Source organism: Eremococcus coleocola ACS-139-V-Col8, from assembly GCF_000183205.1.
GTDB classification, from domain to species: Bacteria; Bacillota; Bacilli; order Lactobacillales; family Aerococcaceae; genus Eremococcus; species Eremococcus coleocola.
Window position 1 is genome coordinate 57672 of the sequence record NZ_AENN01000015.1, and the last position, 57671, is coordinate 115342.

Consider the following 57671-nt stretch of genomic DNA (forward strand, 5'->3'; position numbering starts at 1 on the left):
GGCATCGACCACAGTATACACGGAATCAACAAAGAAAAAGTGGTCATTCCCTGCCATTAATTGAATTGTTTGTACAATAGGTCTAGGGTCAGCAATCCCTGTCGTTTCAATAATGATATGTTTTAAATTCCACATCCCAGTTTGATACATATCACGAATATTCTTTAAGATGGCTAATAAATCTGACCTTAAATTACAACAAATACAGCCTTGATTTAACTGATAAATTTCTTCAACTGATTCAAAGATTAATTTATGGTCTACTCCGACATCGCCGACTTCATTTTCAATCACGGCAATTTCTTTGACATTTTGACTAGTTTTTAAGACTTGATTTATTAAACTAGTTTTACCAGAGCCTAAAAATCCGGAAACTAAGGTAATTGGAATTCCCATTGTGAACCTCTTTCTATCAAAACAGTAACCACTACGATTTATTCGATAAGTCTTATCATAATACCGAGCATTGAAATTGTCAATATTTGAGCCTATAAAGGTTGATATTGTCAGTTCGAACTCAAAACCCTATAATAAATGTATTAGAAATGGAGTTGACCTATGAATAAAATAAATAAACTAATTAAAGGCATCTGTCTATGTCTTGTTTTTGCATTAGTGGCTTGGTTTTTAGGACAAGTATTCCCCTTGATTGGTGGACCCGTCTTTGGCATTTTGCTAGGTATGTTATGTCATAATTTGGTCAAAGATGCGAAAGACTATCAAGTGGGGATTAAATTTACTGCTAAAAAAGTCCTTCAAGCAGCCGTTGTTCTATTAGGCTTTGGCTTAAATCTCAACATTATTCTCAAAACTGGAGCACAATCCCTACCGATTATTCTTTCGACCATCACTGTGGCCTTGGCCTTGGCTTACCTAATGCAAAAAGTATTAAAATTACCCCTTAACCTTGCTACCCTGATTGGGGTTGGGTCTTCGATTTGTGGCGGTTCAGCTATTGCTGCAACAGCACCAGTAATTGATGCGGATGACCAAGAAGTTGCTCAAGCTATTTCTGTTATATTTCTATTTAATGTCATTGCTGCTCTGGTTTTCCCAAGTTTAGGTCAAGCTTTAGGGTTTGACACAAGTAGCGGCCAAGCTTTTGGTATTTTTGCAGGAACCGCAGTCAACGATACTTCTTCAGTTACAGCCACTGCAGCTACTTGGGATTCCTTGTACCACTTAGGTAGCCAAACCTTAGACAAAGCTGTAACCGTAAAACTTACCCGAACCCTAGCTATTATACCGATTACACTCGGCCTAAGTTTTATCCAAAGTAAAAAGAATAGGACACACGATCAAAGATTTTCATTCAAGCGAGCTTTCCCTACCTTTATCCTATATTTCATCCTTGCTTCACTCATCACTAGTTTATTTTCCAGCTTTGGTTTCAATCCTTCCCTCTTTAATCCCCTAAAGACTCTATCAAAATTTATGATAGTCATGGCCATGGTAGCGATTGGTTTAAATACCAACCTAATCCAACTCATCCGTAAAGGGATTAAACCGATTTCTTTAGGCTTTACCTGTTGGCTTGGTATAACCCTAGTCAGCCTGGTCATGCAAAAGGTCATGGGCTTACTTTAAACTTATCCTTATATTCAAAAAGGTTCCTCTGCTTGCTAGTCATGCGAGGAACCTTTCAATTAAATTGTGCTTACTTCCTTGAATCTTCAAAATATTCAAAGATTTCTTGATCAGGATCTTGGTCTTGATGAAATTGATGGTATAGATCAATAATCTCTTGTTTATGCTTGTTCCATAAATCTTGGCCTTCTTTTATTTGTTCCTTGGTAAAAGCTTGATTCTCTGCTTGTTGACGTTTCACCAAGGCTAACATTGCTGCCTTTTCTTGTGGATCCTGTATTTGATCTATGCGAGATTGAATGGTCTCCCTAGCCATCTCACGATATTCCCGAGCCCGAGACCGTTCTAATTCGATGTGCTTATGAATAATCATCATCATTTCACGTGGTGAATGAAAAATCTCAACCACTGCGTTGACCGGATCTGCATCCACTAAGGAATAAGTCAGCTTACCTAATAATGGCATAACAAAGACAGTTAGGGCTCCTGCGGCAACTAATACTGAAGCAATATCTGCTTGCATTAAACCTGCTCTCTGTGCTATTCCTGTAATTGCTACAATTAATGGTAAGGCTGTAGTACAATAAAAGGCCACTGAAAACCGATTGTGTATATCCAGTCTATCCTCTTTATCCTTCTCCAAGGAAAGTGATACTACAATCGGGATAGCCCGAATTAAAACTAAACCTAGTATAAAAACGACTAGTAAGATGGGATACTTTAGCACGGCCGCTAAATCAATATGAGCACCTGATACAATAAAGAACAGGGGCACTAAAAAACCATAAGCAATACCATCTAACTTTTCCTCAAGATCCTTGTTATCTGCCGGACTGATATATCTTAAAACAAATCCAGCAGCAAAGGCTCCTAAGACAATATCCAATTCAAAAACAGCTGAAAAAGCGACCAGTAAAATTAATAATAAGATAGTTAGACGAACCATTGATTGAGAAGTAGTTTTGGCCTTAGCCTCAATAAAATTGTAAAGACGCGTATCATGTTCAACTGCCTTATTGGCAATGAATGAGATCCAAAGACAAATAATCACTAAGAGGCCCAAAATTAAACCTGTGGCCCAAGTGGCGCGGGTCGATAATAAAACTGCCATGGCCAAGACCGTGGCCAATTCTCCCCAAGTTCCGTAGGCAATCACTTTGTCTCCAATGACTGTATCCATTATGCCTTCTTCTTTTAAAATCGGCATCAAAGCCCCTAGAGCGGTCGTCGTAAACAGTAAGGCGGTGGCAATCTTACCTTGAGTGCCACTAGCCAATTGAGGCAAAAAACTAGTTAAAATAAAGGCAATTAATAATGAAACTGCCCAAGTTGCCAAGCCTTTTTTACCATCTTTTGCTGTTAAAACCCGTGGATTAATTTCATAACCCGCTAAAAGAAATAGAAAAGCACATCCTAGTTCAGATAAAACAGTAATTGCATTACTATCGGCTTTAATTAAGTCAAACATATTGGGTCCAAGAATTGCCCCAGCTACGATTAGAAGAACCGTTTCTGGTACAATTTGTTTGGGTATTATTCTTGCGACTATCGGTGTAAATGCTGAAATACCAGCGATAATCATGAGTGAGATAAACATTTCTGTCATCGTTTTCTCCTCCTATCAATATAAAAAGTCTACTTTATAAAGTAAATTATACACTGTTTCATAAAAATAGGCCTGACCTATGCTTATGAACAGAAAATATAGGAGAAATACCAATTATTTATCAGCTGAAAATAGTGCCGAAAGATTAGCAAAGGGATTATTTTCAATTAGTTCTTGGTTAGCTTGCTGAAGGTAACTTTCATTTTCTTCAAGTTCCAGTAATTTTTCATAGACTAATGCAGTCATTCGGGCATCGTTCAAGCTATTATGGCCTCTTCCCTTAATTTTAAAATAATTCGCAACGGCTTGCAGACTAAGACCTCGACTACCCGCCAGATAAGAATCACGGCGGTTTCTTGCTTCTTCGTAAACATCAATTTGATACTGGGCATCTAAGTCTAAATTATTTGCCTTAAGTAAAGGTAAATCACTTTTTAAGGCATTATAACCGATTAAGGGTAGGTCACCCACAAAATCCTTAAATTCATTCATCACCGTATCTATCTTTGGCGCGGCTTGTATCTGGTCTAAGGTAATGCCAGTCAATCCAGAAATAAAACTCGGAATTGCATGGTCGGTATTCACAAAGCTATCAAAGTGAGCAACCTCCTGCCCCTGTTTAAATCGGACGGCTGAAACTTGAATAATCTGACTATCTTCCTCAAAAGAGGTGAACTCTAAATCAAAAGCAATGTAATCTTTTAAACGTTCCATTGATTTCCTCCATTAAAATTTAAATATATAGATTAAATATAGGGCATTAAAATAGCATCCTCTACCGTCACCCTTCTTTCTAGTAATTACCAAAATAATCTAACTATATAAGCCTACATAGATCATAAATCTTTCCAAAAAGATAAATTTAATAGAATCACTAAAAAGAATACTCAGTCATTTTAGTCCCGAGTAGGCACTATAAAAAATAAGGTAATTAACATTGAAATTGTGATAAAAGTTAAGCCAGCTTTTAACCATAAGGAAGGTGCAAAAAAAATAGAAATCCCCATCAAGATAAGGAAATTAAAAGCCATTTTCTTTTTCCGCTGATGAGGAATAGAACGAGTTTCAAGATAATCGGCCACATAGAACTGATAGATTTTAGTCTGTTTTAACCATGTGTCAAACCTTTCAGAAGACCTTGCAAAACAATAGGCAGTCAAAAGGATGAAGGGGGTCGTCGGTAAAACTGGCAAAATAACTCCCATTGAACCTAAGAAAAAAGAAATAAAACCAATAATCAGATATAAAATTTTCACAGTCACACTCCTAAAATGTTTGTAAATATTATGAATAAAGCTTTTTTTGATTCAAAAATAATTGTTTACGAAAATCAGCTTGACGTATCTCTGACACTTGGTCTAAAGTATCGTTCAAACTGGATTCCAAAGCAAGCAATATCTTATCGACACCTACTTCTTGCCCATTAATATGGCTAGCTGGTAAATCACTTTCTAGTAAAAGTCGCTCCGCAGGTACTTGTTTAATATAAGCCCGTCCCTTCTTTCGTTGTAACATCTCCGGATGAACCGATATATAGCCACCTAATCGAATTAATTGAGTTAATTCATCAGACTTCCCATTAAAACGATGAAAAATGGGAATGATTTTCTGACCTAATTGCGAGGACCATGGCATTAAAACACCTAAAACTTCACTTGCTGATCTGACGGTATGAATCGACAAGATGTATTTCTTATCCTGTCCTCTCTGGTCCCCAAGCATATTAAAAATCTCTGCCAAAACATAGGTTTGAAGACTTTGATTAGCCTGGCTTAAACGTTTGGGATTCCAGTCCAGACCAATTTCGCCAATATAATGGGTTTGATTCAAATTATCGGAAAAAATCTTAAGTTCCTGGTCAGCCTGTTGATATGATGTGATATACCAGGGATGAAAACCTAAGGATGGAATGACTTCTTTAGGATTTCCTTGAGATTTTAGAAAGTCTATGAGCCCATTATACTGCGACGGCAAAACAGTTTGCCCGACCAACCTCAGGCCATGCTTTTTCAGTTGGTCAATTAAGGCTGTCCTTAAATTGCGGTCTTGAATAAAATCAAAATGGTAATGACTATCAATTATTTGCATCTTAGTCATCTCATCCCTTTGGGCATGGCTTCAAGTTTAGTTAAGCGCCGAATCACTTTTCCGGCTAACATTTGTCCCATAATCGGTGGCATATATGACATAGAACCCAGGGTAGCCCCCTTTTCTCGGCCTTGAGGATTTGACACTTTAAATGGGATTTCATTAGAATATAAGACCTCTAAATTTTTTATATCACGTTTACGACATTCTCGGCGCATGACTTTGGAGAGAGGACAATAAGTCGTATGTTCAATAAAATCAAATTTTAAATAAGATGGATCTAATTTGTTGGCTGCCCCCATTGCAGCTAAAAGAGGCAGGTCTTGACTTTGGCACCACTGCGCTATGGTTAATTTGGGAGAAACAGTATCAATACAATCAATGACATAGTCTGGTCTGCCAAATTGCCCTAGAAGCTCATTAATATTATCTTTATGAAGAAAAGCCGCCATACTTTCCAACTGACAATCAGGATTAATATCCTTGATAATATCTGCCATAACCTCTACTTTTAAACGTCCCAGGGTTGATTCGAAAGCCAAGGCCTGACGGTTAATATTTGATCGTTCAATCCGGTCACGATCTACGAGAATAAGCTGGCCCACCCCACCACGAGCTAAGGCAATGGCACAAGCAGAGCCAACTCCGCCTAATCCTAACACCATTACTTTAGCCTTGGCCAAATCTCTTAGTCCCTCATTGTTTAATAATAAGCGTAATCGATCCAAACGTTCTGATTTTATATCCATACTTCAATTCCTTCTATAAATAGTCTAAAACCCACTGAATACCATCTGCTAACCGTTTTTCTGAATTTTGAACATGATTGCCAGAGTTCCATTGGGGGTAAGACTTACTTGTATTTCTTTTTAAGTAGTCCGCTTGCAAAAGAAAACGGTCTGCCACCTGAGCCATCGTCTGATTTTTTGTCTTCGCTTCCTTATCCCCTAAACTTAGATAAACAAGGGGGCTCAAGCAAGTATTCTTATCAATATACTTATCCCAATCTTGATACCAAACTGAAGGTGAGGCTGGGACAAAGCATGCAAAAATTTTAGTTTGATAGCTAGACCATAAGCTAAAGAGTCCACCTAAGGAATAGCCTAGCAAAATTACAGGAAAAATCTGAGGATTGTATTTTACAAGTAAGTCTATAAGAATAAAGTCTAAAATAACTTGAGCTTGACCGGAAAAATCCTTTTTACCAAAAAGTGCAGGAGCTGGCCAAGGGCTCATCTCAGCCTCCCAATCAAGAATTTCCAGGCCAATAAAAGAAAAGTTTAATTTTGTTTGTTTTATCAGGTGTAATTATCTATCCAATAATTCAACATCATGGTAATCACACACTCGAAGGACTAAACAATCTGTATTATCTAACAAATCAAGATATAGTTTATAGTGGTGACACATTTCTGTTTTAATCATGATCAATCCTACTTTTATAACTATTAGAATAGCAAGACAGATTCATATTGACAAGTTTATTCGAACTCCTTGTGCTTTAATTCATCAATTTTATTTTTTAAAGCCTTAATCTCATCCAAATTAGCTTGTGAATCCATGACTAAATTTTGTAAGCAAAATTCTAATAAAGCAATTTTCTTACTTAGTGTATCCTTATATTTATTTTGATACTGAGGCCAAAGTAGATGACCGTCCTTGATTTTTAATTCCAGCTGGCAGGTTGACTGAAGAAAAGCATCATCATGGGATACCATAAGTAGGGCTCCAGGATACGTTTTAATAAAATCTTCCACCGCTTCTAAGGTCCTTATATCCAAAAAGTTAGTCGGTTCATCCAATAATAAGAGGTTATAATCACCTAAGAGTATTCTTGCCAAAGATAGGCGGACCTGTTCTCCTCCGGATAAGCTACCACTTTCCTGGTTTAGTTTATGGTCCACAAAGCCTAAAGATGCTAATACTTGTTTAATTAAGTAGATATCTTGAAGGGAATGCTCGCTAACATTTGCAAGAACAGACTGTACCTTGTTTAAATTTCTTAAATTCTGGGCAAAATAACCAATTTTCAAGTCTGGACTATAATAACCTTGATATATTTGCTTAACTATTCCCCTTAAGAAAGTAGTTTTGCCTGCCTGATTTTGTCCAGTTAAAGCTATTTTTTGTCCCATTTTTAATTTGAACGTATTAAAATCAAATAATTTTCGTTTCTGGATCATAACCTCACCTGGCTCAAGATTTAACAAAGTTTTTGATTTAGGATCCAAAGCCCCAACCGACTTAAATAGATACTGAGTTTCCTGACTTGGTGCGGCAACTTCTTCTAATTTATCCAACCGCTTTTGCAAGCTTTTTGCCCGCTTAGCCATAGCTTTCTCCTGACCATCGTAACCACCGGCAAAGTTGTTAACTTTATAGTCTGATACAGATACTGACGCTTTGCGTTTTTTGAAGTGCTTAGCTTTTTCTTGACGATTATGGATTTCCCGGGTCAACTGTTTCCGTTTTTCCTGGTAAGCCTCATAGTCCTGGGCTTGTTTCGCGATGGCCTGGTCCTTCTCCTTTTTATAGTCAGTGTAATTTCCGTGATAAGTCGTCAATTTTCCCTGGTCTAACTCCCAGATTTGATAGACCGTTTGATTTAATAAGGTCCGATCATGACTAGCCATAATCAAAGTGCCTGAATATACTTTAAGCTGATCAATCAACCACTGGCGCCAATATTGATCTAAGTTAGTTGATGGTTCGTCTAAAATAAGGATCGGAGCGTTACTTTCAAAAGATTTCTGTAACTCACTGAGGGTTTGCTGCCCTCCAGACATAGTTGAAACAGGTTTTAATTGTGGTAAATAAGCAAATTTGCTATTGATTTGACACTTTCCTTGATAATCGTTATCCTGACCAATCAAAATTTTAAGTAAAGAGCTTTTACCTTGACCATTGGGGCCAACTAAGCCAATCCTAGCACCCTTTTCTACTAGAATCTCCTTAATTTCAAATAGTATGTGACCTGCAATTTCTTTTTTTAAATTATAAATTTCAATCTCAGACATCACTATGTCCACCTTTCTTTTTACTTTGTCCTAAAAACAAGCTAAGCAAAAAAGTGCACACAAAAAGACAGGGTAAATTTAATTAAGCCTGTGCTAAAGTGCATACTACTCCCTCAAAAATTAAGGGTTGCTTAGCATCACTTAATTAAATTATCCATGTCTTTATACCTCTCGTTCTTTTATTTAAATTAATTATAACACATTAATGCAATATCATCCTGCTTGATTAAAATTTTCTTTTTTAAGAAAATTAGCAGTTTATATCAATAAACTCAAGTCAGTCATCATTTGTTTGACTTGTTCATCAACAGGGTAAGTCTCATTCTCACCGATTAGTTCAAGCGCAGCAATCGCCACTTTAGACAAAGAAACCGTCATATCTGCCACAATTTCTTGATCATTTACAAATGACTTTAAGGTGTTGAAGGTATTAATATCATGCTTCCCCATCATTAAGGCATTTTTGATATAGTTCATTTTATAGGTAATTCCAGCCATACTTCATTGCTTCCTTCTTATATAGCTTCCTTCTTATATAGCTTCCTTAATCTAACATAGTGTTATAACCAGAATTATCTTCTGGTCCATAAGCATTGGGATAATTTTGGTCAGTATAGACATCAAGCGCCACTTTCTTCAATAATTTATAAACTTGATAGGGGTTATCAATCGCTTTAAACCTTACCCCATAACTGACTGAATAATTAGATCCTGTATTAGTGGAATAATCTCTAGTTAGTTTTAAGGTTCCCTTTCCTTTTAAACGTTCCAAGGGATTCACATTGACAGTCAGGTCTTCGATATCACGGTAATCGATCGAGGTGACATCACGTCCAAATATTCCTCCACTGATATAAACTCTTCGATTAGTAATAACATATTCAATGGTACGGTATCTAATGGCCCGCCATATAGGCCCAAAAATTGCATACCAGACTGGGGCTAAGTGCAGTAACATAAAGGGAATCAACATGGTATTAAAATTAAAAAAGCCGGTTTGACTTATTAAGCTACTCACGGAATAAAATCTTATGAAAAAATGATAATCAAAAATTCCCCAGAAAATTGCCAAAATGTCGAAGGGGCTGGGCAAAAAAGCCCAGCCCCTTGTATTTAATTAAACACTAGATGTTTTATCGCAGTAGTTAAGCGAAGGGATAAGCTTAACTTCTATGTAGCAAAGCGATTTATTCCATCCTAGTCAACTATGCGGGGGGCGGGCAATCAAGGCAGCTGAGCTCTAGATGATAAGGAAGCTGAGTGCGTAGGTGCACTCAGCTATTGAAAAAGTAAGTCGTTCCACTCCAACTTTTTCAACAAGCTACTGGAGCACTTACTGGGGCGCTTGGAGTGAAACAACTTAGCGCCCCAGAAGTTGAGTGAAAGTATGAGCTCAACTACATTTATCCGAGTGCTCCAGCAAGCGAAAATCACAGATTTTCTACTTCTTGCCCGATCCCATTCGGCCCCTATTTTCTATTAATAACTAGAGGACCTTATCCAAGAACTCCTTGGTTCTTGCCTCCTTAGGATGATTAAAGACTTGTTCAGGCGCTGCATCCTCTACCACATAACCTTGGTCCATAAAGACAACCCGGTCAGAGACCTCACGCGCAAAGCCCATTTCGTGGGTTACCACAACCATCGTCATACCATCTTGGGCTAATTTCTGCATAACAGCTAATACATCCCCAACCATTTCTGGGTCTAGCGCTGAGGTAGGTTCATCAAAAAGCAAAACTTCTGGTTTCATCGCTAAGGCACGAGCAATCGCAACCCGCTGCTTTTGCCCACCCGATAAAGATTTTGGATAAGCTTCAGCCTTGTCACTTAAACCTACAATCTCTAGTAGTCGTAAGGCTTCCTTATCAGCTTCCTCTTGAGTCATTTTATCTAATTCTACTGGCGCTAAAGTAATGTTCTCTTTAATACTCAAATGAGGAAATAAATTAAAATGTTGAAAGACCATTCCCACCTCTTGACGAGCCTGGTTGATATCAATTTTTGGATCCGTAATATCATGGCCATTGATGACAACTTGGCCCCCATTAATTTTTTCTAGCCGGTTCATACATCTTAATAAAGTTGACTTTCCTGATCCAGAAGGGCCAATAATACAGACAACCTGTCCCTCTTCCACCTTCAAATCAATCGATTTAAGGACATGATTTTTACCAAATGATTTTTTTAGTCCTTTAATTTCAATAATTGACATCCTATAACACTAGCTCCTTTTCAAGTAACTTGGAAATTTTTGTAAGAATAGTAATAATGATCACGTAGATTATACCAACAATCAACCACATAGACCCCGATTGATAAGTTCGGGCAATGATAATTCGTCCAGTTTGGGTCAATTCGACCATACCAATGACAGATAAAATTGAAGTATCTTTTAAGGTAATGACAAATTGGTTAATAAATGAAGGCAACATTATTTTAAAGGCTTGGGGTAAAACAATTTTCTTCATGGTTGTTTTACGAGATAAGCCTAGTGAACGGCCTGCTTCCATTTGCCCTTGGGCAATTGATTGAACCCCACCACGGACAATTTCTGCCACATAGGCCGCTGCATTGAGTCCAAGTGTCAATACTCCAGCAATTAAATTAGAGAACTTAATGCCTGTCATTTGGGGAATACCAAAATATATAAAGAAGGCTAAAACTAAAAGTGGCAAGCCCCGCATGATATCAATATAAACTGTGGAAACACCGCGTAAAATATTATTATGACTCGCTTTCATCAGTCCTAAGAGCGTTCCTAAAATAAAAGCAATAATTAAAGACAAAATGGTAGCCATAAGGGTTTTACCCAAGCCGACCATTAAAGCCGGGAAATTTTGGGTTAATTGACCGAAGAAGCTGGTTTCAACTTTTTCGACATTGTCCCCCGTATATTTAGCTAGAATATCATCATAAAGACCTGACTCTTTAATATTGGCAAGTCCCTGATTAAATTTGTTAATTAATTCTTGGTTTTTTCCTTTATTTACCGCAAATCCTAAGGGTAAAGTATCCATCTCTTCCCCAATTAGGGTCAGATCTACCGTTCCCGTCTTGGTTGCATAAGCCATTACTGGAGCATCTTCTATTACGGCATCTGAATTCCCAGACTTAATATCTTGATACATATTGACTGAATCTTCAAAGGTCATAATTTGATACCCATAGCGATCTTTTAGTTCATTAGCAATTTGCGCCCCTTGAGAACCAATCTTAGTAGCAACTTTCTTACCTTCTAAGCTTTTTAAATCTTTAATTCTAGATTTAGTTGAAACAGCAAACATAGACCCTACTTCGAAATATGGATCTGAGAAATCAAAGGACTCTTTCCGTTCATCCGTAATCCCCATGGCTGCAATCATTCCGTCCGCTTGGTTACTCTCTAAAGCTTGTAAACCTGAAGAAAATGGCATTAATTCATACTCTATTTCAAACCCTTGGTCTTCTGCAATTGCTTCTAAAATTTCGATATCAATTCCAACTAACTTGCCACTGGAATCGGTAAATTCAAACGGTGCATAATCAGAAGAAGTTATAATCGAATAGCTTTCTTTTTCCTGTGCTTTAACCGCAGAAAAACTAACAAAATTTGAAATCATTAAAATAAACATCAAAGGCCACAACATTTTCTTCAGAACTGAATCTGATTTTTGATCTAGTATCATATTCACACTCCTCACAAATAATTATAGAAAAAACATTAATTTTTTTCAAATAATAAGCTCTTTTTCTGTTTAAACAGGTGTATAATAGCTATTTAAAAACATTTAATATTAAAATAAAATTAGATTTATTATTATCAGCTCCTTCAAGCATTAAATTTAGATTTAAATTTTATACATTTTAATTGTGAATAATGCAATCACTGTTTTAACAAAAAACTTATTAAAACTCTTAATCGTCAATTTTATAGATATAATTGATTTTGAGCTTTAATAAGCTAAATTTTAATAGTTTTATTCAATTGTTTAAATAATCTAAACATAGGCTATAGAAAGCAGCCACTCCTCGATAGAGTTCACTTTCATCCAGATCAAATTTAGGATGATGGTGACCATGAAATTGACCTTCAATTAGTCCAGGATTTGCTAAATAGAAGAAACACCCTGGTAGCTCAGCTAAATAAAATGCAAAATCTTCCGCACTCATGAGCGGATGGGCAAGTTCTTGTGCTTGGTCATTTCCAAATATAGATTTCAGAACTGATAAAGTATTATTCGTTACCTCTCTATGGTTCAATAGTGGTGGGTACTTGTCACTATAATCTAATTCACAGGTCACATGCAAAGCCTGTCCAAGGCCTTGACATATTTCAGCAAAACGGACTTTAATCGATTGTCTCACTTGCTCATCAAAAGTACGGACGGTTCCTTCAATTTCGACAGCATCGGGAATAACATTTTGATTTACACCACCTTCAATTCGGGTAATTGAGATAACCGACGGATCTAAGGGATTTATGTTACGGGAATGAATCGTTTGAATGGTTGTAATTAATTGAGCAGCAGCAACAATCGGATCCTGGGCTTGGTCAGGATAGGCTGCATGATAACCTTTCCCAAGGATAGTTATTTTAAACCGATCCATTGAGGCCATTAGAGGACCAGGCCGAGAAGCCAGAGAACCTTTTTCCATATTAGGCACAAGCTGGCCAATATGGAGGCCAAATATTCTATCTACTTTTGGATCTTCTAAGACCCCCTCTTCAACCATTATCTTAGCTGCTCCGGGATACTCTTCGCCTGGTTGGAAAATTAACTTGACTTTTCCAGCAAAGCGTTCTCGGTTTTCTTGCAGAACTTTAGCCGTTGCTAATAAGATAGCTGTATGACCATCATGTCCACAGGCATGCATATTTTCTTTAGCGGCAAAAGGTAAACCTGTCTCCTCTTGGATAGGGAGTCCATCCATATCTGCCCGTAAGGCAATGACCTTTTCGTGGTTGCCCTTATTTTTCCCTTCAATCAATGCAACAATACCATTGCCATTAACATAGGATGCATCATAATTAATACCAAGCTGTTCCAAAATCTGAGTCACATAGGCTACTGTTTGAGGAAGTTCTATTCCTATTTCAGGCATCTGATGCAAGTCTCTGCGCCAGGTCACTAATTCAACTTGCACAGATTTAGCAATTTCTATCGGATTATTATTCATCGCTCTCTCGTTTTCTATCAAATTATCATTTATCAATCAAAGTATAGCCTTCTCCTAATTTATAGTCAATAAAGCATTATTACTACAAGAATTTTTGTTTAAAAAAATAATTTTTTATATGTTATAATGTAAGGGCTTAAGAAAGCTCAGTATCTATTAAGAAATGACTATTTTTAAAAGCTTTTAAATAAAGAAGAGGACAGGTTATGAATAGCTATTTATTATCAATGTATCAGCAATTAACGAAATTTTTAGCTTCTGTGTGTGGTAGAGAATTTGAAATTGTGCTTTATTGGTTTGAAAAAGGCGAAGTTTATATTGCAGCTTTAGAAAATAGTCATATTAGTGGTCGAAATCTAGATTCACCCATGACTGAATTTGGCCTCTCTCTGATAAAAAATAAAGTATATCTTGAAAAAGAATATGTGACTAATTTTCACTCAGTGAACAACCGAAAAAAACACTTAACGAGCCATACTTTTTTTATCAAAGATAATTCAAACCAATTACTAGGTATACTTGGAATCAATCATGACCGTTCAATTGACCAAACCATGTTGCTAAAGGTAAAAGATTTAGTAAATATAATGGAAGATCGCTTTCCTACGGATAATCAAACAGATGATATTTCTAAAGATTCAATTACTAAACCTCAAGTTTTAACCCAAAGCATTGAAGAAATTATTTATACCATTATTGATCCTCAACTCTTATCTGAAGATGTGTCTCTTTCTCAAGAATTGAAGATAAATATTGTCGACCAATTAAACCAACATGATGTATTTACTGTAAAAGGTGCCGTGGCTAAAGTTGCAGATATCTTAAATATTTCAATTCCGAGTGTTTATCGTTACCTAAAAATAGTACAGGATAATAAATAAGATAAAAATCCGTGATTTTCAGTGTTAACTTGAAATTCACGGATTTGATTTACTTATATTCTGATTAATTTGAAACGGTATAGAGTGAATAAAAATATCCTTTAGCTGCCATTAACTGATGAAACTTTCCTGTTTCTATAAGTTGACCATCTTTTAAAACAAGAATCTGATCATATTGCTCTAATAAATGTTGGTCTAATCGGTGGGTCACCACAACTCGCATGAGAGATTTCAGATTTAATAAGGCTTGGGAAATCTGAATCGCAGTTGGATTGTCTAAAGCTGAGGTGGCTTCGTCCACTAAAATGATTTGACTATCTTTCAATAAACTTCGAGCAATGGCGACTCTTTGTCTTTCACCACCAGATAATTTATTTCCATTCTCTCCACATTTATAATCACGACCTCGTTCAGCCAGAAGTTTATCGAGTCCAGACAATTTAATGACGCGGTCGATTTCAGATTGAGGGAAATCTTTATATAAGGTTACATTTTCAACAATAGTTGCATCAAAAATAAAAACAGTTTGTTGTATTAAAGATAGGTAACTGTACAAAGATTCTTTGGACAGCTCTTTAATCTCTACCCCATCCAATTGAACACTGCCTTGGTAATCGTTAAAATTTCCCATCAAACAATTAACTAAGCTTGACTTACCAGACCCAGATCCTCCAACGATCGCATAAGATTTACCTATATCAAAATGGAAATTAAAATCAAGCAAAGCTTGTTTACTTCCATCATAACTTAAGGATAGGTGGTTAATCTCAAAACCATCCTCTACTCCATTCCCAAGATATTTTTCTCCGTCTTGGGTATTTGCTTGCAAATAGTTACTTACTTTTTCAACCAAACCTAGGGAGGCTTTGGCTTGACCTAATAATTGAGGAATCTGAGAAATGGGTTGTAGGACAAAATTCATTAAATTAGTAAAAGCCATGACTTTACCAGGCGTCAGTCCTCCGACACCATTTAAAACAAACCAAACCCCAATAACCATAATTCCCATCTGAACGCTTAAAGAAGCAAGATTACCAATGCTTTTAACGATGATAGAGGTTTGATCCCGTTCTTTTTTTAGGGCTTCTAAGAGGTGGTTTTGCTTTTGATAAACTCTTTCAACTTGGTCTTCCGCTTGGAAAGACTTAACTACTGAGAATCCGTTAAGAATATCTTTACTTGTTGCCACATAGCTTTCATTCTGTTGGGAAACTTTTCTTTCTTTTTCTGTCAGTTGATTTGCTGTGACTAAGGAAATCACTAAAGGGACCACGGATAGACCTAATACAATCAAGGTCAAAGATAAATGATAATAAAACATAAGACCTAGGGCCCCAAAGAATAAGACCAACATCCGAATGATTTCAAAGAATTGTTTAAGGAAATTGGCTTCAATCGTCACCACATCATTCGTTAAGGCTGAGATGTATGTGGCAGTATTCTCACTGGAAAAAGATGCTAAGTTCTTCTTCAATAAGTCATGCAACACCCGATCTTTGTATTGATTCATAGCTTTTTGGATAAAACTAGGAAATGTCCAGTATTCTGTGACTTGAATCAGTAAAACGAAAGCCAAGATACCGCCGTAAAGATAAAGAGTTTGACGAAAGTCTAAAGCTAAAGACCCAGCCATAATATCTGTAATTACTTGGATAAACCAGGAAATAATTAAATTAAGTACAGAATCGGCCATATATACCATTATTTCCAGTCCAGTATTGACTTTATTATGATGGAAAAAAGCTTTGACATAACTTGGTCTATTCATACTTTTCCTCCCTTAATTGCTGCCAAATTTTCAATAAATCATCTTTAATAGTCTGATGAACCATTAATTCTTCAATGCTTTCTTCCATACCTTTTTCTAATAATTGGTCGGCCGGATCGAAGCCCACATAATCTTGGCCAGCTTGGATGAATTTTAGGCCCTCCATGGAGTAATCAGGGGCTTGGTCGAAGGTCCGGGCTAAATCTAATAAGTCTTGCATCGTGGCTTGAGCTTGAGTTGCTTCTTCCATTAAAAGATAAATTTTGGCTTTTTCCAAAAGAAACATGGCCTTAACTCGGCTAAAGAAATTAATCGGGGTCGTCATAAAGCTGTCAATTAAGTCGACATAAATAACGATAATCTCAAGCGCTTTAGTATAATCCTTGATTAGATCACAAGAGTAAAATTCCTGTAGGGCGAACACACTGGTCATAAATCGATCAAAGATAACTAAAAGACTTTTACTTAAATAATCCAGCCCTTCATCGATATCAGCCTGATTTTTCTGATCCTTTTTAGCCAACAAAAGGCCTATTGTATCCGCTTGACTATCATTGAAATCAATCGTTTTAAGTAAACCAATAGCCTGGTCTACTTGGTCCAAACTAGCCATGGTCCGAGCTAACTGAGCCTTAATCGTATATTCATTAATATGGGGATCGCGGCACTGATTTATTAAGTTTAAACATTGATTAAATAGGTCAATGGCTTCCTGTAAATATTTTTGATCCTCTTTCATACCAACCAAGCGGAAGAGCCCTGCAGAAACATATAGTACTTGAAAATCATTTGGAAACCGTTGCAACATTAAGTGACTGTAGTCGATAGCCCCCTGAAATTCCTGTTTCTTAATTAATTGCTTTATCTCTTTCTCCCAATCCTTGATTGACAGACTCTTTACCTCATACTTAAACAGTACATCCAAAGATATTTGGAAAAACTGGGCAATTTCTAGCAAGGTAGGTAAATCAGGGAGTGTTTGCCCTCGCTCCCACTTTGATACCGCAGAAACGGTCACTCCTAAGGCTTCAGCCAAGGCTTCTTGAGTGAGTCCTTTTTGTTTACGAAAAATTTTAATTTGCGGTCCTACGGCCTGGATATAATTCATCTCCTTAACCCCTTTCACTGTATTATTATAATCCTTTATACTGTTAGTAAAAGAGCAAATCAGGAAAGTAAAGCAATAAATTATTATCTTACTAGGAAAGTTTTTATTCGATATATATAAATTTAAGTTAGATTAAGTTATACCAAAGATGTCTCAGAATTTATGAATAATGAATCATTTCAAAAAGAGCTTATTCAAACTTTGGACTAAAATCTTCATAACTATAAAGAGATTTTGCCTTCATTCAATTTCTAACAGATTTAAAAACTAATTAAGAGCATAAAAAAATCCACAAACCTCGAATTAACAAGGTTTGTGGATTTTTCTTATCTACCGCGTTCTTTAATTCTGGCAGCTTTACCAGATAATGAACGAATATAGTACAATTTAGCACGTCTAACTTTACCTTTACGTACAAGTTCAATCTTAGCAACACGTGGTGAATGTACTGGGAAAGTACGTTCTACCCCAACGCCAGATGACATCTTACGTACAGTATAAGTTTCGCTAATACCATATCCACGACGTTTAATGACTAAACCTTCGAAGATTTGGACCCGTTCACGTTCACCTTCAACGATTAAGGCATGAACACGTACAGTATCGCCAGGGCGAAATTCTGGAATGTCAGACCGTAATTGAGAAGCTGATAATTTTTCGATGATTGGATTTTGGCTCATCATCATTCTCCTTCCAACAAAACATTCTTGCATAGTCTTTCTATGTAGCGGAATATCGTTATTCTGGGTTATTAAACCACTCTTTCCATTATACATGAATTGAAAGTTAAGTAAAGGATTAAACACAAATATTTCATTTTATTTTATCATAACATTCTTTTGCTAAACTAATTATGTTTACAGTTAGGGATAAGTATACCTGCAAGAGAAAGTAGACAAAGGGCAAGAAGCATTGTCTAAGAATATTTTCACCTGTATTTGGTAAAGTAGCTACACTCGCAGGTTGAGCTTGAACATTTTCATCTAAGATTAATTGATCATTTTTCTTAGGAGTTTCTTCCTCAAGTTTATCTTCCTCAGTCACTGTATCATATCAAAATTTACTATTGGGTTAAATTTCTATAATTTTTTAATAGAATCATTTTTAGTAACTAATTGTTTCAGTTTAAACATGTTTTATAATTAGGCATTATTTAATATTTGTCGACCTATAACTATTAATGTGTCAAAATTGTTTATAAATAAAAATAAATAAAATATTTTTATAAAAATAATACTTAATCATTAATTTTATTTATCCAAAAATTACTCTCTTAAATACCTACAAATATAAATCAAGCCAGCTGAAGATATTTTATCTCCGACTGGCTTGATTTATAAATTTATATTTTTATCACTATGATTTTTATACTATCTTTACCCATATATTTTTGACTAAACATTTATTATGCCTGATTCTTTTCAAACCTTCTTTGAATAGCACCGAGGAATATATCGGTAATAATCGCCATTAGGGCTGTGGGGATAGCCCCTGCTAAAATAATTGCCCCCCCCATCTGTCGCATTAGTGCCTCGGATAATAATATCTCCCAGGCCACCAGAACCAATAAAGGACCCAATCGCAACAATCCCAATAGCGACAACTAACGCATTCCGAATCCCTGCCATTATCACTGACATGGACAGCGGCAATTCAACTAAACGAAGACGCTGAAATGAGGTCATGCCAATGCCTTTCGATGCGTCCATAATATTTGGATCAAGAGTTTGCATGCCTGTATAAGTATTCTTAATAATCGGTAAGAGCGAATACAAGAATACTGTAATTATAACCGTCCTTGCACCCAATCCGGCTACTAACATAATAATTGACATCATAGCAAGGGAAGGAATAGTTTGAATGACATTAGCTACGCCAATCACCCAATCGGATAATTTATGGTAACGAGCAATCAAAATTCCAAGCGGAATACCAACAATGGCCGCTAACAAAACCCCTTCAATTGAGAGAAGGAAATGACGCATAAATTGTTCAAAAATATATGAACCATTAATCCGATAATAATAAAGGAATTGTTCAAATAGATTCATTTCATTCATATTAATTGTCCTCCCCTCTAAAGTAATTATTGGCTTCTAGAAATTCTTCTGCTACTACAGAAGGTTCTTTTAATAAATGGTCTGCCTCATAATTTAATTCTTGCATTTGTTCCGTTGATATTTTCCCTTCTAAACGCTTTAATAATCCATCTAATTCAGGATAATCATCTAGAATTTCTTGAGTAGCCATCGGAGCGGCATCATAAGGTGGGAAAAATTGCTTATCATCCTCTAACATAACCAAATCATAAGAAGCAATCCGACCATCTGAAGAATAACCTAGGACTAAATCCATTGCCCCTCCGGCCAATGCATTGTAGACTAAACCAATTTGCATGGCGTTGGTATGATCAAAAGCAAATCCATACTCTTCTTTAAAGCCAGGATAACCGTCGCCCTCTCTGACTAACCATTGTGAATCAAAACCGGCTCTTACGGTATCTGAGATTTTCTCTAAATCAGATACGGTTTTTAGGTTATTTTCAGCGGCGAATTCAGGCGTCACTAAGAAAGTATAGGTATTATTAAAGCCATAAGAATCATAATACTTATAATTAAATCGTTCTTTAAAGGCTTTTTGGACATAAGCTAAAGCTTCATTTGGATCTTTAATCGGTGTTTCATTTAGAACTGCCACCATATCAGTACCTGTATACCTGGCTGGAGTAATGTCAGCATCCCCATTTCGTACCGCTTGTTGGCTGACCACGGATGTACCCAAATTATTAATCATCTCAACTGGATAATCTGTCTCTTCTTCAATTAGCTTTTGAACCAAAGCTGATAGAATTTGACCTTCCGTTGTACTCAAGCCAGCAATCCGAATCGGATGATTTTGACTGGTCATGCCTGGCACACAAGCAGTTAGGACAAGCAAGGATAAACACATAAGAAGGATAGTTTTAAATCGTTTCATTCATTAATCCTCCTTTAATCCTGTATATGGAATGAGTTTGTTTTCTAATTTTCCTAAAATAAAATCAGTCAATAAGGCTAAGAAGGTTACGGGAATTGTACCAGCTAAGATGAAGTCAATTCGGTACAATTCTAAACCATTAAAAATAAAATCACCTAAACCACCCGCTCCGATATATGAAGCCAAAGTAGCCCATGCCACAGCATACACCGCTGATAAACGAATACCAGCCATGATTACAGGCATAGCCATGGGGATTTCAACTTGGGTGATTGATTCCCAATTGGTCATTCCCATTCCCTTTGCCGCATCCTTAATATAGGGTGTAACTTTGTCCACACCAATATTGGTATTTCGTAAAATGGGTAGGAGCGAATAAATAAATAAGGCTACAATGGCCGGAAAGCGGCCAATGCCAATAATAGGAATCATAAGGGCTAAGAGAGCCAAGGTTGGGACTGTTTGAAGGATTGCGGCTAAACTAATCACAAAATTTGCCACTTTTGGAAAACGAGTGAGTAGTATTCCTAAAGGTACTGCTACCAAAACAGCTAACCCTAGGGCGGCAGCCGCAATAATTAAATGTTGTCCCGTTTTAACCAAGAGTTCCATCCCATACTCATTTAAGAAATTAAACATGGACATCCACCTCATCATTTTCAGAAGCTACTTGTTTTTGAGCTTGGTTTGCTTTTATGGCTTCCATATCAGCAAATTCATCCCCTTCACCCCAAATTGCATCATAAACAATATCAACTAAAGTAGATCGTGTCACAATGCCTACCAATTTTTTATCCTGATCAACGACTGGAATATAAGATAAGCCCCGCTTAAGAATCCGTGAAATTGAATCACGAACTAGAGTATTTTCCCGAGTGAAGAAAACCTCCCGTTGCATAATATCAGAGATTGATTTAGATTTATCACGAAAATTAGCTTGGATTTCCTGAATATTCACAAAGCCCTTTAAATAGCCCTCGTCATCAGTCACAAGCAAGGTATCTACCCGATTTTCATGCATCATTGCAAGTGCTTGTCGTAAAGACTTACCAGGTGTGATTGATACCGGATTAGGTCGCATAACCTGTCCAACCGTCGTCACATCAGGTTTAGCCTCAATAAGTCGGTCCTCACCGATGAACTCAGCCACAAAATCGTTGGCTGGATGGGTCAGAATTTCTTCAGGGGTACCAACTTGGACAATTTCACCATGGCTCATAATGACAATCCGAGTAGCCAAACTTAGGGCTTCATCCATATCATGAGTTACGAAAACAATGGTCTTACCTAATTTTTCTTGTAATTCCTTGACTAAAGCTTGTAAAGAATCACGTGTAATTGGATCTAAAGCACCGAAAGGTTCATCCATTAAAATAATATCTTGGTCAGCTGCTAAGGCCCGTACCACACCAATCCGTTGTTGTTGTCCTCCAGATAATTCCGCTGGATAGCGGTCTAAGTAATCTTCGGGCAATTCAGCTAACTTAATCATTTTTTTGGCAACTTCATTCTTTTTATCCTCATCCCATTTTAAGAGACGAGGAACTAGTGTAATATTTTGACGAATGGTCATATGCGGTAAGAGTCCAATATTTTGAATCACATATCCAATTTCTCGTCTTAATTTTACTGGATCAATATCTTTGATATTTTTCCCATTCACAAAAATTTGGCCTTCCGTCGGTTCTATCATGCGATTTATCATCCGCATTGAAGTAGTCTTTCCAGAACCTGAAGTACCAATAAAAGCGATAAATTCGCCCTGTTCTATTTTTAAATTAAAATTATCAACAGCTTTTTTTGCCGCCTTTATAAATTTTAGAAATATTTTTAAATTCAATCATCTATTTAATTCCCCCGTTCACTAATAATAGTGTAACAAGTATCAAATTTCATAGCAAGAAATACGATCGGATAAAGATTTTATAACTTATTAGCTTTACTTATTCACAAATATATGAAAACGTTTTAAAAAACTATAAAAATTTTTATAATAAATAAAGTTAAAATAAAAATGGAACTTCATTGCTATTTCCCTTCAAAATCGAAAGTCAAGTAGCTTAAGAAATTCCACTTTAATAATTGCTTATTTATATATTAAACATCAGTTTAATTATCGGTTAAATAATGAATCTCTGATGGGCTTAATTGTAACTTTTCAATTAAATCTGGTCGTCTTAACAAGGTACGCTTCAGAGCTTCTTGCTTACGCCAAGCCTCAATCTTGCCATGGTTCCCAGATAAGAGAATTTCCGGAACTTCATCGCCACGAAAATTTTGCGGCCTAGTATATTGAGGATATTCTAATAAGTTATGTTGGTGGGATTCGTCCACGATCGATTCAGAATTACCTAAAACCTGAGGCAATAAACGAACGGTAGCATCAATCATAACCATAGCCGGAAGTTCTCCGTTGGTTAAAACATAATCTCCAATAGAAACTTGGTCAGTCACGTAATTTTCAATCCGTGCATCATAACCTTCATAGTGACCACATATAAAAATTAAATGTTCTTCTTGAGACCATTCATGGGCCTTCTTCTGAGTAAAAGGTTGGCCTGACGGATCGACTAAAATCACCCGCGCTTGGTCATGGCCCGGAATAGCTTCCAACTGATTGACTAGAGGTTCAATCCGCAAAAGCATCCCCGCTCCACCCCCATAGGGGGTATCATCCACATGACCATGTTTATTAACCGCATAATCACGGAAATTATGGGTTTCAAAGGTTAGGATCTGATCAGTTTGAGCTTTACCCATGATGGAGGAATTCAAAGGAGCAAACATTTCAGGAAATAAGGTCATTACATCAATCTTCATCATCAATTAGCCCTTCCATTAAAGAAATAATTACTTGTCCTTTTTCTAAGTCAACTTCTTTTACCACATCATCAATATAGGGAATTAAAGCATCGGCTTTATTATTCTCATGACGTTTTACGACCCAAACATCATTAGAACCTAATTGTAAGATTTCTTTGATTTTTCCTAATTTTAGTCCTTGGTGCGTCACAACTTCTAAGCCAATAATTTGATGGTGATAATAGACATCGTCTTCTAATTCTTCTTGATTTGAACTATCAATCGCTAGCCAAGAACCTTTAAAGCCCTCCACTTGATTAATATTATCAAATTCTTCAAAAGACAAAATATAGGTTCCTTTAGCCTGACGGGAATCAAGGACCGTAACTTGAGCAAGTGCTTGGTCATCCTTTAAGATATATAGTTTGTTTCCACTCGCAAAGCGACTTTCAGGAAAATCAGTATCTGCGATTACTTTAATTTGTCCACGAATTCCGTGAGTATTTACAACTCGGCCAATACGGTAATATTCCATCGTATTCCTCCATTCTTTAATCTTTATCTTATACTAAAAGAGTTTAGTAGGCTAGCTAAAACTATAATCTTAAGTTAAAAGAAAGGGAATTGGATTTTTTCGACCAACCTACTTAAATTTATTGTCACTATATATGAAGCCTAATCTTAAAGAGACCAATAGCCAAAAGAAATAAATATTATTTATTGCTATACCTTATTTATATATTACTTGGAGTCCATAGCTTTTTTAACGGCATCAATAATTGCCTTTGGTGTCATCGTTGCCCCACTAATTACATCAACATCCGGTGAGTGTTTTTCGATAATAGATTGAATTACTTTTTTACTTGCATCTGAAGTAAAAATTTCTGTCTCACTTTCTCTAAAATTTATTATGAATAATATTGCTAGATGTAGTTTAGTACTTTTATGAAAACGATGTCAATTTACTCTTGTCCTCAAGTTCAGGTTCCTTTAAATATTTTATACAAAAAAGCTATAACTCCTTAAAATCTGGAGTTATAGCTTTCTGATAATAAATTTAATTTATTGGTTAAAATAATTAAAAATTTTTATTTTCAAGTTTTAATCTTCTAATTCTTCTACACTAGAATCTTCTTCATCAACTACAATTCTTGAGCGTTTTTCACCTTTATTACGGATGGAATAAACAATTGTTCGGATTGAGCGAATAACTCGCCCCTTACGTCCAATTACGCGTCCAATATCCTCAGGGTTCAAAACCAGATGATATTCCATGAATTCTTCCGTTTCTTCTTTTTCAATCGAAAAATCAGACGGAAATTCAATCAAAGGAGTCACCATTGTAGTGATTAAATCTTCGATATTTGGCATGAAATCATTCCTTTATAAAAGACTTGGGAAATTATTTAGCGTATTTTGAATCATGGAATTTTTGCATAATTCCTTGTTTTGAGAACAAGTTACGCACGGTATCAGATGGTTGAGCACCATTAGCTAACCATTTTAATGCTAACTCTTCATCAATTTTTAATTCTTTATCTGCGGATACTGGATTATAAGTACCGATTTGTTCGATAATACGTCCATCACGTGGAGAACGAGAATCTGCAACTACCAAACGGTAGAAAGGTCTTCTTTTAGAACCCATCCGTTTCATACGAATTTTAACTGCCATGTAAGTCACCTCCATTGTTTTACTATCACGATTACATACTATAACAGACTTTTTTTAACCTGTAAAGGTTTTTTACTTTACAGATTAAACTTTTTTAAAAAGGATTATAAAACCGACCCTGATTAATGAAGAATAAAGCTATTCCTATTATAGAAAGAATCGTAACAAAACTTATTGCTAATAAATCTCCCTTGGAAAAGGGGCGATAAGAATACCAGGTCCGCTTATTCCCCTTGCCGAACCGTCTTAATTCCATTGACTGAGAAATCATCTCAATCCGATCTAAGGAATTGAATATTAGGGGCATAATAATTTTGGCTGAATGCTTTAGGCGTTGCAGCAATGGAGCTTTACGACTCATGTCAATCCCTTTGGCTTGTTGCGCTTGCCGAATGGCATCAAAATCTGCCTGAATATCCGGAATATAGCGTAAGGCTAAGGCAATGGCATAAGAAATCCGATAAGAAACCCCAATATGATTAAAGGAAGCGGCTAATTCCGAAGGATGCGTAGTTAGAATAAAAATAAACGCCAAGGGAATCGTCGAGAAATACTTCAACAAAATATTTAACTCATAGAAAAGCTGCTCCTTTGTTAACCAGTATGGACCCACCAGATGGCTGATAACTGTTCGATGATGGTAAATTTTCACACCTTCTTCCGGTGAAAAGACAAAAATCATCAATAAATTAATCACAGCAAAGACTAAAATAAAATAAGTAGGATATTTAATTTCCTGCCACCGGATTTTACTGATTTTTAAGACAATTAGCGCAACGACCCCCGAAATAAAAAGAAAACGGGTATCGTAAGAAACCATACAAATAATGGATAGGACTAGAAAACAAATTAATTTGGTAGTTCCACTTAATCGGTGAATTGGAGATGACTTCTCTTGGTAACCTAAATAATTACTAGCCATGGTCCAATCCCCTTTCGTAAGCGATAAAACTATCGATAAATTTTTGGGCAGATAAATGAGGTAAGTCTTGTCCTAAAAGATATAAACTGGTTGGAACAAGGTGGGCTTGATCCAATAAAGCCGGTCGATTAAATAAATCAGATGGTACAAGGTCTGCAACTAAATGTCCCTGGTCAAAAACAAGACATCGTTGAGCATATTCTTGAATTAAATGCATATCATGAGAAATCATGATAATAGTAATGCCATGGTCTTGATTTAATTCTTGTAAGAAAGCCATCATTTTTGTCTGAGTCCGATAATCTTGTCCTGCGGTTGGCTCATCTAAAATAATCACTTGAGGATTTAATGCCAAGATGGAAGCAATGGTCACCCGCCGTTTTTGACCATAGGAAAGAGCCGAAATCGGCCAGTTCCGAAACGGAAATAAACCACAAATATCAAGAACTTGATTTACTCGTGTTTCAATCTTATCGGGCGACCAACCCCGATAAACCAAACCTAGACCCACCTCATCTTTAATAAAGTGGTTAGAAATCATTTGATTTGGATTTTGTAGCACAAAACCGATTGAATCTGCAATTTCTTTGATGGACCAAGCTTTTAAATCCTGATTGCCTAACATAATTTGACCTGATTGGGGCCGCAGGAAACCACAGATTAACTTAGCTAAAGTAGATTTCCCCGCACCATTGGTCCCGACAATCCCAACCATTTGACCCTTCTTAATCTTAAAGCTAATATCTTCTAATTGTTTTTCTGTACGGTCCTTATAAGCAAAAGAAAGCTGATTAATCGTCAAGATATCCACAGCGTCTTGCTTTAATTGATTATGCTCCAAAGCCATCACCCAGTCTTCCACAGATTCTAAAATTTGATCTGGTAACTTAATTGCCTGATAATCACCTAAATAAGGAATCGTCGGTAAATTAACCTGAGCATATTCTAAAGCTTTTAGATATAAGGGTTTCCGTAGTCCCACTTGATCAAGTAAATCGCTATGGAGTAAATCATTCATAGAACCATTAAAAGCCAAACGTCCTTGATCAATGACCAAAACCCGATCAATATCAGCTACCAAGCATTCTTCTAAGCGGTGTTCGATGATTAAACTGGTCAGCCCATGTTTATGGCTAATTTGATTAATTAATTCCATGGTTTCCCTACCGGTTTTAGGATCAAGATTTGCCAAAGGTTCATCAAAGAGTAAAATCGGCACTTGATTAATTAATACACCAGCTAAAGACACCCGTTGTTTTTGGCCACCGGACAAGTCATGGGGTGCTAAATTCAATAATTTTTCTAAGCCCAAATCTTTAGCCCAATTTGTGACTCTAGCTTTCATCTCTCCTTGAGTCACTTGATCGTTCTCCAAAGAAAAGGCCAAATCTTCTGCCACCGTTAGGCCGACAAATTGATGGTCGGTATCTTGTAGAACTGAACCTACTTCTAAGGACAAATCAAAAATAGAGGCATTCTTAATGGAATGCCCTTGAATTCGAATATCACCTTCCATGGTTCCTGGAAAGGTATTAGGGATTTGACCATTTAAACATTGTCCCAAGGTTGATTTGCCCGAGCCCGAAGGCCCTAAGATAAGGACCTTCTCTCCCGGATAAATGGCAAAGCTCAAATTATAAAGGGTAGGCTTAGCTTGAGCATCATATTTAAAGGAAAAATTATCAAATTCAATCACTGGAAGTGCGGTTGGTCTTGCCTCCATAAGTGACTATTCCTTATCTAGTGAACCAGAAGCAACCCGGGTTTTAGCATAAGCAGCTAACAATATACTTCCGAGGACCCCTGTGGCAATTAAATTAACAAGTCCAGATACAATTCCTTGGGTAAAAACCTTATTGGCAGGTTCAGAATAGACAAGGATATCTAATACGGGTGCTGCTAATGCCCAAGTCACTAAGTTTACGATGGCTTGGCCTATATTAAATTTTATTATATCGGTTTTATTGAATTGACCTTGGTTAATCTTCAATTTACGACTAACTAAACCAAAGCCTAAACCAGCTAAACCAGAACAGATAATCCATGACCACCAAGGACCAAACGTAAGGAAGTCTTTAATAGTATGGCCAATAAAGCCCACAAAAAAGCCAACAATTGGTCCATAAATCGCTGAAATTAAAGCCAAAAATGGATAAGTTGTTTCAATATTTGTGTTAGGTACACCGGTTGGGATTGATAAGAAACGACCTAAAATAAAAAATACAGCTGCACCAATTCCGATTGCAACAATTGAAGTTAATGAGAATTTTGAATTATTTTTTGAATTTTGCATAATTTAAGCTCCTTTTACTTTTTTAATATGAATAGTCCATTGATTACCCGTACCAATTTTATAGCCTAAAGCGAAATTACCTTGATTAATTCCCAGGGCTAGACGGATTAAAGAATTAACATAAGCAATCGGTCTACCAATTGCGACTGCAGCAAAAGATCGCCCAAATAGGACTTGTTCCCGGTAACGCTCTTGACCATGTTCTTTAATGACTATTTCTAAATAATCTCCTTGATGGATATTATTTGCTTGTAGTGTTTCTAAGGGAATATTGGTCCACAGAGATCCAAAACGGATATCTAAAATATCAATGGTACCCTGGATGCCCTCTTCACTCACTACTGGATCACCTAGATCCAAATAAGTTAACTCACTCAAATCTAATTGAATTGGTAGACTTTCAAAAAAAGCATTATCTTGAGCGAGTAAGGCACCATTATAGACATATACATCTCGACCATGAAAAGTATGTGAGTCTTGGGAATGTGGCAAGCGGTTAACTGCTTCATCAATTTGACGTACTTGGTCAAGGCCCACATATTTTGCAATATGAGATAAGGTCCCATTGTCTGGAGTCACGACATAATGACCCGATTTAGTTTTAGCCACGATTGATTTACGTTGTGACCCAACACCTGGGTCAACCACTGATACAAAAACACTCCCTTTAGGCCAATAAGTCAAGGCCTGAAACAAACGATAAGAGCCTTGAAAAATATTATACGGTTCGATCCCATGAGTTAGATCATGAATCGTAATTTCAGGGGCCGTAAAATATGCCGCCCCATACATGGCTGCTACTGCACCATCGTCTAACCCAAAGTCAGACTGAAGCACCAAAAATTTTTTCATGCTTGCATCCCTTTCATTCTTATTATTACACCCTTATTCTACCTTATAGCTAGACTTAATCCTATGCTTTTTTGATAGATTTTAATGAAATTTTAAGAATTATCCGTACTTTAATGTATTACATTGTCATAAAAATCAAATGAATAGTATAGGGACTGGCCCTACATTGGAACAGTCCCTTAATTATTTTATCTTTTTTTCTTTTTCTTCAACATCCTCCGTAATTTCTTTTCTTCTTTTTGTTTAGCCGCTTGTTCTGGCGTCATCATTGGACCCATATCAGGGAAGCCTCCACCAATCCCCCCTGCTTGTCCTCCTTGCATTCGCTTCATCATCTTATTCATACCTGACATCTTACCATTAGACATTTGACTCATCACTTGGCGGGTTTGATTAAATTGTTTGATTAGTTGATTAACCGCTTGAAGGTCTAAGCCACACCCCTTAGCAATCCGTCGCCGTCGACTTTGGGAAATTTCATCAGGATTTTCCCGTTCATAGGGCGTCATTGATTGGACAATGGCCTTAACCCGTAACATTTCTTTTTCAGAAACATCAAACTCGTCAAGTCCAGGGATTTTATTCATACCTGGAATCATCTTGATAATATCTTTAATTGATCCCATTTTATTCACTTGGTCCATTTGGGCAACAAAGTCATTAAAGTCAAAGGAAGCATCTTTGATCTTACCAGCCATTTTCTCAGCTTCAGCTTCATCAAAGTCCTTTTGGGCTTTTTCAATCAAGGTCATCATATCGCCCATACCCAGAATCCGACTTGACATCCGGTCTGGATAGAATGGTTCAAGGGCGTCTAATTTTTCACCTTGTCCGGTAAACTTAATCGGTTTATCAATAATAGACCGGATAGATAAGGCTGCCCCACCCCGGGTATCACCATCTAATTTAGTAATGACTACACCAGTAATGTCCAAGGCTTCGTTAAAGGCATCAGCCACATTCACCGCATCTTGCCCTGTCATCGCATCAACCGTTAAAAGAATTTCATCTGGATTGACAGCTGCTTTAATATTACGTAATTCATCCATCAATTCTTCATTTACATGAAGACGACCGGCCGTATCAATAATAACAACTTGATTGCCATTTAGTTTTGCTTGGTCAAGCGCGCGTTTGGCAATCTCGACTGGGCTGACTTGGGTTCCTTCATCATAGACTTCAAAACCTAACTGCTGACCAATAGTCTTTAATTGGTCAACCGCTGCCGGCCGGTAAACGTCCCCAGCTACAAGGAGAGGTTTCTTCTTGCCTAGCTCTTCAGTAATATATTTAGCTAATTTACCGACTGTAGTGGTTTTACCAGCCCCTTGAAGCCCAACCATCATCATAACGGTTGGTGGTTGACTTGCCATATTTAAGGGTTCACGTTCGCCCCCCATAAGGTCAGTCAATTCCTCATCAACAATTTTAACCACTTGTTGAGCAGGTGATAAAGATTTTAATACATCAGAGCCTAGGGCTCTTTCATTGACTTGCTTTACGAATTTTTTAACTACTTTGAAATTTACGTCAGCTTCTAATAAAGCTAAACGAATTTCCCGCATCATTTGTCTTAAATCTGCTTCTGAAATTTTCCCACCCTTACCAACGGATGAGATTGCACCTTGCAGGCGTTCGGATAGTCCTTCAAATGCCATAAATACGCTCCTTTATCTTACGAAATACGATCATTATCTAAGTCCAGTATGGCCTCAATAATAGATCGGTTGTCTTCATTTAACAATTGATTTAAAAGTTCTTGCCGTAACTGTCTTTTCTGATGAATCTTTAGTTGCTCCTCATAATCACTTAAGGCGGACTCGCCCCGTTTTAGACTATCCCTCACAGCTTGGCGGCTAATTCCATAATGTTCTGCAATTTCTGATAAGGAATAATCTTCCTCATAATAAAGAGCTAACATCTGGGCCTGCTTCTGAGTTAATAAAGATTTATAAATATCAAAAAGTTCAGTTAACCAGATTGTCTTCTCGATGGACATTAGCTCAACTCCTAGGAACTTAATTTCTTTTGTTAAAAAAGATAGGTCTTATATAGTGTACCATTTACCAAGGCCTACAACAATATTAAGCTAGTACTTATTCTATTTATAAAAACTTCCAAACAAAAAACCTCAAAAGCAGGATAGAAGTTGCTTTTAAGGCTAAACGATTCGGGTAATCCCCTGAATCAGTTTTATTTTTTTTCGATGACTCCTTTAACGAGGTTAAACATATATTCTTCCGCATTAAATGGTTGCAAGTCATTAGCACCTTCACCTAATCCGATAAATTTAACGGGAATATCCAACTCATAACGAATGGAAAGGATAACGCCCCCTTTGGCTGTACCGTCTAATTTAGTAAGGACTAAGCCCGTAATTTCGGTGGCTTCATTGAATTGTTTGGCTTGGATTAAGGCATTTTGACCAGTCGTTGCATCAAGGACCAAGAGAACTTCTTGAACCCCATTTGGATTTTCTCGCTCAATAATTCGTTTAATCTTGGCCAGTTCTTGCATCAGATTTGCTTTGGTTTGCAGACGTCCTGCAGTGTCAACTAGTAAATAATCATAATTTCCTTCTTTGGCAGCTTTCACTGCATCAAAGACCACCGAAGCGGGGTCACCTTGGTCAATCCCAGTCACGACCGGAATATCTAACCGTTGCCCCCACACACTCAGCTGTTCCACTGCACCAGCTCTAAAGGTATCTGCTGCCGCCATAATTACTTTTTTGCCAGATTCCTTTAATTGATAGCCAATCTTGCCAACAGAGGTGGTTTTACCTACCCCATTAACCCCCACAAAAAGAATCACGGTTGGGCCATCGGGATTTTCATTTAAACTGACATTTTCATGCTCATGGTCTTCATAGACCTTAACCATGGTTTCTATCATAACCCGTTTAACATCTTCACCTTTATATACATTCTGAGATTCAATTTCATCTCGAATCGCATCGGTTAAAGCGATGGTCATATTAAAGCCAACATCAGCTGAAATCAAGGTTTCTTCAAGGTCTTCATAGAATTCCTCATCCAACTCTCTAAAACCAGTAAATAAATCAGCTATCCGGTCTGAGAAATTTTTACGACTCTTTTCCATCCCTTTGTCATATTTCTCTAAAACAACTTCTTCTTGTTTACTTTCTTCTTTGACAATCGGATCTTCCCCAGTAAAGGCGCGTTTAATACGATCAAATAATCCCATTGATTTACTCCTTTTCTTTTTGTAAGTAATAGTCAATTGCTTTGGCGACTCCAGCATTATTATTAGTATCAGTAATGTATTCCGCTAAAGCTTTAATTTCTGGCTCTGCATTCCCCATTGCTACCCCATGACCGGCTTTTTCAATCATAGCCAAATCATTGAGCTGGTCTCCAATTGCAACCATATCAGCGATATCGATATTTAAAACCTGGCTTAGCTGGTCTAAGGCATAACCTTTATCAATCCCCTGTGCCATGATTTCTAATTGGAAAGGATATGACCGTGAGAGGGAAAACTCTGCCATCAAGTCTGGATCCATTTGTCCTAACTGTTGTTCTAAATAATCTGCTTCAACTGTCACTACCAATTTATTAAAGCGGTGATCAGCAGCAAATTGATTAAAATCTGCATGGGTTGCTGGTGCTGACGAGACCTTACCCACATAAAACGAAGGATGACCTTCAGGATAGCTAGCGGGTTCGTATACCCAATCCGAATCAATAATATTAAAAGGGATTTGTAAGCGTTCAGTTTCAGCATACCAACGAAGCATATCTGCCTGACTAATTGTTTTCTCACTGAGGACCTGGCCCGACACAGCTTTACGAATCTGACCCCCATTAAAGACAGCAACCAAATCATGATCAGTAAAGCCTAATTGATCAACTAAGGGTTTTACTGCTGTATATGGGCGGCCCGTGCAGAGCACCACCCGAACACCTGCCGCTTGAGCGCGGTGGATAGCTTTAATATTTTCTAAAGGTATTTCTTTTTGATCATTGACCAAGGTGCCGTCAAGATCGATAGCGATTAATTTTATCATTTAGCGATTTCCTCTTTCTTGTATTTCTTCTATTGCTTCAGTTAATTTAACTGAGGCTAGCTTAGAAACCCCAGATTGCTCCATGGTCACGCCGTATAAAACATCCGCCGATTCCATGGTTCCCTTCCGATGGGTAATGACAATGAACTGAGTCTGGTCGGTAAAACTTTGAATATATTCACCATAGCGAAAGACATTGGCATCATCTAAGGCTGCTTCTACTTCGTCCAAAATCACAAATGGAACTGGTTTGACTTCTAAGATGGCAAATAACAAGGCAATAGCCGTCAAAGCTCTCTCACCACCTGATAACAAGGCTAAATGTTGTTTTTTCTTGCCGGGTGGCTGGGCGATGATGTCTACACCCGTAGTTAATAGGTTATCTGGTTGGGTCAACTCTAATTGGGCTTGACCTCCAGAGAAAAGCCGTCTAAAGGTCAATTGGAACTGTTCATTAATGACTTTAAAGGTTTGTCCAAAGCGTTTAATGACTTCTTGATCCATTTCATCCATGGTCTCTTGTAATTGAGCCATAGCTGCTAATAAATCTTCCTCTTGTTCGACTAACAAATCATAACGATCTGCTAGCTGGTCATAGTCTTCAATCGCATTCAAGTTAATCGGACCCAAACTTTGAATATCCACTTTAAGTTGCTTAATCGTCGCTAAAACAGCCTTCTCATCTTCAACCGGTTTAGATAATTCTTGGGCCGCTTCAAAGGACAATTGATACTCTTGATTTAGGTATAAGAGTTGGTTATCAATCGTCACCTGAATTTGATCAATCCTTGCTTCTAAGCGGGCTTGTTCTTTATATTTAGCTTGATTATCCTGCAAGAGTGTCTGTAACTGAGATTCTGCCTCACGTATGGTCTGGCTCAGTGCTTTCCGTTCCTGCCGCATACTTTCTAACTCCTCTGGTAATTGGTCAGATACGTCCTGATACTGAGCTAAATCTGCTTCTTGCTGAGCTAAATCTTCTTTTAAACTCATTAGATTAGCTTGGTAACTTGCTTCTTGAGCTTTAAATTGGCTTTGAGCCTGTAAGAAAGCTTGCAATTCTTGTTCTAATTGTTTCAGTTGCGCATTTACCTGGTCTAAATCGTATTCTTTTAATTTAATATCAGTTTTTAATTGAAAAATATCCTGGTTCAGTACTTGCGCTTTATTTTGTCTATCTTCTTGACTAGAATTAAATTTTTGCAATCGAGCTTGTAATTGTTGGCTTTCAACTTGAACTTGCTTTAATTTTTCTTGCGCCTCTAGTAAGGCGGCTTTATCTTCTTTCAAGGTAATGCTTGCTTGTTGGAATTCATCCTCAAGAATAATTTGTCGGTCACCTAATCGCTGAAATTCTTCCTGTTTCTGGGCTAAACTTTGTTTTAAATACTGCAATTCTAGCGAGGTTTCCTGTAATTGCTGACGATTTTGGTTGTATTCAGTTTCTAAGTTTTTTAAGCTCTGATTTAATGCTTGGTTTTCTCGGTCTAATACTTGTAGCTTTTCAGAATCTTTTTGGTTTTGACTTTTTATTGCTTTTAACTGTCCTTCTCTTTCGAGTACCGATTCTTGACGATTCTTATTTCGTCCTCCTGTAACCGCCCCACCCGCTTGAATCATTTCACCTTCAAGGGTGACAATCCGAATCTTTTGGTTTAGAGCTCGAGCTAGATTTTGTGCATTTGCTAGGGTATCCACCACAACAGTAGTACCCAATTGACTTTCAATAATGGCACGATATTGGTCATCCGTCTTTACGAGTTGACTCGCAATATCAACAAAACCCTGACTGCGCTGGGCAGTTTGATATAAATGACTGGCTAAGGAACGACTCCGAATATTACTTAAGGGTAGGAAGGTTGCCCGGCCTGCTTTTTGTTTTTTTAGGTAAGCAACTGCCTGACGTGCTGCTTGATCATTAGTAACAACAATATTTTGTAAGCCAGCCCCGAGAGCTGTATCGATGGCAATTTGATAGCTTGCTTCAACTTGAATTAAATCAGCTAAAGTCCCATGAATCCCATCTAATTGGCTTTGGGCCTGCATAACTGCCCTCACCCCAGCATAGAAGCCCACATATTGAACTTGCATCTGACTTAGGTGTTGTTCTTGGCTTTTATTTTGCCGATACTTTTGTAAGAAATCTTCGTAGTCTTTTATTTTTTTAGCTTGGGCTTGTTTTAGGCTTTGATAATTAGCTTGACTTGCTTGAATTTTCTCTCGATAAGTAATTTCTTTCGCTTCAAGTTGGTGCAATTTACTCTCTTCAGCCGTAATTTGTTCACCCTGTTGAGCCTTTGCTGCTTTTATATCATCCAGCCTAGTCTGGAAAGATTGATTCTTTACTTCAATTCCTTCAATTTCCTGTTTATATTGTTGTATTTTATTCTTATAATCCGCTTCTGATTGATAGATTTGAAAAATTTCATTCCGTAACTGGTCTGAAACCTGGCTTTGGTCTCCGGTCAAAGCTAAATAATCTTGGTTTAAAGGTTCTAATTTAGTATGTAAGTCTGCCAATATACTTTCTAAGTCATTCCGTTTTTGAATTAACTCTTGGCGTTTTTCAATTAACTGGGAATTACTGGCTTCTTCTTTGTCGAAATTCGCTTGACGATCTGCTTGGCGGTCACCAAGGTTTGAAATTTTCGTTTGAAGAATTTGAATCTGACTTTCTAGAGCTTGTTTCTTTTGGGAACTTTCAAAATACTCATGCCGAGTAGCCTCTATCGTCTGAGTCATCGTTTCTAACTGGTCTTTATCATCTTTAATCCCATTTTGCAAAGTTTGAATATCTGCTTCTAGTTGATTAAGAACCAAGTTGATAGCTTTTAATTGGCTTTCAAATTCAGCCCATTGATTTTTAGCTAACTTTATCTGCAGACTATACAAGGAAATTTCTAATTCTTTTAATATCTGACTTTTTTCTAAATAGATTAGGGCTTTATCTTTTTGCTTGGCCAAAGGGTCTAACTGTTGCTTTAATTCATGAATAATATCTTTTACCCGGTTTAAATTGTCCTGGGATTTTGTTAGTTTACGCTCAGCTTCATTCTTGCGGTATTGATATTTTTGAACGCCTGCGGCCTCTTCAAAAATGGTCCGTCTTTCTTCAGGTTTATTTAAAAAGATTTGTTCTACTTGACCTTGGGAAATAATTGAAAAAGAATTTTTCCCTAGACCTGAGTCCAGAAGCAAGTCAACAATGTCTTTTAAACGCACAGTTTCATTATTAATAGTATAGGAAGAATCGCCATTTCGATTATAAGAGCGAGCTATAGCAATCTCACTATAATCCGAATCAAGATAATGGTCTTCATTATTCAAGACCAAGGTTACTTTAGCAATATTGACTGCTTTACGGTCTTGGGTTCCATTAAAAATAACATCTTCCATCTTACTGCCTCGTAAGGACTTAGCAGATTGTTCTCCTAAGACCCACCTAATGGCTTCAGATAAATTAGATTTTCCTGACCCATTTGGCCCAACCACTGCAGTCATTCCTTGGTCAAATTCAATCACCGTCTTGTCCGCAAAAGATTTAAAGCCGGTCATTTCAACTCTACTTAAGTGCATACTTACAATTTACCTTTCTCGTCCATCGCTTCTAATGCCGCCTCAGCGGCTGCCATCTGAGCGGATTTCTTACTATACCCTTGTCCTTGACTTACTAATTGATCATCAAGATAGAGGGCCACTACAAAGAGACGGTGATGGGCCGGTCCCTCTTCCTTAATAAGACGGTAATCAATATTAACGGGTCCTTGGCTCTGAACTTTTTCTTGAAAAAGAGTTTTATAATCAATGTTAATCACTTTAATAATTTGAAGATGGGGTTTTAACAAAGCTTGTTGCAAAAATTCTGTCACTCGTGCAAAACCTTGGTCTAGATATATCGCACCTAAAAAGGCTTCAAAAGCATCTGACACAATAGAATCCCGGAATCGTCCGCCTGAAGCCTCTTCACCCTTCCCTAATTGAATCAATTGGTCCAATTGGTATTTACGTGCAACCAAAGCTAAGGAAGGCTCTTTAACTAGTTGAGCACGCATCCGGGTTAACTGTCCTTCTGGTTTATCGGGATAGGTATTAAAAAGAAAATCAGAAGTAATTAATTCCAGGACCGCATCACCGAGAAACTCTAGACGCTCATTATCTTTCAATTTTTCTTTAGCATGCTCATTGGCATAAGAAGTGTGACAAAAAGCTGTTTGTAAGATTTCTATATTAGTAAATGTTATCCCAGTATTTTTTTGAATTATATCTGCGATTTTTTCCATGATATCCCTCAATTCTCTGTTCTTTATTTTACCCTACTTAGCTAAGTCAAGCAAAGTATATTCCATAATGAAGGACTATTGTTAGCTTTGAAACTTATGCTAATGAAGATATGGATTATTTAATGGCACAAAAAAAAGGATAGACTTTCTGTCCATCCTTTCAAATTTAGTAGAGAATTATTCAGCTTGTGGTTTGTCAGATAATAATTTAATTTCAGACCATTCTAAGTCAGAACCAGTCTTGATATCATATTGACTCACCCGTTTGTTTACCGCAGTTAATTCTTGACGGAATAAGGTTGGGATAGCTGGCACTTCATCAATGAAGTATGCTTGCCAATCATTGAAAGCTTTCACACGGAAGTCTTTATCGAAGGCTTCGTCTGAGTTAATGGCAGCCAATAATTTATCATTTTCTTCAGAAGCAAAACGAGTGTAGTTAAATGGAGAATTACGGCCCCATAGACCTGTTGGGTTAGGGTCACCACCAGTACCCCAAGCACCTTGGTAAACATCAATACCTTCATCGTTGGCTTCAACACGTTCATAGAAGGAGTTCATTTCCATTAATTTACCATCAGTTAATTCAACCTTAATACCCACTTGTTGCCAAGCTTGGATATAATATTGAGCCAATGGTTCTGCAGTTTCACCACCAGACATTGAAGCAAAATGAAGAGTAAATTCATTTCCATCTGGATCTTCAATGAATCCATCCCCATTTTTATCAACAAAACCAGCATCTGCTAACAATTGTTTAGCTTTTTCTGGATCATAATGGTAACCTTCTTGGTCAGCGTTGTTGTAATCCTTGAAGAATGAAGGAATATGAGAATTCGCATTCATACGGAGGCCATGATAGAATTCAGCACCAACAGCATCATTATCCATAGCATAAGCCATAGCTTGACGAAGAGCCTTGTTAGCAGTCAGTTTAGTATCATCGTAAACTACTTCGCCTTTTTCTTCATCCCAAGTACCTAAGTTAAAGCCGATATAAGTATAAGCATTTGAAACTTGACCTAAAACATCAAAGTTCTTAGCGTCTTTGAAGGTTTCATATTGGTCAGCTGGTAATGAGGCGATATCATAGTTTCCGGCTTTCATCTCTTGGATAATTGTTGATGGGTTAACAATTTCTACTGTAACTCCGTCAAGAGCTGGTGCACCACGATAGTAATCATCATTACGTACAAAGGTTACCGCTTCACCAGGAGTGATTTTATCTACCTTGAACGGACCAAAACCAACTAAGTTGGAACGAACTGCATCTGAATCTTCTTGTTCAGCAATTGGAATATCTTTAAAGATATGTTCTGGTTCAATATAAGCAGAAACGCCACCACCGGCTTGTAACATTGAGTTAGAGAAAGTCTTATAGTGGACTACTAAAGTATAATCATCCACACGTTCTAGACCTGAAATTTCTTCAGCATCCCCATTATGATATTCTTCCATACCTTCGACGTTCATGAAATCTTCACCATAACGAATTCCAGTGTAGTCTTTATTCCCTACAACATAGTAAGGATAGATTACATCATCAATGGTTACGTCCTCACCATCATGCCATTTAACCCCTTCAGGAATAGTAATTTTTACTGTTTTATCATCTTTATTAAATTCAACATCAGCAAAACCTGAGTTATCGATGGTAAAGTTTTCATCATACCCGAATAAAGACTCAGCGAATAAGTTAATGACTGCAGTATCAGGATTTGAAGAATAATACATATTGTTGAAGACACCTGGGAAAGTCGTATCAGAAACTAAAGCTTGTTTTAAAATTCCACCTTCAATCGCTTCACCCTCATGTTTTACATCAGTTGAGAATGTAGGTGCATCTCCTTCAGCTAGAACACTTGCAAGATTAATATTAGGAATAACAGATAAAAGTGCCAGAACAGCTGACATTGGTTTCAATAAGGTCTTTTTCATTTTGTTTCCCCTTCTCATTTAAAATTAATATAAAATTATAATACCTATAAAACCTTAAAATTTCAAGTCCTTTTTTAATTTTTTTTAATATTAAATCGTTTTTTATCCTAAAAAAAGAATTTTACTTAAATAAAAACACATTTAATGAGAAAAAATCAAATTTTAAAACAAAAACAAGAGGCTTTTTAAGACCTCTTGTTTCTATCGTATCTATTTTTTTACTCAGCAATTGGACTATCCGCTAATAGTTTTACTTGTGACCATTCTAGATCATTACCAATAGTAATATCCCAATTACTTACCCGATTGTTCACGGCTGTTAATTCTTGACGGAACATAGTTGGAATAGAAGGAATTTCTTCCATCATGTATTTTTGCCAATCATAATACATTTTTTGACGAGCCTTAGCATCAAAAGCCTCTGGTGAAGACATTTGTTCTAAGAACTTGTCATTTTCTCCAGAACCCCAACGAGCATAGTTAAATGGTTCTGACCGACCCCATAAACCACGTGGATTAGGATCCCCCCCAACACCCATGGCTGCTTGATAAATATCAATATTTTCATCATCATTTTGAATACGATCATAGAAGGAATTCATTTCCATAAGTTTGCCATCGGTTAATTCAACATGGATTCCAACTTGTTGCCATGATTGGATATAATATTGAGCCAATGGTTCTGCTGTTTCGCCACCAGACATTGAAGCAAAATGAAGGGTAAATTCATTGCCATTTGGATCTTCTACGAAGCCATCGTTATTTGTGTCTTTAAAACCTGCATCAGCTAAAAGTTGTTTTGCTTTATCAGGATTAAATTCATAGCCCTTTTGATCTGGATTATTGTAATCTTTGAAGTTAGGGGTAATGTGTGAGTTAGCTGCAATCCGAATACCTTGATAAAATTCTTGGGTTACCGCCGCATTATCAATAGCATAAGCCATGGCTTGACGTAAGGCTTTATTATTTACGATTTTAGAATCGTCCATCTTAATTTCGCCCTTTTCATCATCCCAAGTACCAAACTTAAAGGCGATATAAGTATAGGTATTAGCCAAGACACCTAAGGTTTTAAAGTTTTTAGCATCTTTAAAGGTTTCATATTGATCAGATGGTAAAGATGCCACGTCATAATGACCAGCTTTTAACTCTGCAACGATGGTTGATGGGTTTACAATTTCCATAGTCACAGAATCGACTGCAGCTAGATCTTTATAGTAATTATCATTTCTAACAAATTTTACGGCTTCACCTGGTGTAATTGATTCAACCTTGAATGGGCCAAAGCCAACTGGCATCTTCCGAACTGGTTCAGAATCTTCCATATCTTTAACTTCAATGTCTTTAAAGATATGTTCAGGCTCCATATAAGCTGAGATTCCCCCTCCGGCTTGAAGCATAGATGGAGAAAATTCTTTGTAATGAACCGTTAATGTATAGTCATCCACGCGTTCAAGACCAGAAATTTCTTCGCTTTCACCATTGTGGTATTCTTCCATACCTTCAACATTTTCATAGTCAGCCCCATAACGAATACCAGCATAGTCCTTATGACCAATTACATAGTAAGGGAAAATAACGTCATCGATGGTAATCGGTTCACCATCATCCCATTTTTGATCCTTAGGAATAGTAATCGTCACTTGCTTGTTATCTTGATCAATATCAATATCAGCAAATCCTGATGAATCGACTTCAAAGTTTTCGTTATAACCAATAATTCCTGGGTTAAACATTGAAATTACTTGAGAGTCAGTAGAATCTGAATAAAACATGCTATTGAACACACCAGCAAAAGTTGAGCCAGACATAACCGCGTATTTCAAGTCACCGCCTTCAATGGCATCTCCTTTATTTTCAACTTTTGAGTCAAAAATTTTAGCATCTTCTTGGGCTGCCACGTGATCTAACGCCAATGGACTTAGACTAGCTACCAAGGATAAAACTGCCGTACTGGCGGCAAATGACTTGATAAGTGATTTTTTCATGTAATTCCTCCATCTTTCTTTTCCTTAATAATGATAAGGACATTGAAATTTATTAAGTAAATTATAACATAATGGTCACTTTTTTTCAAAAAACTCTCTCATAAATTTTAATAAAAATTTTATATAAGAAACTATATTAAATCAATATTATAAAGGTGAAAAAATAATTAAAATTTATTGTTTACAATTAAATATTTTACAATTTAACTAATTATTTTCAGGTTTTATTAATCGAATGATAACCTGTTCAATCAAAAAAAAGCCTGACAGTTAATTACTGTCAGGCTTTTCTGATAACTATAAATTATCCAATCCGTTGTCTTGAGTCGAATGCTCTTTGCATTGCTTGACCAATATAAGATATAGATAACATTAGAACTAGGATTAAAATAACAGCTGGTAACCAAACCCACCATTTATTTTGAATAACATCAGGATTTGATGCAGTCGAGATGAGAGTACCTAGTGAAGGTGTCCCGAATGGAAGACCAAAACCTAGGAAAGAAAGTCCAGTTTCCACGCCAATATTACCTGCAAAGTTCAAGGTCAAATATGTAATAATTAATGAAGATAAGTTAGGCATAACTTCCATATACATAATCTTCCAATCCCGGGTACCCATCGTTTTGGATGCCGAAACATAATCTTTCGAACCTTCAGATAAGGTTGCAGTCCGGAAAAGACGTGCATTCCCTACCCAATAAAAGGCAGAAAGCAGGATGATTAAGGTCCACATATTAAAACGAGGAATAATGGTTACAATTACAATGATAATCATCATAATTGGTAGCACCATCAAGAAGTCGATAATACGCATTACGATATCATCTACGATACCACCGTAATACCCAGCCATAATCCCAATAGCTATCCCAATGACTGAAGTGAAAATGGTCACCATGAAACCAATAAACAAGGAATTACGGGTACCAATTACGAGTAAGGTCAAAATATCTTGACCCCCTTCATTGGAACCAAGTAGATAACCATCCACACCGGGTTCTTTATAACGTCCAAATAAGTTAACAACTTGGGCCTTTGTTTCATCCATAAAGAATGGTGCAATAAAAGCAAATAGTACAATTGCAACTAAAATAAACAGTGAAAACATAGCCACCTTATCATGTAAGAATTCACGAACAATCACTTCGAGTCCCATAGGTGGTTTGGATTCAAATTCTTCCAATTGACCAACGACTTGTTCTTCAACTGGAACTGGTTCTTGAGGATTCATTTCCATTGTTATATACCTCCTATCGAATTCTAATTCGTGGATCCACGAAAATCATAATAATATCTGAGAGTAAGGTTCCTAATAGGGTCATAAATCCAAATAACAAGACCAAGGTGGTCATGACAGCAAAGTCACGTCCAGTAATAGAAGTAATAAATAATTGCCCCATTCCTTGATAAGTAAAGATTTGTTCTGTAATAACTGACCCTGAAATCAATCCCGTAATGGTGTACCCCATTCCTTGAGCAATTGGTAAGATTGAATTTCGGAAGATATGACGACTATAAATTGTACTTTCAGGCACCCCTTTAGCCCGGGCAGTTCTCACATAATCTTGTGACTTAGCATCAATAACCCCTGAACGTAAGTACTGGATAATCCCCGTCGTACTTAATAATCCAATCGTAACAGCAGGTAGAATCATGTGGTGCAAACGAGAAAGAAAGTATTGCATGGTTCCAGGTTCAAGACCTGAACCAACAGTACCCCGAGTAGGTACCCATCCTAAGGTATAACCGAAAATCCATAACATAAGTAGACCGGCAACAAAAGACGGAATGGCATATGTAAAGAAGTTATAAATATTAACTACACGGTCAAAGAATGTATTTTGATACCGGCCGGCTAATAATCCAAGCGGAAGTCCCACAGCATAAGTAATAATTGTCATAAAGAGTGACAAGGAAACGGTTGGCACGATCCGTTGTCCGATTGCTTGGGTCACGGGCATTTTTTGTGACCATGAACGACCAAAGTCACCATGGAAGGCAGCGGTCATCCAATCAATATACCGTTCAGGCCATGATTTATTTAAACCGAGTGATTCGCGCATGGCTTCAATTTGAGCTGCTGAGATGGTTGGATCAATTAAACCAGTCAAGGCATCCCCAGGCATCAATGAACCAAGGATAAAGACCACAATACTCAAAAGAAAGACTTGTGGAATCATCAGGATTAACCGTCTTAATATTGTTTTCCACATAACTAAATTCCCCCTTCTTGAATAATTGACATGTCATTCAATGCCACTTTATGGTTATCATTTAGACTTTGAAGATCATAAACACGACCTTCTGGTGAGAAGAATTGAGCACCTTCAGCATGGAATTCAGTTTCAACTTCTTGACGAATCCGTTTATTTTCTTCCCGCATATTAGGATCAATTTGAGGAATAGCAGAAAGCAAACGACGTGTATAAATATGTTGAGGATTATGATAAATCTCATCACTATCGCCGTATTCAGTGAAACGTCCCCGGTACATAATCGCAATCTCATCACACATGTGCTTTACAACACCGAGGTCATGAGAGATAAATAGATATGAAACATTAAATTCATCTTGAATCTGTTTCATAAAGTTAAGTACTTGGGCTTGTACTGACAAGTCTAGGGCTGAAACCGGTTCATCGGCAATCACTAATTTAGGATTCAAGGCTACTGCCCGAGCAACCCCAATCCGTTGCCGTTGACCACCAGAGAACTGATGGGGATACTTGTAAAGAGCATCTTCAGTTAAACCAACGATTTCCAACAATTCAATGGATCGTTTCTTTTCTTCTGCCGCCGTCATATTAGTGAAGTTCCGTAAAGGTTCAGACATGATATCTATAATCCGGCGTTTGGGATTAAATGATGACATGGCATCTTGGAAGATCATTTGAACATTTTGACGGTATTCAGACCGACGTTTACGCGCTTGTTTTGATACTTCTTCGCCTTTATAGAAAATTTGACCGTCGGTGATTTTTTCTAAACCAATAATAGCTTTACCTATCGTTGATTTACCAGAACCAGATTCACCTACAAGACCGTAGGTTTTTCCTTCTTCAAAGTGAAGATCTACGCCATCAACGGCATAAACGTAATCAGTAATCCGATTGAAGAAGCCTGACCGAATTGGATAATGGACTTTTAAATTTTTAACTGTGATTAATTCTTCAGCCATCTTATGCCTCCTCATCTGGGAAATAGAAATGTTCATGACAAGTACATCTTACCCAATGTCCAGGTTCTACCTCATGTAATGATGGATTTTCTTCATGAACATGTTCTGGAATCCAAGGCGTCCGGTCAGCAAAACGACATCCGGTCCGTTTCATTTTAGTAATATTTGGAACAGATCCTTGAATTACGTGTAATTCTCCAGTTTCATCATCGACCATATCATTTGATTGCGGAATAGAACGTAAAAGAGAACGTGTATATGGATGTTTAGGATTATTAAATAAATCATGTACTTCAGCGATTTCAACAAATTGACCCGCATACATTACAGCAACGCGATCAGCAGTCTCTGCAACCACACCTAAATCATGGGTGATTAAAATAATCCCAGATTCAGTTTCTTCTTGAATTTGGTTTAACAAGTCCAAAATTTGTGCTTGGATTGTTACATCCAAGGCAGTGGTTGGTTCGTCTGCAATAATAATATTCGGTTTTGCTGCCAAAGCAATCGCAATGATAACCCGTTGCCGCATCCCACCAGATAACTCATGAGGATATTGTTTATACATCCGATTTGGATTAGCAATCCCAACTTGGTCTAATAATTCCAATGTTCTTTCTTTTCGTTGGTCTTTATTAAAATCCGTATGATAATACAAGGCTTCTTCAATTTGAGCCCCAATGGTCATTAATGGGTTTAAGGATGCCAATGGATCTTGGAAAATCATCCCAATTTCACGACCACGAATTTTTAAATAGTCACTTTCACTATAATTAATAATATCCTTGCCCTTGTATAGTATTTGACCAGTTTGTCGGGTATTTTTGGGATCATGCAAACCAACAATCGATGTAGCTAGCGTGGATTTGCCACAACCAGATTCCCCTACAATTGCTAATTTTTCATTCTTATGTAAGGTGAAGGAAACACCATCCACCGCATCATAGAATTTATCACGAATCCGGAACCCAGTATGTAAATCTTTTATCTCTAATAAGATATCTGATTGTTCCATTAATTCTCCTCCTGTACTTTTTAACGAAAAAACACTACTCACATATGTCAGCAGTGTTATCCATACATGTATTCCTTAAAATCTATTTTAATTCATCAATGTAACGCACTGCGTCACCCGCATTTTTTAATGCCTCGATTTTTTCATCTTCAAATTGAATATTGAAAGTATCTTCTAATTCCATGACAAGCTCCACTACGTCAAGTGAATCAGCCCCTAGATCATCGAAGGTCATTGTTTCGGTCACAGAACCTTCGTTAACTCCGAAACGATCAACAATCATTTCTTTAACGATATCGAATGTGCTGCGATTTTCAGACATTCACGCACCTCCATATAAGAAAATATAGTGTTACCAATAGTAAACATTTTAAACGTAAAATGATAGTTTGTCTACTAGATTCTAATATTTTTAATTATTTTTTATTCAAAATGGTGGGCCATAGTTTCGATAGCACCAGACTCTAAGACTAAACGAGCTTGTCGAATCGCATTATAAAAAGCTTCTGCGTTAGAGGAACCGTGGGCTTTAATGAGAGGATGCTTAATTCCAAGTAGGACAGCCCCACCTTGTTTTGTATCATCTAATTGACCCATAGACTCTTTAAGAGCCGACTTAATCATTAAACCACCCAGTTTAGTTTGTAAATTTCCTGATTTTAAAGTTCTAGATAAGAATTTGGCAAATTCTTTAGCTGTACCTTCCAGTGTTTTTAAGACAGCATTCCCTGTAAACCCGTCGGTTACTGCCACATCCACAATACCTGTTAATAAGTCCTTAGCTTCAATATTACCAATGAAATTAATACTTTCTTCAGATGCTAATAATTCAAATACTTCTTTAGTTAAACTACTTCCCTTGCCTGCTTCTGTGCCATTATTAATGAGTCCCACGCGTGGTGACTCAATACCGAGTACACGCTTACTATAATAAGAAGCGAGAATAGCAAATTGATGTAAATTTATCGGTTTACACTCAGCATTGGCACCGGCATCCATAAGTATAAATTGGGGATGTTCACTAGATAGGCTTGGTACAATCGGCATTAAGCCCGGTCTATCAATATTTTTTAAGCGTCCAATGACTAGAAGGCCAGAAGCTAATAAAGCACCCGTGTTTCCCGCAGAAACAATTGCTTGATTGACACCATCCTTAACTGATTGTGCCGCCATAACCATGGACGACTCTTTCTTGCGTCGTACGGCCCTTACTGGTTCATCCTCACCTGTCACTACATCCGGACTATGGTGGATACTAATCCGCTCATGATTTGAAATCAGAGATTCAAGCGAACCTTGATCACCAAATAATTCTAAAAAAATATCGTCAAAGTTAGCCAGGGCTTGTAAACAACCGTCAACAATAGCCTTTGGTGCATTGTCGCCCCCCATGGCGTCGATTGCTATTTTATACATAAATAATCCTCTTTCTTATAATTCAATCCGACTCTTCTGATTTAAACTATTTAAAATTTCTCGATCATTTTGATTCAAATCTTGATAATGTTGCAAGCACCAAGCTACATCTTGACGGGCTTGGTTTAAACTATCTGAATCTTCTATTATATTAGCATACTTAAAAGTAGGCAGGCCACTTTGTTGACGCCCTAAAACATCCCCCATGCCTCTTATTTTTAAATCAGCCTTAGATATTTGGAAGCCGTTGCTTTCATCCACCATAATTTTTAACCTAGCCTTGCCTTGTTCAGTGGTTGGATTCCCAATTAAATAACAAAACGAAGGTTGGTTGCCCCGTCCGACACGTCCACGTAATTGGTGAAGTTGGGCTAGCCCAAATCGTTCCGCCGATTGAATAATCATCATCGTCGCATTGGGAACATCGACCCCCACTTCAACCATAGTTGTGGCTACTAAGACTTGGGCTTCATTTGCTTTAAAGGCTGCCATTGCTCTTGCTTGCTGGTCCTTAGCCATTTGCCCATGCAAGATTTCAATCTGGTAATCTGGGAACACTTGATCCAGTTTAGCTTTAACATTTAAAACATTTTCCACCTGGTCCAAGTGTTCAGATTGATCAATGATTGGTAATACATAATATATTTGTTGCTCTTTGGCTAAGATTTCTTGCATATGTAGGTATAGCTTATCCACTTGTTTTTCCGAAACGAGTCGGGTCTGAATCGGTTGACGACCTGAGGGCAGCGATTGGATTGTGGACACAGACATATCGCCATAAATCGACAAAGCCAAGGACCGTGGAATCGGGGTCGCCGTCATTTGCAAGATGTTTAAGCCAGGATTTTGATCTAAAAGCAACTGACGCTGGTCTACCCCAAACCGGTGTTGTTCATCTATCACTAACAAACCCAGCTTATGAAAACTAACCGCATCTTGTATTAGAGCATGGGTACCGATAATCACTTGGTGAAAGCCCTTTTTTATTCCCAGTTGCAGTTCATTTTTTTCTTTACTTGATATCTGACTAATTAGCAAACCCGTTTGATCTTCTAAATCCGGAAAAAGATTGCAAAAATTTTGATAATGTTGTTTAGCTAAAATCTCAGTTGGAACCATCAGGGCAACCTGGTAGCCTCCAATCACCCCTGCTACCATAGCCAGGAAGGCCACAATCGTCTTGCCAGATCCCACGTCCCCTTGTAACATCCGCCGCATCGCATATGGAGCCAGTAAATCAAGGCAAATTTCATTAACAGCTTTCTTCTGATCAGAGGTTAATTCAAAGGGTAATTCCTTAATAAAAACTTTAAGTACCTCAACATCATAATGAACTTGAAGCCCTTTGTCTTGTCGGTGGTTAAAAGAGGCTGTTTGTAATTGCCATTGGTAATCAAAAAACTCCTGGTAAATAATTTTACGCCGGGCTGCTTCATATTGTTTATAACTTTGAGGTTGGTGGATTCCTTGAAGCGCTGCTCTACTAGACATAAGCTGGTGACGCTCATTCAAAAAACTAGGAACCGCTTCTGGAATTAAAGGTCCATATTCTGCCAGAGCCTGGCTAATCGCTTGGACAATTAAACTTTGACGCAAGCCCTTGGTTGCAGAATATACCGGTTGGAAAATATTATCAGTTTCCTTTAAGACCTTCATTCCCATTAAAGTCTGTCGTGTTTGATCCCATTTACCGTAAATTGATTTCTCATCATTTAAAGCCACTTGCTTATTAAGGTAGGGTTGGTTAAAAAAGACCACTTGAATCACTTGATGGTCTTCCAATTCTAACCGAAAGCTTAACCGACTCCGTCTTCGGCCAAAGTAAGATACCACAGGGGGAGTAATCACCCGTCCTTTTAGTGTGACTTTCTCTTGATCCAGAATTGAAGCAAGGGGCCGCTCTTGAATATCATTAAAACGAAAGGGCAAATGGTAAAGTAAATCTGCAATTGTAACCACGCCCAACTGAGCAAAGGCTTGGACACTCTTAGGTCCGATTCCTTTCAAAACTGCTATTGAATCATTTAAAGTAGTTGGCATTCTGATAGACCCCCTATGCCTATAATTAAAAAGCAGGTAACAAATTCTCTGCTACCTACTTTCTTATTTAATCAGCCTAAGACTATTCTACAAATAACATGTAATGATAAACGGGTTGATCTCCTTGTAAGAAATCAATTTCTAAATCTTCATAATCAGCCATGATTTGGTCTGCAACCTGATGAGCCAATGCTTCATCACCATCTTGACCAATCACTATGGTAAAGATTTCACTGTCATCATTTAGCATGGCTAGCATGGTGTCTAATAAAGTCTGTTCTAAGTTAGGCGTTGATACTTTAATTTTACCGTCAACGATTCCCATGAAATCATCTTTTTTAATTGAAACTTGGTCAATTTCAGTATCTCGAATTGAATAAGTAATTTGGCCAGAAACAACCGCTTCTAAAGCTTCGGTCATAGCCGTTTGATTTTCTTCAAGGGACATTTCTGGATTAAAAGCAATTAAACTAGCTAAACCTTGAGGAATTGAGGTTGTTTCAACAACTTTGGCTGGTTTATCGATTACTTGGCAAGCTTGCTTGGCTGCCATAATGATATTTTTATTATTTGGTAAGATTAAAATTGATTCAGCATTCAATTGTTCAATCGCCTTAACAAAATCCTCCGTCGAAGGGTTCATGGTTTGACCACCTTCTAAGACATAATCAACTCCGGAAGTTTGGAAGATATCTTTTAGACCTTGGCCAGCTGCCACTGCTACTAAAGCCACCTTCTTTTGATCTAAAACTGATAAATCAGGCATCTTTGTAATCGTGGATTGCATCGCTTCTTCTTTACGTTCTAATTCGCGCACTTGTTCACGCATATTATCAACTTTAACTTTAACTAGTTCACCATATTCTTGACCTAACTTCATGACCTTACCAGGGTTTTCAGTATGAACATGGACTTTAATAATTTCATCATCCGCCACTACTAATAAGGAATCTCCCATTTCGTTCAGGGTTTGGCGGAATCCTTCATAGTCAAAATTCTTGTTGGTCGTTGGATTCTCACCAATCCGCACCATAATTTCAGTACAATATCCAAAAGTAATATCGTCCATTGAGATTGGATTTTCATTGGCTTCATCAAAAACTGCATGGGCATGCTGACTGGTATTAGCTTGCGCTAAATCTTCTGAAGTTAGATCTCCTTTAAGATATGCTAAGAAACCTTCATAAATCGTTAATAACCCCTTACCACCAGAATCGACTACCCCCACTTGTTTAAGAACGGGTAAAAGTTCTGGCGTTGAATCAAGTGCTTCTTGACCTGTTGCTACGATGGCTTCCATTACTTCAATAATATTATCAGTCTCTTCTGCCTTGGCTTGACCAGCTAGGGCAGATTCTCTAGCAACGGTAAGGATGGTCCCTTCCACAGGCTTCATCACTGCTTTATAGGCTGACTCTACCCCACCAATAAAAGCTTTTGCAAATAATAGGTTATCTAGACTAGCTTCATCTTCGATTGCTTTAGAAAAACCTCTAAAAATTTGGGATAAAATCACCCCAGAATTCCCCCGGGCTCCCATCAATAAGCCCTTAGCCAATACAGCAGATAAACGCCCTACATGGCTTTCGGTTGATTTCACTAAATAATCATTACCAGAAGTAAAGGTCATATTCATATTTGTTCCTGTGTCTCCATCTGGAACTGGAAAGACATTTAAAGCATTTATTAAGTCCACATTATTAGTTAATTTTTGTGCACCTGCTTGAATCATGCCTTTGAACTCAGGTGCTTTAATCGTTTTAATTTCCAAGAATTATCCTCCTCTATCTGAAACTCTTTAATTATGAATCGAGTTTCACTCCCTGAACATGAACATTGACATAATTCGGTTCAAATCCAAGTAATCGATTAACATTATATTTAATAGTTTGCTGAATGTTCCGACAAATGACAGAAATTTTCGTGCCATAAGTTACCAAAATATAAACATCCACCGAGATAGAATCATTTTCTTGAGTCAAAACAATCCCTTTTTGGTAGTTTTCTTTTTTTAATATTTCAATTAGATTATCACGGAGTAAATTTTTACTTACCATACCGACAACCCCATAGTTATCAGTTACTGCTGCCCCAACAACTGTCGCAATCACTTCATTACTTAAGGTAATTTGACCTTGTTCAGTTGGAATTTTAATAGCCACGTTGGTTTCCTCCTTATAAGAATAAGATTAATAAATTATTTTCTAGTTAATTATAGCATTAGACAATAGCTAAAGTCTATCAAACCCCTATCAGACTGACAAGCTATCCCTAAGGATTAGGTAACCTTTAGTTGCTAAGTAGGGTTTGAGAAAAAGATTAAGTAATTCCTCTTGCAAGTTACTTTCAGCAATGCTATAATTTTACGGTATGATTATGAGGAGCACAGACTCCTGAAAAAAGGAGGAAACAAGAATGGCTAAAGAATGCTATTATACAGGTCGTAAAGCTAAAAGTGGTAACACTCGTTCTCACGCATTAAATGCAAGCAAACGTCGTTTTGGTGCTAACTTACAAAAAGTTCGTATCATGGTTGACGGACAACCTAAAAAAGTATGGGTTTCTGCCCGTGCACTTAAATCAGGTTTAGTGGAACGTGTTTAATAATAATAAAAGCTTGGCGAAAGCCAAGCCTTTTTTTATGCATAAAATTTATTTCATCCTATTGAAATGCTTCATACTCCTATATAGGAAAAATGAAGTTAATCAGACAATGGAACGCCCTAAACAAGTGAAGCTTTTGTTTTTCACTAAATTAGGCCGCTTCTTTTATTTTATTAGATTAATAACCTTTTTGGGGATCAACTTGATTTCGGACTAAAACACCTTCAGCTAAAAAAGACTGTAAATTAGGAAAGAAGATTTTAAAACTTTCTTGCATAAAGTGTTCAACTGTCCCAGTGATATGGGGGGTAATCACAATATTATCCAATTGCCATAAAGATGACTTTTCACTGAGCGGTTCGCTTTCAAACACATCCAAATAGGCTGATTCAATCAATTTATCTGAAAGAGCTTGATGTAAATCTGCTTCCTTAACAGAGGCACCGCGACCAATATTAATAAATAAGGCACTTGATTTCATAGTTTTAAAGTAGTCTAAATCAAAATACTCTCGATTAAGATCGGTTAAAGGCATAGCATTAATAATAATATCGGCTCGACACGCCCATTCTTTATCCTGACCAAAGGCAATGCATTGATCAAAACCTTCAATTGGTCGCCCATTAGTATTGACCCCTATTAGCCGGCTGCCCAAAACCGCACCGATTTGAGCCATTCTGATACCGATATTACCGGTTCCATAAACCAAAATAGTTTTGTCATCTAATGATCTAAACAAATTAGGGTCTGGTGGAGACCATACACCTTGTGCTTGACTGGCTGCCATTTGGGGCATGCACCGATAATGGCTTAAAATATAGGCGAAAACATGTTCACTAATTGGTTGGGCATGAATTCCCGACATATTTGAAATCAAAAGGTCCTCTTTCTGCCGAAAAGAAAGTGGAATCGCGTCAACACCAGCCGATTCCTTTTGAATCCATTTTAAGGCCGGCATTGTTTCAAGTCGTTCTTGCGTAAGGTCGGACGACCAACCATAGATAACCGCAATATCTTGATCATCAGTGTCTAAGAGCTCGTCTTCCATTTTAACTTGGTAGCTATATTGATGGGCCAAGTCTTTTATTTGATCAACTTGTGAATCTTTAAATTCTTTAAACATCGCAATAAGTTTTGTCATATTATGTCCTTTCTAATCCTTTGCTTGAGCTTGCTCACGAATCCATAGGACCACCACTAAGCCTTGTGAGAAACTTAAAGTCACAATATCTTTCGGATTTACAAATTCATTGGAAATTAAGGCCCGAGGATAAGTCCACTCACTTTGAGACAGATTATATTTTGCTCCTTCAATTATCCAGTCTTTAATCGGTGTTAAGGCAATGATGGATAAATAATCAGAGTCTAAACGGTCTGTTAACCGATAATTTCCTGGCTGGAAAACTTGGACCTGACAGGCTCGCTCAAGAAAAATAATCTGCTCAAAGAGGTCTTTAAAATCAGGATGAAAGGCCATCCATAAATTAGCTATAGTATGGTCCAAACGTCCTCCTGGTCCCAAACAACCCAAAAGATAAATGGCTTCAATCTCATAACCTTCTTCGATAAGTTTCTTAATATGATAGAGTGCCATTTCGGTATCTGTATTGTCCTTTTCAGGAATCAATTGTTCAAATCGATCACTCGCAGCCTGAATCTGTAGACATTCTTCTGGACTAACTGAGTCAAAATCACCCACCGCGTAATTCAACTTTAAGCCGGTTTTTAAGATAGATAGACAGCCATAGTCTACCCCAATAAGGTAGGCTTGATCTGAACTTTGATAAATATTTTTAAGACTATCTAAATCAGGCTTAGGCGCACCTGCACACACTAAAACAGTGATTGGACTTTGAGGCGTCATTAGATAAAGTCTCCTGTCATATCAATATGGCTATGAAAGTCCAAAATAGCTTTAGCCCAATCTGTTTGGTTAAAAAGGAAAGACCCAGACACCAAGACATCAGCGCCAGCTTGAGCACAAGCTTTTCCTGTTTCAAAATTAATTCCACCATCTACTTCGATTTCAAAATCCAAGCCTTTTTCTTCTCTCATGACTTTTAGTTGCTTAATTTTTTCTAAGGATGCCTGAATAAATTTCTGACCACCGAAGCCAGGATTTACAGTCATAATTAAGACGAGGTCACACAAGTGGAGGATGGGTTGAATTTGACTTAAATCAGTCCCTGGATTTAAAACAACACCTGCTTTTTTACCCAAAGCTTTAATCATGGATAAGCTTTGGTAAATATGTTTGGTTGCTTCAACGTGCACTGAGATAATGTCCGCCCCTGCAGCGGCTACCATATCTAAGTAGCGTTCGGGTTGATCCACCATTAGATGGCAGTCAAATGTTTTATCGGTTAATGGTCGGACAGCTTGATATACCATTGGACCAAAGGAAATATTTGGCACAAAAGACCCATCCATTACATCAATATGGATATAGTCACAACCTGCTTGGTCCATGGCCTGAATTGCTTGACCCAAATTAGCAAAATCAGCACTTAAAATTGAAGGGGCTATTTTAATCATAAAAAATCTCCATTCTATATTTAACGATAGTTTATTTTCTTTTGATCAATCTGTTTAAATAAATTGACATAATGATTATATCGACTGGCATCAATCTTACCAGCCGCTACATCAGCTTTAACTTGACACTTAGGTTCATTGATATGTAGACATGACGAGAACTTACATCCTTTACTAGCTTCTGCCAAATCTGGATAATAATTATCCAAATCATACTTATCAATCATAGTTAAATCCATGGCAGAAAAACCAGGAGTATCGGCAATCAAGGCGCCTTTAAAATCATATAATTGTACATCGCGCGTGGTGTGTTTCCCACGATTTAAACTTTGCGAAATTTGATTAGTTTCCAAGTTTAAATCGGGGATTAAATGATTAATCAAGGTAGATTTTCCCACACCTGACTGACCCATAATGACATAAACCGCTTCTGGCTGCATGATCGACTCAAATATAGCTTTCAAATTCTGAGTATGGTCAATCATAACTACTTTATAACCCAGACTCTGGTATAACTCAATAATATGCATCAATTTACTTTGGCTATCCTCAACCTCTTGGATAAACAAATCATACTTACTTAATAAGATAATTGGTACAATATGGTTGATTTCCACCGTCAATAAATAGTTATTCAATAGATTAAAAGAGAAATCTGGCTCGACTAGCGACATGACAATCATGGCAAAATCTACATTCGCCACCGGCGGTCTGACTAATTGATTCTTCCGGGTATGAATTTCTGTTAATCGATGGTCAGACAAGTCATCTTCGGAATAATATTCAAAGGTCACCCAGTCACCTACCAGGGGTTTTATCTTCTGATGACGAAAGAGGCCTTTGGCTCGACTGGTAAAAACTTGTCCCTGACTCCAAATATAATAAAAACCACTTAAAGATTTATAAATTCTACCCTCTCTTAATTCAATTTCCCCCATAAAAAATCCTTTCTTGTAATTAGATAAACTTATTATAACATCTTTTATCAAACCGTTTCATTTTTGACCCATAAAAAACCTCACTCTTATCCTTATTTTTGAAAACTTATCTATAATAAACAAAAAACCATAATAAAGATAAGTGTTTTAGTAATAAAGATAAAAATGAGGTTGTGGTTTTAAGGCTTACTCACCCGGCTGAACATCATTTCGTTCTTCAATCACTTGTCCATCACGAACAATGCGATATTGACCGACTGAATTAGTCTTGATATATAAAGTGATTTCTAAATTCTGAGATTGGGTAATTTCAAATTCTTCTGCGACTTCATTAATGTTGTTATTTGCATCACCAATAAAAATTTGAATTACATTTGAAAGCGGCTTATTTTGATTTGGATCATTTTCCGCATATCGTGGAACATATTCTATATAGGTCGGTATCTTAGTCGTTGTAATTGATTCTTCACTAGGACCAGATGATACGACTACTTCAATTGTATCACCAGGAGATAATTCAACTCCTGAAGCTGGACTTTGACTAATGACTTGACCTTCAGGAATATAGTCATCATTAGTGTATGACTCTGAAATACTTAAACCATAGGCTTCAGCAAAGGTATAAACCATCTTAAGTGGTAAATTTGAAAAATCTTGCATCTGCACATTATCAGAAGCAACCCCCACCGTAAAAGTTATTTGGGTTTCTGAAGGAATGACTTGGGTTCCAGGTTCAATACTTTGATCGAGAATTTTTCCAACTTGATCTGGGTCGTTGGTCCAGAAATCACGTCGTTCAACAATAAATGTATCGATGTTTTTCCCATTGGCATCGGTTTTTCCATAACTCATCAATGAGCGACGAATTTTTTCATAATCCTCGCCGACATAATTTTCTAGTTTAACTAACTGCTTCCCATCACTGATATAAAGGTCAACTTTCTTTCCTTTATCTATCTTATTACCTACTTTGGGCTCTGACTTAACAACCTTATCCTTTTCAATTGATTCATCCCAAACATGCTTTACTTCTCCGAGAGTCAACTTGGCATCTTTTAATGCTTGTTCCGCTTCCGCCTGGGTCATATTTTCCATATCAGGAACAGTGGCTTGTAAAATCACCTGATTAAAAGCCCAATAACCCGCTAAAGCTAGTGTTAATAGTGAAAGAATTAGGAAGAGTAATTTCAAAATCCTATTGCTTCTTCTCGGTTTAACCAAGGGTGGCAATTCATCATAAACTACAATTTCTTCATCCACTTTCTTTTGCTTTTTCTTTTCTTGGTGTGGATGTGATTTATTTTTATTTATTAAAGGTTTAATTGGTTTAAGGACCAGGGTTTTCTCATTTTGACTGGCTGGTACAAACAGAACTTCCTTCATTCGTGATGCACTTAATGAGGTCCGCAAGTCCTGCAACATTTCATCGACACTCTCATATCGGTCAGCTTGTAATTTTGTGGTTGCCTTCAAGACAACATTCTCCAAGCTTTGGGGTACATAATCTAAACTATCTTTGATACGTGGAAATGACTCTTGGAAATGTTTTAAGGCAATTGAAACAGCTGATTCACCATCAAAAGGCACTGTTCCCGTAATCAATTCATAGAGGACAACACCCAACGCATAAATATCCGACTTAATTGTCGCAGCATTCCCCCGGGCTTGTTCAGGAGATAGATAATGAACTGAACCCAATAAAGTATTAGTTTGGGTGATTGAAGTATCGGTTAAAGCCACAGCAATCCCGAAGTCTGTAATTTTAACCTCATTATCCTTGGTAATTAAAATATTCTGTGGCTTAATATCCCGGTGGATAATATTTTGTTGATGGGCAATCCTGATGGCTGAGAGAATTTGACTCATAATATTTACTACTAACTCTAATGAGATAGGTGACTTTTCTTTAATATAAGTCTTTAAATCCGTTCCTTCTACATATTCCATAACAATATATTGTTGGTCGTTTTCCTGTGAAACATCATACACTTCAACAATATTATGATGGAGTAATTGACTCGCTGACATAGCTTCACGCTGGAACCGACGAATCGCATTTTGATTATCTTGGAAGTCAAAGCGGAGAACTTTAACTGCAACTTTTCGGTCTAAAATCAAATCTTGGGCTAGGAATACATTCGCCATCCCTCCTTGCCCAATTGGACGAAGAATTTTATAACGGCCTGATAATTTTTCATTGATTTCTACCATTAATCTTCCACCGTCCCTTCAGCTAGATCTGTCACCAAGATTAAAGTGATATTATCTGAGCCGCCAGCATCATTAGCTGCTTTAATTAGAGCTTGTCCCAATTGGTCCAAATCTATATGCTCTACAAAAAATGCTTCCATTGTTTTATGACCCACCATATTAGATAGACCATCTGAACATAAGAGTAAGTCATCCACTTGAGCAAGTGAACATTGATTAAATTCATAATCAACCCAGTCTGTTCCCCCAATTGATTGGGTAACGATATTACGTTGAGGATGATTTTGACCTTCAGATTCTGAGATTTCACCAGACCGAATGAGTTCATTAACTAAGGAGTGGTCTTCAGTTACTTGGTTTAATTGACCCTCATGATAAATATAAGCCCGGCTATCGCCAACATGTGCAATCACTAGTTGATCTTCAGCGACGACCGCAATAACTAAAGTGGTAGACATACCAAATAATTTAGCATCCGTCATCGATTGATCATAAATAGCCTGATTCACCTGGGTGATTTGTCGAGCCATCCAGTCTTTACTATCTTCAATTGATAGTTCCCGGTCAACTGTTTCAAACGCTGCTCCCAATAATTCAGTCGTTGTTTTAGAAGCAACATCCCCTGCTTGATTACCACCAACTCCGTCACAGAGCACAAAAAGAATCTGCCCTGCTTGGGACTTAAAATAATCAGCATAATCTTGATTGGATGTCCGTTTTTTTCCAATATTTGAGTGAACTGAAATCTGCATAATACACC

53 protein-coding genes and 2 pseudogenes (1 of these 55 only partly in view) are annotated in these 57671 nt (G+C 37.2%); 3 read left to right on the forward strand and 52 right to left on the reverse strand.

The window, feature by feature from the left end; translation table 11 throughout:
* Nucleotides 1-396 carry the beginning of a CobW family GTP-binding protein gene (locus HMPREF9257_RS03975; protein ID WP_006418425.1) on the reverse strand. Its footprint begins 624 nt before the window's first position, so the window shows 396 of its 1020 coding nt (coding positions 1-396); the start codon lies at nucleotides 394-396; the stop codon falls past the left edge of the window.
* A 162-nt stretch (nucleotides 397-558) separates the two neighbouring features.
* Between HMPREF9257_RS03975 and HMPREF9257_RS03980 the strand changes: the two genes are divergently transcribed.
* Nucleotides 559-1587: a YeiH family protein gene (locus HMPREF9257_RS03980; protein ID WP_006418295.1), complete on the forward strand. Its 1029-nt coding sequence runs from the start codon at nucleotides 559-561 to the stop codon at nucleotides 1585-1587.
* Nucleotides 1588-1657: 70 nt separating this feature from the next.
* On the opposite strand, the gene HMPREF9257_RS03985 is transcribed toward HMPREF9257_RS03980, so the two are convergent.
* The 12 genes from HMPREF9257_RS03985 to HMPREF9257_RS04040 all read right to left on the reverse strand — a co-directional run bounded on the left by HMPREF9257_RS03985 (nucleotide 1658) and on the right by HMPREF9257_RS04040 (nucleotide 13458).
* Entirely contained in the window at nucleotides 1658-3193 is a 1536-nt protein-coding gene (locus HMPREF9257_RS03985) for a cation:proton antiporter (RefSeq protein ID WP_006418514.1), read from the reverse strand.
* 114 nt (nucleotides 3194-3307) lie between these two features.
* On the reverse strand, nucleotides 3308-3907 hold the full coding sequence (locus HMPREF9257_RS03990; RefSeq protein ID WP_006418276.1) for a 3'-5' exonuclease: 600 nt from the start codon (nucleotides 3905-3907) through the stop codon (nucleotides 3308-3310).
* 182 nt (nucleotides 3908-4089) lie between these two features.
* A complete protein-coding gene (locus HMPREF9257_RS03995) occupies nucleotides 4090-4449 on the reverse strand; it encodes a YbaN family protein (protein ID WP_006418171.1) in 360 nt (119 codons plus the stop codon).
* 28 nt (nucleotides 4450-4477) lie between these two features.
* A complete protein-coding gene (locus HMPREF9257_RS04000) occupies nucleotides 4478-5281 on the reverse strand; it encodes a TatD family hydrolase (RefSeq protein ID WP_006418500.1) in 804 nt (267 codons plus the stop codon).
* A gap of 5 nt (nucleotides 5282-5286) precedes the next feature.
* Nucleotides 5287-6030 carry a tRNA threonylcarbamoyladenosine dehydratase gene (locus HMPREF9257_RS04005; RefSeq protein ID WP_006418381.1) on the reverse strand — a complete coding sequence of 248 codons (744 nt, stop codon included), beginning with the start codon at nucleotides 6028-6030 and terminating at the stop codon, nucleotides 5287-5289.
* 13 nt (nucleotides 6031-6043) lie between these two features.
* On the reverse strand, nucleotides 6044-6517 hold the full coding sequence (locus HMPREF9257_RS04010) for an alpha/beta hydrolase (RefSeq protein WP_006418260.1): 474 nt from the start codon (nucleotides 6515-6517) through the stop codon (nucleotides 6044-6046).
* Between the two features lie 245 nt (nucleotides 6518-6762).
* Nucleotides 6763-8298, reverse strand: coding sequence for a ribosomal protection-like ABC-F family protein (abc-f, locus tag HMPREF9257_RS04015; RefSeq protein ID WP_006418582.1), 1536 nt, complete (start codon nucleotides 8296-8298; stop codon nucleotides 6763-6765).
* A gap of 258 nt (nucleotides 8299-8556) precedes the next feature.
* On the reverse strand, nucleotides 8557-8796 hold the full coding sequence (locus HMPREF9257_RS04020) for a hypothetical protein (RefSeq protein WP_006418520.1): 240 nt from the start codon (nucleotides 8794-8796) through the stop codon (nucleotides 8557-8559).
* 46 nt (nucleotides 8797-8842) lie between these two features.
* Complete coding sequence (locus HMPREF9257_RS04025) at nucleotides 8843-9316, reverse strand: PH domain-containing protein (RefSeq protein WP_142977859.1); 474 nt, start codon at nucleotides 9314-9316, stop codon at nucleotides 8843-8845.
* Between the two features lie 468 nt (nucleotides 9317-9784).
* Complete coding sequence (locus HMPREF9257_RS04030) at nucleotides 9785-10513, reverse strand: amino acid ABC transporter ATP-binding protein (protein WP_006418212.1); 729 nt, start codon at nucleotides 10511-10513, stop codon at nucleotides 9785-9787.
* 1 nt (nucleotide 10514) lies between these two features.
* Nucleotides 10515-11966 carry an ABC transporter substrate-binding protein/permease gene (locus HMPREF9257_RS04035; protein ID WP_006418346.1) on the reverse strand — a complete coding sequence of 484 codons (1452 nt, stop codon included), beginning with the start codon at nucleotides 11964-11966 and terminating at the stop codon, nucleotides 10515-10517.
* 295 nt (nucleotides 11967-12261) lie between these two features.
* Entirely contained in the window at nucleotides 12262-13458 is a 1197-nt protein-coding gene (locus HMPREF9257_RS04040) for a M20 metallopeptidase family protein (RefSeq protein ID WP_006418242.1), read from the reverse strand.
* A 206-nt stretch (nucleotides 13459-13664) separates the two neighbouring features.
* On the opposite strand from HMPREF9257_RS04040, the gene HMPREF9257_RS04045 reads away from it, so the two are divergent.
* Nucleotides 13665-14339, forward strand: coding sequence for a helix-turn-helix transcriptional regulator (locus HMPREF9257_RS04045; RefSeq protein WP_006418362.1), 675 nt, complete (start codon nucleotides 13665-13667; stop codon nucleotides 14337-14339).
* 64 nt (nucleotides 14340-14403) lie between these two features.
* Here HMPREF9257_RS04045 and HMPREF9257_RS04050 read toward each other — a convergent pair whose 3' ends face one another.
* The 33 genes and pseudogenes from HMPREF9257_RS04050 to HMPREF9257_RS04210 form a co-directional block, all read right to left on the reverse strand.
* On the reverse strand, nucleotides 14404-16107 hold the full coding sequence (locus tag HMPREF9257_RS04050) for an ABC transporter ATP-binding protein (RefSeq protein WP_006418486.1): 1704 nt from the start codon (nucleotides 16105-16107) through the stop codon (nucleotides 14404-14406).
* Nucleotides 16100-17215, reverse strand: a complete 1116-nt coding sequence (locus HMPREF9257_RS08745) for a helix-turn-helix domain-containing protein (RefSeq protein WP_006418580.1) — start codon at nucleotides 17213-17215, stop codon at nucleotides 16100-16102. Before HMPREF9257_RS08745 ends, HMPREF9257_RS04050 begins: the two co-directional genes overlap by 8 nt.
* Before the next feature lie 326 nt (nucleotides 17216-17541).
* Complete coding sequence (rplS, locus tag HMPREF9257_RS04060; protein WP_006418246.1) at nucleotides 17542-17895, reverse strand: 50S ribosomal protein L19; 354 nt, start codon at nucleotides 17893-17895, stop codon at nucleotides 17542-17544.
* 725 nt (nucleotides 17896-18620) lie between these two features.
* Nucleotides 18621-19275, reverse strand: a pseudogene (locus tag HMPREF9257_RS04070) (ABC transporter permease).
* A gap of 1 nt (nucleotide 19276) precedes the next feature.
* On the reverse strand, nucleotides 19277-20191 hold the full coding sequence (locus tag HMPREF9257_RS04075; RefSeq protein ID WP_006418161.1) for an osmoprotectant ABC transporter substrate-binding protein: 915 nt from the start codon (nucleotides 20189-20191) through the stop codon (nucleotides 19277-19279).
* A gap of 3 nt (nucleotides 20192-20194) precedes the next feature.
* A complete protein-coding gene (locus HMPREF9257_RS04080) occupies nucleotides 20195-20830 on the reverse strand; it encodes an ABC transporter permease (protein ID WP_006418526.1) in 636 nt (211 codons plus the stop codon).
* Nucleotides 20823-22035 (reverse strand): annotated as a pseudogene (locus tag HMPREF9257_RS04085) (betaine/proline/choline family ABC transporter ATP-binding protein). Before HMPREF9257_RS04085 ends, HMPREF9257_RS04080 begins: the two are co-directional and overlap by 8 nt.
* Nucleotides 22036-22300: 265 nt before the next feature.
* Nucleotides 22301-23011, reverse strand: coding sequence for a tRNA (guanosine(37)-N1)-methyltransferase TrmD (gene trmD, locus HMPREF9257_RS04090; RefSeq protein ID WP_040466718.1), 711 nt, complete (start codon nucleotides 23009-23011; stop codon nucleotides 22301-22303).
* The gene (gene rimM, locus HMPREF9257_RS04095; protein WP_006418167.1) at nucleotides 23001-23528 is read right to left on the reverse strand and encodes a ribosome maturation factor RimM; all 528 of its coding nucleotides are present in this window, start codon (nucleotides 23526-23528) and stop codon (nucleotides 23001-23003) included. Before rimM ends, trmD begins: the two co-directional genes overlap by 11 nt.
* Nucleotides 23529-23734: 206 nt before the next feature.
* The gene (locus HMPREF9257_RS09635) at nucleotides 23735-23914 is read right to left on the reverse strand and encodes an FMN-binding protein (RefSeq protein WP_081453747.1); all 180 of its coding nucleotides are present in this window, start codon (nucleotides 23912-23914) and stop codon (nucleotides 23735-23737) included.
* Nucleotides 23915-24094: 180 nt separating this feature from the next.
* Complete coding sequence (locus HMPREF9257_RS04100) at nucleotides 24095-24364, reverse strand: KH domain-containing protein (RefSeq protein WP_006418485.1); 270 nt, start codon at nucleotides 24362-24364, stop codon at nucleotides 24095-24097.
* Between the two features lie 31 nt (nucleotides 24365-24395).
* Nucleotides 24396-24668 carry a 30S ribosomal protein S16 gene (gene rpsP / locus HMPREF9257_RS04105; RefSeq protein WP_006418336.1) on the reverse strand — a complete coding sequence of 91 codons (273 nt, stop codon included), beginning with the start codon at nucleotides 24666-24668 and terminating at the stop codon, nucleotides 24396-24398.
* A gap of 94 nt (nucleotides 24669-24762) precedes the next feature.
* Entirely contained in the window at nucleotides 24763-25590 is an 828-nt protein-coding gene (locus HMPREF9257_RS04110) for an energy-coupling factor transporter transmembrane component T family protein (protein WP_006418462.1), read from the reverse strand.
* On the reverse strand, nucleotides 25583-27313 hold the full coding sequence (locus tag HMPREF9257_RS04115; RefSeq protein WP_006418601.1) for an ABC transporter ATP-binding protein: 1731 nt from the start codon (nucleotides 27311-27313) through the stop codon (nucleotides 25583-25585). Before HMPREF9257_RS04115 ends, HMPREF9257_RS04110 begins: the two co-directional genes overlap by 8 nt.
* A gap of 6 nt (nucleotides 27314-27319) precedes the next feature.
* Nucleotides 27320-27883 carry an ECF-type riboflavin transporter substrate-binding protein gene (locus HMPREF9257_RS04120; RefSeq protein ID WP_006418196.1) on the reverse strand — a complete coding sequence of 188 codons (564 nt, stop codon included), beginning with the start codon at nucleotides 27881-27883 and terminating at the stop codon, nucleotides 27320-27322.
* Between the two features lie 3 nt (nucleotides 27884-27886).
* Nucleotides 27887-28735, reverse strand: coding sequence for an SAM hydrolase/SAM-dependent halogenase family protein (locus HMPREF9257_RS04125; protein ID WP_006418384.1), 849 nt, complete (start codon nucleotides 28733-28735; stop codon nucleotides 27887-27889).
* Nucleotides 28736-28923: 188 nt separating this feature from the next.
* Nucleotides 28924-30393: a signal recognition particle protein gene (gene ffh, locus HMPREF9257_RS04130; protein ID WP_006418494.1), complete on the reverse strand. Its 1470-nt coding sequence runs from the start codon at nucleotides 30391-30393 to the stop codon at nucleotides 28924-28926.
* A gap of 17 nt (nucleotides 30394-30410) precedes the next feature.
* Entirely contained in the window at nucleotides 30411-30734 is a 324-nt protein-coding gene (ylxM, locus tag HMPREF9257_RS04135; protein WP_006418459.1) for a YlxM family DNA-binding protein, read from the reverse strand.
* A gap of 194 nt (nucleotides 30735-30928) precedes the next feature.
* Nucleotides 30929-31942 (reverse strand): signal recognition particle-docking protein FtsY, encoded by a 1014-nt coding sequence (ftsY, locus tag HMPREF9257_RS04140; protein WP_006418496.1) that lies wholly within the window; start codon nucleotides 31940-31942, stop codon nucleotides 30929-30931.
* Nucleotides 31943-31946: 4 nt separating this feature from the next.
* On the reverse strand, nucleotides 31947-32765 hold the full coding sequence (locus tag HMPREF9257_RS04145; RefSeq protein WP_006418516.1) for a Cof-type HAD-IIB family hydrolase: 819 nt from the start codon (nucleotides 32763-32765) through the stop codon (nucleotides 31947-31949).
* Complete coding sequence (gene smc / locus HMPREF9257_RS04150) at nucleotides 32766-36341, reverse strand: chromosome segregation protein SMC (protein WP_006418348.1); 3576 nt, start codon at nucleotides 36339-36341, stop codon at nucleotides 32766-32768.
* Between the two features lie 2 nt (nucleotides 36342-36343).
* The gene (gene rnc, locus HMPREF9257_RS04155) at nucleotides 36344-37045 is read right to left on the reverse strand and encodes a ribonuclease III (RefSeq protein ID WP_006418252.1); all 702 of its coding nucleotides are present in this window, start codon (nucleotides 37043-37045) and stop codon (nucleotides 36344-36346) included.
* A gap of 177 nt (nucleotides 37046-37222) precedes the next feature.
* Complete coding sequence (locus HMPREF9257_RS04160) at nucleotides 37223-38983, reverse strand: oligopeptide ABC transporter substrate-binding protein (RefSeq protein ID WP_006418608.1); 1761 nt, start codon at nucleotides 38981-38983, stop codon at nucleotides 37223-37225.
* Nucleotides 38984-39201: 218 nt separating this feature from the next.
* Nucleotides 39202-40971 (reverse strand): oligopeptide ABC transporter substrate-binding protein, encoded by a 1770-nt coding sequence (locus HMPREF9257_RS04165; protein WP_006418257.1) that lies wholly within the window; start codon nucleotides 40969-40971, stop codon nucleotides 39202-39204.
* Between the two features lie 304 nt (nucleotides 40972-41275).
* The gene (locus HMPREF9257_RS04170) at nucleotides 41276-42205 is read right to left on the reverse strand and encodes an ABC transporter permease (RefSeq protein ID WP_100069384.1); all 930 of its coding nucleotides are present in this window, start codon (nucleotides 42203-42205) and stop codon (nucleotides 41276-41278) included.
* Nucleotides 42206-42224: 19 nt separating this feature from the next.
* Nucleotides 42225-43187, reverse strand: coding sequence for an oligopeptide ABC transporter permease (gene opp4B / locus HMPREF9257_RS04175; RefSeq protein WP_006418432.1), 963 nt, complete (start codon nucleotides 43185-43187; stop codon nucleotides 42225-42227).
* 2 nt (nucleotides 43188-43189) lie between these two features.
* The gene (locus tag HMPREF9257_RS04180) at nucleotides 43190-44152 is read right to left on the reverse strand and encodes an ABC transporter ATP-binding protein (RefSeq protein WP_006418477.1); all 963 of its coding nucleotides are present in this window, start codon (nucleotides 44150-44152) and stop codon (nucleotides 43190-43192) included.
* 1 nt (nucleotide 44153) lies between these two features.
* The gene (locus HMPREF9257_RS04185; protein WP_006418499.1) at nucleotides 44154-45167 is read right to left on the reverse strand and encodes an ABC transporter ATP-binding protein; all 1014 of its coding nucleotides are present in this window, start codon (nucleotides 45165-45167) and stop codon (nucleotides 44154-44156) included.
* A gap of 82 nt (nucleotides 45168-45249) precedes the next feature.
* Complete coding sequence (acpP, locus tag HMPREF9257_RS04190) at nucleotides 45250-45489, reverse strand: acyl carrier protein (protein WP_006418143.1); 240 nt, start codon at nucleotides 45487-45489, stop codon at nucleotides 45250-45252.
* A gap of 101 nt (nucleotides 45490-45590) precedes the next feature.
* Nucleotides 45591-46583: a phosphate acyltransferase PlsX gene (plsX, locus tag HMPREF9257_RS04195; protein WP_006418320.1), complete on the reverse strand. Its 993-nt coding sequence runs from the start codon at nucleotides 46581-46583 to the stop codon at nucleotides 45591-45593.
* A 15-nt stretch (nucleotides 46584-46598) separates the two neighbouring features.
* Complete coding sequence (gene recG, locus HMPREF9257_RS04200; protein ID WP_006418407.1) at nucleotides 46599-48623, reverse strand: ATP-dependent DNA helicase RecG; 2025 nt, start codon at nucleotides 48621-48623, stop codon at nucleotides 46599-46601.
* An 82-nt stretch (nucleotides 48624-48705) separates the two neighbouring features.
* Nucleotides 48706-50394, reverse strand: a complete 1689-nt coding sequence (locus HMPREF9257_RS04205; RefSeq protein ID WP_006418547.1) for a DAK2 domain-containing protein — start codon at nucleotides 50392-50394, stop codon at nucleotides 48706-48708.
* 31 nt (nucleotides 50395-50425) lie between these two features.
* Nucleotides 50426-50785, reverse strand: coding sequence for an Asp23/Gls24 family envelope stress response protein (locus tag HMPREF9257_RS04210; protein ID WP_006418203.1), 360 nt, complete (start codon nucleotides 50783-50785; stop codon nucleotides 50426-50428).
* A gap of 253 nt (nucleotides 50786-51038) precedes the next feature.
* Here HMPREF9257_RS04210 and rpmB point away from each other — a divergent pair, with 253 nt between their 5' ends.
* Nucleotides 51039-51227 (forward strand): 50S ribosomal protein L28, encoded by a 189-nt coding sequence (gene rpmB, locus HMPREF9257_RS04215; protein WP_006418478.1) that lies wholly within the window; start codon nucleotides 51039-51041, stop codon nucleotides 51225-51227.
* A 178-nt stretch (nucleotides 51228-51405) separates the two neighbouring features.
* Here the strand turns inward: rpmB and HMPREF9257_RS04220 are convergent, their stop codons facing one another.
* The 6 genes from HMPREF9257_RS04220 to HMPREF9257_RS04245 form a co-directional block, all read right to left on the reverse strand.
* Nucleotides 51406-52368 carry a phosphoglycerate dehydrogenase gene (locus HMPREF9257_RS04220; RefSeq protein ID WP_006418561.1) on the reverse strand — a complete coding sequence of 321 codons (963 nt, stop codon included), beginning with the start codon at nucleotides 52366-52368 and terminating at the stop codon, nucleotides 51406-51408.
* 12 nt (nucleotides 52369-52380) lie between these two features.
* Nucleotides 52381-53091, reverse strand: a complete 711-nt coding sequence (locus tag HMPREF9257_RS04225; protein ID WP_006418504.1) for a thiamine diphosphokinase — start codon at nucleotides 53089-53091, stop codon at nucleotides 52381-52383.
* Nucleotides 53091-53759 (reverse strand): ribulose-phosphate 3-epimerase, encoded by a 669-nt coding sequence (gene rpe / locus HMPREF9257_RS04230; protein ID WP_100069385.1) that lies wholly within the window; start codon nucleotides 53757-53759, stop codon nucleotides 53091-53093. The genes HMPREF9257_RS04225 and rpe overlap by 1 nt, the downstream gene beginning before the upstream one ends.
* 23 nt (nucleotides 53760-53782) lie before the next feature.
* Nucleotides 53783-54700 (reverse strand): ribosome small subunit-dependent GTPase A, encoded by a 918-nt coding sequence (rsgA, locus tag HMPREF9257_RS04235; RefSeq protein WP_006418533.1) that lies wholly within the window; start codon nucleotides 54698-54700, stop codon nucleotides 53783-53785.
* 186 nt (nucleotides 54701-54886) lie between these two features.
* Nucleotides 54887-56911, reverse strand: a complete 2025-nt coding sequence (gene pknB, locus HMPREF9257_RS04240; protein ID WP_006418131.1) for a Stk1 family PASTA domain-containing Ser/Thr kinase — start codon at nucleotides 56909-56911, stop codon at nucleotides 54887-54889.
* A complete protein-coding gene (locus HMPREF9257_RS04245) occupies nucleotides 56911-57663 on the reverse strand; it encodes a Stp1/IreP family PP2C-type Ser/Thr phosphatase (RefSeq protein WP_006418430.1) in 753 nt (250 codons plus the stop codon). Before HMPREF9257_RS04245 ends, pknB begins: the two co-directional genes overlap by 1 nt.
* Between the last annotated feature and the right edge of the window lie 8 nt (nucleotides 57664-57671).

Excerpts from the sequence above, each read along its gene's own strand:
- HMPREF9257_RS03980 (WP_006418295.1), top strand. The coding sequence starts at position 559 with ATGAATAAAATAAATAAACTAATTAAAGGCATCTGTCTATGTCTTGTT.
- HMPREF9257_RS03985 (WP_006418514.1), bottom strand. The coding sequence starts at position 3,193 with ATGACAGAAATGTTTATCTCACTCATGATTATCGCTGGTATTTCAGCA.
- HMPREF9257_RS03990 (WP_006418276.1), bottom strand. The coding sequence starts at position 3,907 with ATGGAACGTTTAAAAGATTACATTGCTTTTGATTTAGAGTTCACCTCT.
- HMPREF9257_RS04000 (WP_006418500.1), bottom strand. The coding sequence starts at position 5,281 with ATGCAAATAATTGATAGTCATTACCATTTTGATTTTATTCAAGACCGC.
- HMPREF9257_RS04005 (WP_006418381.1), bottom strand. The coding sequence starts at position 6,030 with ATGGATATAAAATCAGAACGTTTGGATCGATTACGCTTATTATTAAAC.
- HMPREF9257_RS04010 (WP_006418260.1), bottom strand. The coding sequence starts at position 6,517 with ATGAGCCCTTGGCCAGCTCCTGCACTTTTTGGTAAAAAGGATTTTTCC.
- abc-f (WP_006418582.1), bottom strand. The coding sequence starts at position 8,298 with ATGTCTGAGATTGAAATTTATAATTTAAAAAAAGAAATTGCAGGTCAC.
- HMPREF9257_RS04020 (WP_006418520.1), bottom strand. The coding sequence starts at position 8,796 with ATGGCTGGAATTACCTATAAAATGAACTATATCAAAAATGCCTTAATG.
- HMPREF9257_RS04030 (WP_006418212.1), bottom strand. The coding sequence starts at position 10,513 with ATGTCAATTATTGAAATTAAAGGACTAAAAAAATCATTTGGTAAAAAT.
- HMPREF9257_RS04035 (WP_006418346.1), bottom strand. The coding sequence starts at position 11,966 with ATGATACTAGATCAAAAATCAGATTCAGTTCTGAAGAAAATGTTGTGG.
- HMPREF9257_RS04040 (WP_006418242.1), bottom strand. The coding sequence starts at position 13,458 with ATGAATAATAATCCGATAGAAATTGCTAAATCTGTGCAAGTTGAATTA.
- HMPREF9257_RS04045 (WP_006418362.1), top strand. The coding sequence starts at position 13,665 with ATGAATAGCTATTTATTATCAATGTATCAGCAATTAACGAAATTTTTA.
- HMPREF9257_RS04050 (WP_006418486.1), bottom strand. The coding sequence starts at position 16,107 with ATGAATAGACCAAGTTATGTCAAAGCTTTTTTCCATCATAATAAAGTC.
- HMPREF9257_RS08745 (WP_006418580.1), bottom strand. The coding sequence starts at position 17,215 with ATGAATTATATCCAGGCCGTAGGACCGCAAATTAAAATTTTTCGTAAA.
- rplS (WP_006418246.1), bottom strand. The coding sequence starts at position 17,895 with ATGAGCCAAAATCCAATCATCGAAAAATTATCAGCTTCTCAATTACGG.
- HMPREF9257_RS04075 (WP_006418161.1), bottom strand. The coding sequence starts at position 20,191 with ATGAAACGATTTAAAACTATCCTTCTTATGTGTTTATCCTTGCTTGTC.
- HMPREF9257_RS04080 (WP_006418526.1), bottom strand. The coding sequence starts at position 20,830 with ATGTTTAATTTCTTAAATGAGTATGGGATGGAACTCTTGGTTAAAACG.
- trmD (WP_040466718.1), bottom strand. The coding sequence starts at position 23,011 with ATGAAGATTGATGTAATGACCTTATTTCCTGAAATGTTTGCTCCTTTG.
- rimM (WP_006418167.1), bottom strand. The coding sequence starts at position 23,528 with ATGGAATATTACCGTATTGGCCGAGTTGTAAATACTCACGGAATTCGT.
- HMPREF9257_RS04100 (WP_006418485.1), bottom strand. The coding sequence starts at position 24,364 with ATGCCAAATATCGAAGATTTAATCACTACAATGGTGACTCCTTTGATT.
- rpsP (WP_006418336.1), bottom strand. The coding sequence starts at position 24,668 with ATGGCAGTTAAAATTCGTATGAAACGGATGGGTTCTAAAAGAAGACCT.
- HMPREF9257_RS04110 (WP_006418462.1), bottom strand. The coding sequence starts at position 25,590 with ATGGCTAGTAATTATTTAGGTTACCAAGAGAAGTCATCTCCAATTCAC.
- HMPREF9257_RS04115 (WP_006418601.1), bottom strand. The coding sequence starts at position 27,313 with ATGGAGGCAAGACCAACCGCACTTCCAGTGATTGAATTTGATAATTTT.
- HMPREF9257_RS04120 (WP_006418196.1), bottom strand. The coding sequence starts at position 27,883 with ATGCAAAATTCAAAAAATAATTCAAAATTCTCATTAACTTCAATTGTT.
- HMPREF9257_RS04125 (WP_006418384.1), bottom strand. The coding sequence starts at position 28,735 with ATGAAAAAATTTTTGGTGCTTCAGTCTGACTTTGGGTTAGACGATGGT.
- ffh (WP_006418494.1), bottom strand. The coding sequence starts at position 30,393 with ATGGCATTTGAAGGACTATCCGAACGCCTGCAAGGTGCAATCTCATCC.
- ylxM (WP_006418459.1), bottom strand. The coding sequence starts at position 30,734 with ATGTCCATCGAGAAGACAATCTGGTTAACTGAACTTTTTGATATTTAT.
- ftsY (WP_006418496.1), bottom strand. The coding sequence starts at position 31,942 with ATGGGATTATTTGATCGTATTAAACGCGCCTTTACTGGGGAAGATCCG.
- HMPREF9257_RS04145 (WP_006418516.1), bottom strand. The coding sequence starts at position 32,765 with ATGATAAAATTAATCGCTATCGATCTTGACGGCACCTTGGTCAATGAT.
- smc (WP_006418348.1), bottom strand. The coding sequence starts at position 36,341 with ATGCACTTAAGTAGAGTTGAAATGACCGGCTTTAAATCTTTTGCGGAC.
- rnc (WP_006418252.1), bottom strand. The coding sequence starts at position 37,045 with ATGGAAAAAATCGCAGATATAATTCAAAAAAATACTGGGATAACATTT.
- HMPREF9257_RS04160 (WP_006418608.1), bottom strand. The coding sequence starts at position 38,983 with ATGAAAAAGACCTTATTGAAACCAATGTCAGCTGTTCTGGCACTTTTA.
- HMPREF9257_RS04165 (WP_006418257.1), bottom strand. The coding sequence starts at position 40,971 with ATGAAAAAATCACTTATCAAGTCATTTGCCGCCAGTACGGCAGTTTTA.
- HMPREF9257_RS04170 (WP_100069384.1), bottom strand. The coding sequence starts at position 42,205 with ATGAATCCTCAAGAACCAGTTCCAGTTGAAGAACAAGTCGTTGGTCAA.
- opp4B (WP_006418432.1), bottom strand. The coding sequence starts at position 43,187 with ATGTGGAAAACAATATTAAGACGGTTAATCCTGATGATTCCACAAGTC.
- HMPREF9257_RS04180 (WP_006418477.1), bottom strand. The coding sequence starts at position 44,152 with ATGGCTGAAGAATTAATCACAGTTAAAAATTTAAAAGTCCATTATCCA.
- HMPREF9257_RS04185 (WP_006418499.1), bottom strand. The coding sequence starts at position 45,167 with ATGGAACAATCAGATATCTTATTAGAGATAAAAGATTTACATACTGGG.
- acpP (WP_006418143.1), bottom strand. The coding sequence starts at position 45,489 with ATGTCTGAAAATCGCAGCACATTCGATATCGTTAAAGAAATGATTGTT.
- plsX (WP_006418320.1), bottom strand. The coding sequence starts at position 46,583 with ATGTATAAAATAGCAATCGACGCCATGGGGGGCGACAATGCACCAAAG.
- recG (WP_006418407.1), bottom strand. The coding sequence starts at position 48,623 with ATGCCAACTACTTTAAATGATTCAATAGCAGTTTTGAAAGGAATCGGA.
- rpmB (WP_006418478.1), top strand. The coding sequence starts at position 51,039 with ATGGCTAAAGAATGCTATTATACAGGTCGTAAAGCTAAAAGTGGTAAC.
- HMPREF9257_RS04220 (WP_006418561.1), bottom strand. The coding sequence starts at position 52,368 with ATGACAAAACTTATTGCGATGTTTAAAGAATTTAAAGATTCACAAGTT.
- HMPREF9257_RS04225 (WP_006418504.1), bottom strand. The coding sequence starts at position 53,091 with ATGACGCCTCAAAGTCCAATCACTGTTTTAGTGTGTGCAGGTGCGCCT.
- rsgA (WP_006418533.1), bottom strand. The coding sequence starts at position 54,700 with ATGGGGGAAATTGAATTAAGAGAGGGTAGAATTTATAAATCTTTAAGT.
- pknB (WP_006418131.1), bottom strand. The coding sequence starts at position 56,911 with ATGGTAGAAATCAATGAAAAATTATCAGGCCGTTATAAAATTCTTCGT.
- HMPREF9257_RS04245 (WP_006418430.1), bottom strand. The coding sequence starts at position 57,663 with ATGCAGATTTCAGTTCACTCAAATATTGGAAAAAAACGGACATCCAAT.